The sequence below is a fragment of the Rhodoligotrophos defluvii genome (assembly GCF_005281615.1).
GTDB classification, from domain to species: Bacteria; Pseudomonadota; Alphaproteobacteria; order Rhizobiales; family Im1; genus Rhodoligotrophos; species Rhodoligotrophos defluvii.
Genome location: NZ_SZZM01000010.1, coordinates 1 through 50,020, shown reverse-complemented (window position 1 = coordinate 50,020; position 50,020 = coordinate 1). Strand labels below are relative to the sequence as shown.

At 65.2% G+C, this 50,020-nt stretch carries 45 protein-coding genes; 24 read left to right on the top strand and 21 right to left on the bottom strand.

The genetic code is table 11. From position 1 onward, the window contains the following. Positions 1–139: 139 nt before the first annotated feature. The 10 genes from rpsR to radA all read left to right on the top strand — a co-directional run bounded on the left by rpsR (position 140) and on the right by radA (position 10,772). Positions 140–382 (top strand): 30S ribosomal protein S18, encoded by a 243-nt coding sequence (rpsR, locus tag E4P09_RS25355; RefSeq protein ID WP_137392459.1) that lies wholly within the window; start codon positions 140–142, stop codon positions 380–382. Between the two features lie 81 nt (positions 383–463). Further along, positions 464–1,444, top strand: a complete 981-nt coding sequence (locus E4P09_RS25350) for a DUF2232 domain-containing protein (RefSeq protein WP_137392458.1) — start codon at positions 464–466, stop codon at positions 1,442–1,444. 38 nt (positions 1,445–1,482) lie between these two features. Continuing rightward, the gene (rplI, locus tag E4P09_RS25345) at positions 1,483–2,073 is read left to right on the top strand and encodes a 50S ribosomal protein L9 (protein WP_137392457.1); all 591 of its coding nucleotides are present in this window, start codon (positions 1,483–1,485) and stop codon (positions 2,071–2,073) included. A gap of 244 nt (positions 2,074–2,317) precedes the next feature. Next, complete coding sequence (locus E4P09_RS25340) at positions 2,318–3,574, top strand: cyclopropane fatty acid synthase (protein ID WP_137392456.1); 1,257 nt, start codon at positions 2,318–2,320, stop codon at positions 3,572–3,574. A 195-nt stretch (positions 3,575–3,769) separates the two neighbouring features. Continuing rightward, a complete protein-coding gene (locus tag E4P09_RS25335) occupies positions 3,770–5,275 on the top strand; it encodes a replicative DNA helicase (protein WP_137392455.1) in 1,506 nt (501 codons plus the stop codon). Positions 5,276–5,288: 13 nt separating this feature from the next. Then, positions 5,289–6,488: an alanine racemase gene (gene alr / locus E4P09_RS25330; protein ID WP_137392454.1), complete on the top strand. Its 1,200-nt coding sequence runs from the start codon at positions 5,289–5,291 to the stop codon at positions 6,486–6,488. Between the two features lie 169 nt (positions 6,489–6,657). Then, the gene (locus tag E4P09_RS25325; RefSeq protein ID WP_137392453.1) at positions 6,658–7,428 is read left to right on the top strand and encodes an MlaE family ABC transporter permease; all 771 of its coding nucleotides are present in this window, start codon (positions 6,658–6,660) and stop codon (positions 7,426–7,428) included. A gap of 14 nt (positions 7,429–7,442) precedes the next feature. Further along, the gene (locus tag E4P09_RS25320) at positions 7,443–8,219 is read left to right on the top strand and encodes an ABC transporter ATP-binding protein (protein ID WP_137392452.1); all 777 of its coding nucleotides are present in this window, start codon (positions 7,443–7,445) and stop codon (positions 8,217–8,219) included. Positions 8,220–8,235: 16 nt separating this feature from the next. Next, positions 8,236–9,261, top strand: a complete 1,026-nt coding sequence (locus E4P09_RS25315) for a zinc-binding alcohol dehydrogenase family protein (RefSeq protein ID WP_137392451.1) — start codon at positions 8,236–8,238, stop codon at positions 9,259–9,261. 74 nt (positions 9,262–9,335) lie between these two features. Further along, positions 9,336–10,772 carry a DNA repair protein RadA gene (gene radA, locus E4P09_RS25310; protein WP_137392450.1) on the top strand — a complete coding sequence of 479 codons (1,437 nt, stop codon included), beginning with the start codon at positions 9,336–9,338 and terminating at the stop codon, positions 10,770–10,772. A 292-nt stretch (positions 10,773–11,064) separates the two neighbouring features. Here radA and panB read toward each other — a convergent pair whose 3' ends face one another. Both panB and E4P09_RS25300 read right to left on the bottom strand, forming a co-directional pair. Next, the gene (gene panB, locus E4P09_RS25305) at positions 11,065–11,883 is read right to left on the bottom strand and encodes a 3-methyl-2-oxobutanoate hydroxymethyltransferase (protein WP_137392449.1); all 819 of its coding nucleotides are present in this window, start codon (positions 11,881–11,883) and stop codon (positions 11,065–11,067) included. Between the two features lie 14 nt (positions 11,884–11,897). Then, on the bottom strand, positions 11,898–12,467 hold the full coding sequence (locus E4P09_RS25300) for an NnrU family protein (RefSeq protein WP_137392448.1): 570 nt from the start codon (positions 12,465–12,467) through the stop codon (positions 11,898–11,900). Positions 12,468–12,553: 86 nt separating this feature from the next. Here E4P09_RS25300 and E4P09_RS25295 point away from each other — a divergent pair, with 86 nt between their 5' ends. Both E4P09_RS25295 and E4P09_RS25290 read left to right on the top strand, forming a co-directional pair. Further along, positions 12,554–13,243 (top strand): pyroglutamyl-peptidase I, encoded by a 690-nt coding sequence (locus tag E4P09_RS25295; protein ID WP_137392447.1) that lies wholly within the window; start codon positions 12,554–12,556, stop codon positions 13,241–13,243. Positions 13,244–13,348: 105 nt separating this feature from the next. Continuing rightward, positions 13,349–16,834: an indolepyruvate ferredoxin oxidoreductase family protein gene (locus tag E4P09_RS25290; RefSeq protein WP_137392446.1), complete on the top strand. Its 3,486-nt coding sequence runs from the start codon at positions 13,349–13,351 to the stop codon at positions 16,832–16,834. 10 nt (positions 16,835–16,844) lie between these two features. On the opposite strand, the gene E4P09_RS25285 is transcribed toward E4P09_RS25290, so the two are convergent. The 3 genes from E4P09_RS25285 to E4P09_RS25275 all read right to left on the bottom strand — a co-directional run bounded on the left by E4P09_RS25285 (position 16,845) and on the right by E4P09_RS25275 (position 19,866). Next, positions 16,845–17,573 (bottom strand): SDR family NAD(P)-dependent oxidoreductase, encoded by a 729-nt coding sequence (locus E4P09_RS25285; protein WP_137392445.1) that lies wholly within the window; start codon positions 17,571–17,573, stop codon positions 16,845–16,847. A gap of 50 nt (positions 17,574–17,623) precedes the next feature. Then, entirely contained in the window at positions 17,624–19,120 is a 1,497-nt protein-coding gene (purF, locus tag E4P09_RS25280) for an amidophosphoribosyltransferase (protein WP_137392466.1), read from the bottom strand. A 68-nt stretch (positions 19,121–19,188) separates the two neighbouring features. Continuing rightward, positions 19,189–19,866 carry a CvpA family protein gene (locus E4P09_RS25275; RefSeq protein WP_137392444.1) on the bottom strand — a complete coding sequence of 226 codons (678 nt, stop codon included), beginning with the start codon at positions 19,864–19,866 and terminating at the stop codon, positions 19,189–19,191. 315 nt (positions 19,867–20,181) lie between these two features. Between E4P09_RS25275 and cueR the strand changes: the two genes are divergently transcribed. The 5 genes from cueR (at position 20,182) to E4P09_RS25250 (ending at position 25,267) form a co-directional block, all read left to right on the top strand. Continuing rightward, positions 20,182–20,589, top strand: coding sequence for a Cu(I)-responsive transcriptional regulator (gene cueR / locus E4P09_RS25270; protein WP_137392443.1), 408 nt, complete (start codon positions 20,182–20,184; stop codon positions 20,587–20,589). Positions 20,590–20,781: 192 nt separating this feature from the next. Further along, positions 20,782–21,633: a tetratricopeptide repeat protein gene (locus E4P09_RS25265; protein ID WP_170984644.1), complete on the top strand. Its 852-nt coding sequence runs from the start codon at positions 20,782–20,784 to the stop codon at positions 21,631–21,633. A gap of 11 nt (positions 21,634–21,644) precedes the next feature. Beyond that, positions 21,645–23,000, top strand: a complete 1,356-nt coding sequence (locus tag E4P09_RS25260) for an outer membrane protein assembly factor BamB family protein (protein ID WP_170984643.1) — start codon at positions 21,645–21,647, stop codon at positions 22,998–23,000. Between the two features lie 88 nt (positions 23,001–23,088). Next, the gene (der, locus tag E4P09_RS25255) at positions 23,089–24,498 is read left to right on the top strand and encodes a ribosome biogenesis GTPase Der (RefSeq protein ID WP_137392440.1); all 1,410 of its coding nucleotides are present in this window, start codon (positions 23,089–23,091) and stop codon (positions 24,496–24,498) included. Positions 24,499–24,514: 16 nt separating this feature from the next. Further along, positions 24,515–25,267, top strand: coding sequence for an SDR family oxidoreductase (locus E4P09_RS25250; RefSeq protein ID WP_137392439.1), 753 nt, complete (start codon positions 24,515–24,517; stop codon positions 25,265–25,267). A 334-nt stretch (positions 25,268–25,601) separates the two neighbouring features. Here E4P09_RS25250 and E4P09_RS25245 read toward each other — a convergent pair whose 3' ends face one another. The 5 genes from E4P09_RS25245 to E4P09_RS25225 form a co-directional block, all read right to left on the bottom strand. After that, on the bottom strand, positions 25,602–26,693 hold the full coding sequence (locus tag E4P09_RS25245) for an ABC transporter ATP-binding protein (RefSeq protein WP_137392465.1): 1,092 nt from the start codon (positions 26,691–26,693) through the stop codon (positions 25,602–25,604). A 67-nt stretch (positions 26,694–26,760) separates the two neighbouring features. Then, positions 26,761–27,903, bottom strand: a complete 1,143-nt coding sequence (locus tag E4P09_RS25240; protein WP_137392438.1) for an extracellular solute-binding protein — start codon at positions 27,901–27,903, stop codon at positions 26,761–26,763. Positions 27,904–27,946: 43 nt separating this feature from the next. Beyond that, complete coding sequence (locus E4P09_RS25235) at positions 27,947–28,762, bottom strand: ABC transporter permease (protein WP_338049032.1); 816 nt, start codon at positions 28,760–28,762, stop codon at positions 27,947–27,949. Continuing rightward, positions 28,759–29,625 carry an ABC transporter permease gene (locus tag E4P09_RS25230; RefSeq protein ID WP_137392463.1) on the bottom strand — a complete coding sequence of 289 codons (867 nt, stop codon included), beginning with the start codon at positions 29,623–29,625 and terminating at the stop codon, positions 28,759–28,761. The genes E4P09_RS25235 and E4P09_RS25230 overlap by 4 nt, the downstream gene beginning before the upstream one ends. 92 nt (positions 29,626–29,717) lie before the next feature. After that, the gene (locus E4P09_RS25225; protein ID WP_137392437.1) at positions 29,718–30,248 is read right to left on the bottom strand and encodes a GNAT family N-acetyltransferase; all 531 of its coding nucleotides are present in this window, start codon (positions 30,246–30,248) and stop codon (positions 29,718–29,720) included. Between the two features lie 131 nt (positions 30,249–30,379). Between E4P09_RS25225 and E4P09_RS25220 the strand changes: the two genes are divergently transcribed. The 7 genes from E4P09_RS25220 to E4P09_RS25190 all read left to right on the top strand — a co-directional run bounded on the left by E4P09_RS25220 (position 30,380) and on the right by E4P09_RS25190 (position 37,321). Continuing rightward, positions 30,380–31,414, top strand: a complete 1,035-nt coding sequence (locus tag E4P09_RS25220) for a histone deacetylase family protein (RefSeq protein WP_137392436.1) — start codon at positions 30,380–30,382, stop codon at positions 31,412–31,414. A gap of 99 nt (positions 31,415–31,513) precedes the next feature. Continuing rightward, positions 31,514–32,143 (top strand): hypothetical protein, encoded by a 630-nt coding sequence (locus E4P09_RS25215; protein ID WP_137392435.1) that lies wholly within the window; start codon positions 31,514–31,516, stop codon positions 32,141–32,143. Between the two features lie 143 nt (positions 32,144–32,286). Continuing rightward, positions 32,287–33,570 (top strand): hypothetical protein, encoded by a 1,284-nt coding sequence (locus tag E4P09_RS25210; RefSeq protein WP_137392434.1) that lies wholly within the window; start codon positions 32,287–32,289, stop codon positions 33,568–33,570. Continuing rightward, positions 33,567–34,427 carry a COG3904 family protein gene (locus E4P09_RS25205; protein ID WP_137392433.1) on the top strand — a complete coding sequence of 287 codons (861 nt, stop codon included), beginning with the start codon at positions 33,567–33,569 and terminating at the stop codon, positions 34,425–34,427. Before E4P09_RS25210 ends, E4P09_RS25205 begins: the two co-directional genes overlap by 4 nt. A 301-nt stretch (positions 34,428–34,728) precedes the next feature. Then, positions 34,729–36,168 carry a cytochrome ubiquinol oxidase subunit I gene (locus E4P09_RS25200; RefSeq protein WP_137392462.1) on the top strand — a complete coding sequence of 480 codons (1,440 nt, stop codon included), beginning with the start codon at positions 34,729–34,731 and terminating at the stop codon, positions 36,166–36,168. Between the two features lie 12 nt (positions 36,169–36,180). After that, on the top strand, positions 36,181–37,182 hold the full coding sequence (cydB, locus tag E4P09_RS25195; RefSeq protein ID WP_137392432.1) for a cytochrome d ubiquinol oxidase subunit II: 1,002 nt from the start codon (positions 36,181–36,183) through the stop codon (positions 37,180–37,182). Next, positions 37,166–37,321 carry a DUF2474 domain-containing protein gene (locus E4P09_RS25190; RefSeq protein ID WP_239025368.1) on the top strand — a complete coding sequence of 52 codons (156 nt, stop codon included), beginning with the start codon at positions 37,166–37,168 and terminating at the stop codon, positions 37,319–37,321. Before cydB ends, E4P09_RS25190 begins: the two co-directional genes overlap by 17 nt. Positions 37,322–37,730: 409 nt before the next feature. Here E4P09_RS25190 and fabZ read toward each other — a convergent pair whose 3' ends face one another. From fabZ to E4P09_RS25135, 11 genes are all read right to left on the bottom strand, one after another. Further along, the gene (gene fabZ / locus E4P09_RS25185) at positions 37,731–38,204 is read right to left on the bottom strand and encodes a 3-hydroxyacyl-ACP dehydratase FabZ (RefSeq protein ID WP_170984642.1); all 474 of its coding nucleotides are present in this window, start codon (positions 38,202–38,204) and stop codon (positions 37,731–37,733) included. 170 nt (positions 38,205–38,374) lie between these two features. Further along, the gene (gene bamA / locus E4P09_RS25180; RefSeq protein ID WP_137392430.1) at positions 38,375–40,693 is read right to left on the bottom strand and encodes an outer membrane protein assembly factor BamA; all 2,319 of its coding nucleotides are present in this window, start codon (positions 40,691–40,693) and stop codon (positions 38,375–38,377) included. 135 nt (positions 40,694–40,828) lie between these two features. Further along, a complete protein-coding gene (rseP, locus tag E4P09_RS25175) occupies positions 40,829–41,977 on the bottom strand; it encodes an RIP metalloprotease RseP (RefSeq protein WP_137392429.1) in 1,149 nt (382 codons plus the stop codon). Positions 41,978–42,059: 82 nt separating this feature from the next. After that, positions 42,060–43,268, bottom strand: a complete 1,209-nt coding sequence (locus E4P09_RS25170) for a 1-deoxy-D-xylulose-5-phosphate reductoisomerase (RefSeq protein WP_205042310.1) — start codon at positions 43,266–43,268, stop codon at positions 42,060–42,062. Between the two features lie 60 nt (positions 43,269–43,328). Next, a complete protein-coding gene (locus E4P09_RS25165) occupies positions 43,329–44,174 on the bottom strand; it encodes a phosphatidate cytidylyltransferase (protein ID WP_137392428.1) in 846 nt (281 codons plus the stop codon). Positions 44,175–44,189: 15 nt separating this feature from the next. Next, a complete protein-coding gene (locus E4P09_RS25160; RefSeq protein WP_239025369.1) occupies positions 44,190–44,951 on the bottom strand; it encodes an isoprenyl transferase in 762 nt (253 codons plus the stop codon). Between the two features lie 57 nt (positions 44,952–45,008). After that, positions 45,009–45,557 carry a ribosome recycling factor gene (frr, locus tag E4P09_RS25155; RefSeq protein ID WP_428977742.1) on the bottom strand — a complete coding sequence of 183 codons (549 nt, stop codon included), beginning with the start codon at positions 45,555–45,557 and terminating at the stop codon, positions 45,009–45,011. Between the two features lie 40 nt (positions 45,558–45,597). Continuing rightward, positions 45,598–46,329 (bottom strand): UMP kinase, encoded by a 732-nt coding sequence (gene pyrH, locus E4P09_RS25150; RefSeq protein WP_137392425.1) that lies wholly within the window; start codon positions 46,327–46,329, stop codon positions 45,598–45,600. A gap of 69 nt (positions 46,330–46,398) precedes the next feature. Beyond that, the gene (tsf, locus tag E4P09_RS25145) at positions 46,399–47,322 is read right to left on the bottom strand and encodes a translation elongation factor Ts (RefSeq protein ID WP_137392424.1); all 924 of its coding nucleotides are present in this window, start codon (positions 47,320–47,322) and stop codon (positions 46,399–46,401) included. 66 nt (positions 47,323–47,388) lie between these two features. Then, complete coding sequence (locus E4P09_RS25140) at positions 47,389–48,414, bottom strand: 30S ribosomal protein S2 (RefSeq protein ID WP_137392423.1); 1,026 nt, start codon at positions 48,412–48,414, stop codon at positions 47,389–47,391. 188 nt (positions 48,415–48,602) lie between these two features. Further along, positions 48,603–49,766, bottom strand: coding sequence for a GGDEF domain-containing protein (locus E4P09_RS25135; RefSeq protein WP_137392422.1), 1,164 nt, complete (start codon positions 49,764–49,766; stop codon positions 48,603–48,605). Between the last annotated feature and the right edge of the window lie 254 nt (positions 49,767–50,020).

Genomic DNA, 50,020 nt, shown 5'->3' with positions numbered 1-50,020 from the left:
CGCGCGGGCCGCGGGGAGGCCGCGACGGAGCCCCGCGTGAGGGCGCTCCGCGTGACGGCGCTGCGCGCGATGGGGCGCCCCGCGCCCGTGGAGGCCGCGATGGGATGGATGGCGGCCGCAGCCGTGAGGAGGCCCTCTGATGTCCACGCAAGCACAGGCCCGCAGGCCGTTTTTCCGCCGCCGCAAGACCTGCCCGTTCTCGGGCACCAATGCGCCGATCATTGACTACAAGGACGTGCGGCTCCTGCAGCGCTTCGTCTCCGAGCGCGGCAAGATCGTGCCCAGCCGCATCACCGCGGTATCCGCCAAGCGCCAGCGCGAGCTCGCCAAGGCCATCAAGCGTGCCCGCTTCCTGGGCCTTTTGCCTTACGTCATCAAGTAGCTCCGGCGGCGAAAGCCGGAGATTGGGTTGGGGCGGTGTCGAGAAAGCCGCCTCTAACCGCATCAGCGGGACAGCCGGACCATGCAGAGCACGATCCTTGTCGGCATAGGGGCAGGCCTTGCGGCCGCCGCGCTTTATTCCACCGTCATCAGCTATTCGCTGCTGGCGATCGTGCTGCTCTATCTCGCCCCCCTCCCCCTATTCATCGCGGGGCTCGGCTGGGGTGCGGTGACTGCCGGTATCGGCGCCCTCACCGGCACGGCGACCATGGCCTTCGCCGCGGGCTTGCGGCCGGGCCTCCTGTTTCTGCTGAGCGTTGGAATTGCGCCGACGCTGATCAGCTACGTGGCCCTGCTCTCGCGCGATACCACCGAGGCGGTCGACCATGAGGGCGCGCCCGTGGCGGGCGGCCGCGACTATTATCCCGAAGGGCGGCTGGTGCTGTGGACGGCGCTGGTTGCCGGCCTCCTCATCACCGCGACCATCCTGATGCTCGGGCCCGACGCCGAGAGCTTCCGGGCCACCCTGCGCGAGGCCATCAACCGTGTCCTCGCCGCCCAGCCGGCGCCGGGCGGTCCGGCCGGCACGGAAGCGGAACGCGCCGCCTTGGTCGATCTGTTCGTACGGCTGATGCCGCCGGCATCCGGGGTGCTCTGGCTGATCGCCTCCCTCGTCAATCTCTATCTCGCCGCGCGGATCGTGGTCATGTCCGGACGAACCTTGCGGCCATGGGCGCCCTTCAGCGCCCTTGCCTTTCCGCGCAGCGCCGCCTTGGCGCCGCTTGCCGCGCTGATCGCCGCTCTCCTCCCCGGCACCATAGGCCTCATCGGCGAGGTCTTCGTTGCGCTGCTGCTGACCGCCTTTGCCATCGTCGGGCTGGCCACGATCCACAAGCGCACGCTGGGCATGGCTTCGCGCCCGCTGCTGCTCGGCGCGCTTTACGCGACCATCATCGTGTTCAACTGGCTCGTCGTACTTGCCCTCTCCGGCCTGGGCATAGCCCAGACGCTGATGCGGCCGGCTGTTGGTCCAAGCCAGGGCGGACCGCCGACTACAACCTGACCATCTTCAATATTCGGAAAAGAACAGGAGCACCGAACATGCATGTCATTCTTCTCGAACGGGTCGAAAAGCTCGGCGCCATGGGCGATGTCGTAAAGGTCCGCGACGGCTATGCGCGCAACTATCTCCTGCCGAAAGGCAAGGCGCTGCGCGCCAGCGAGGAGAACAAGAAGCGCTTCGAGGCCCAACGCGAGACGCTGGAGCAGCGCAATGCGGAGCGGAAGTCGAAGGCCGAGCAGCAGGCGGCCTCGATCGACGGCAAGACCTTCGTGGTGATTCGCCAGGCGGGCGAATCGGGCCAGCTTTATGGATCGGTCAGCACCCGCGACATCGCCGAGGTGATCACCGCCGAGACCGGCACCGAGGTGGTGCGCAACCAGGTGGTGCTCGATCACCCCATCAAGACGATCGGCATGACCCAGGTGCGCATCGCGCTGCACCCGGAAGTGCCGGTCACGGTCACCCTGAATGTCGCCCGTTCGGCGGACGAGGCGGACGCCCAGGCCCGCGGCGAAAATCTCGCGATTCCGGTGGACGAGCGGCTTGCGGCCATGGAAGCGGCCGGCTTTGACGAGATCGAGGCGGCAACCGAGGAGATGGAAGCGGCCGCCACCCCCGAGCGCGAATGAGACCATGCCCCGCGCCCGCCCTTGGGCGCGGGGATCAGCACCGGAACGAAGCTTCTCACTCCGGCAGGAAGAGGTGAAAATTTACAGATCTCCGCTATCGTCCTGGCAGGTCTGAGATTTGAGCATGTCGCCCTGGTTGCCGTTGCGAAACCGACATGATTAAATTGCTAGCGGGGTTGAACTTCGTTGCTCCGGCGGCTGGCGTGAATGTGACGGCACACAGGCGCTGGAGAAGGAGCTTCCGGTGCTGTCGGTCCTCAATCATGTGCTGGATTTCATCGTCCGTGCTGGCACGCTCGTTCTGATCGACGCCAAGGGGCGCTCTCACCGTTTCGGCGACGATACCGGAGAGCCGGTGGTGGTGCGCATCACCGACCCATCCGTATACCGTAAGCTTTCCCTGAACCCCGAGCTTCGCCTCGGCGAGGTGTACATGGATGGCACCTTCCGCATGGAGCAGGGCGACATCTATGACTTCCTCGCGCTGGTCTTCGCCAATCTGGAAAAGCGACGGTATCCGCAATGGCTGAACCTCTGGGGTCAGCTGCGCTACCGCTTGCGGCGCTTCCACCAGCACAATCCGATCGGGCGCGCCCAGCGCCACATCGCCCACCACTATGACCTGAACGGCACGCTCTACGATCTCTTCCTCGATCGCGACCGGCAATATTCCTGCGCTTATTTCGACCAGCCGACCAGCAGCCTCGAGGAGGCGCAGCTGTCGAAGAAGCGGCATCTGGCCGCCAAGCTTTACCTCAAGCCCGGCCAGCGGGTGCTCGACATCGGCTCCGGCTGGGGTGGCCTCGGCCTCTACCTCGCCGAGATCGCCGAGGTGGAGGTGACGGGCGTCACCCTGTCGGAAGAGCAGTTCAAGCTGTCGAACGAGCGTGCCGCGAGCCGCGGCCTGTCGAACCGCGTCCGCTTCCTGCTGCAGGACTATCGCAGCTTGACCGGCAGGTTCGACCGCATCGTTTCCGTCGGCATGTTTGAGCATGTCGGTGTCGGCCATTATACGGAATTCTTCGAGACCGTGCGCGAGCTGCTCACCGAGGACGGCGTGGCGGTGCTGCATTCGATCAACCGCTCCGACGGTCCCGGTGCCACCAATCCGTGGATCGCCAAATACATCTTCCCGGGCGGCGCCATACCCGCTCTGTCCGAAGTCGTTCCCGTCATCGAGCGCACCGGCCTCTACGTCACCGATATCGAGATCCTGCGGCTCCACTACGCGGAGACCCTGCGGGAGTGGCGCCGCCGCTTCCTGGCGAGCTGGGACCGCGCCAAGGCGCTCTATGACGAGCGGTTCTGCCGCATGTGGGAATTCTATCTGGCCGCCTCCGAGACGGCCTTCCGCTTTCAGGGCATGAACAATTTCCAGATCCAGTTCACCAAGAGCCAGCACAGCCTGCCCATGACTCGCGACTACATGATCGAGGAGGAACGGCGGCTGCGGCGTCGCGAGATCGATGGACGTCACTTGGTCTCCGTCCCGGCCGAGTGAAGTGCCGTGCCAAAGCGATCACCGCCTGGCGCGGCTGCGCCAATCATGTCACGCTCTCTGAAAAAGTAAGCGGCTTTGCGAATCGTCGGGCGTTGTGACCCGCGGGTCACCCGCTTCTGTGGATAGTGCGCACAGGCGGGGCGAGGTCTCAATCTGATGCTCCGCAAGCCCTCTCCCTTACGGTAACTAGGCTAAATGGAACGCGCCCAGACCTATTCGAGCATCGATCCGCATCCGGCCGGCAACGAACTGGCATACCGGTCGCTCCCTCACAACATCGAGGCTGAGCAGGCCCTGCTCGGGGCGATCCTGGTCAACAACGAGGCCTGCGAGCGGGTGGCGGATTTTCTCAAGCCCGAGCACTTCTTCGAGCCTGTCCACGCTCGCATTTACGAGGCGATTTTCCGCCTGGTGCGCGCGGGCAAGCTTGCCTCGCCCGTCACCCTCAAGACCTTTTTTGATCGCGACCAGTCCTTGGCCGAGATCGGTGGGCCGGCTTACCTCGCCAGGCTCGCGGCATCGGCCACCACGATCATCAATGCGCAGGAATACGGGCGCACCATCTATGATCTGGCCGTCAGGCGGCGCTTGATCGAGATCGGCACCGATGTGGTGAACGCATCCTATGACGCCCCTGTCGACATCGGCCCGCGAGAGCTCATCGAGGAAGCGGAACAGGGCTTGTACGAGCTGGCGGAAACGGGGCGCTACGGCAAGGGTTTCCGCGGCTTTGGCGAAGCCTTGACCGAGGCCATCGATATGGCGGCGGCAGCTTACGAGCGCGACGGTGGTCTCTCCGGCATTTCCTGCGGCCTCACCGACATCGACGCCAAGATGGGCGGCCTGCAGCGATCGGATCTCGTCGTGCTGGCTGGGCGGCCGGCCATGGGCAAGACCGCGCTCGCCACCAACATCGCCTATAACGTCGCCCGCGCCTACCGCTCGGAGCGGGTGGCGGACGGGACCGAAAGGGTGCTGGAAGGCGGCGTCGTGGCCTTCTTCTCCCTGGAAATGTCGGCCGAGCAGCTCGCCACCCGTATTCTGTCCGAGCAGGCCGAGATCCCATCCGAGCGCATCCGCCGCGGCAAGATCACCGAGGAGGAATTCCGCAGGCTGACGGCGGTCAGCCAGGAGATGCAGACCCTGCCTTTGTATATCGACGACACCGGCGGCCTCACCATCGCCCAGCTCGCGGCCCGGGCGCGCCGGCTCAAGCGGCAGCGCGGCTTGGGCCTCGTCGTTGTGGATTATCTTCAGCTGCTTGCCGGTTCCTCGCGGCGTTCGGCCGAAGGGCGGGTGCAGGAAATAACCGAGATCACGACCGGCCTTAAGGCCTTGGCCAAGGAACTGGATGTGCCGGTGCTCGCACTCTCGCAGCTCTCACGCCAAGTCGAGCAGCGGGATGACAAGCGGCCTCAGCTTGCAGATTTGCGCGAATCAGGCTCGATTGAGCAGGACGCTGACGTTGTCATGTTCGTTTATCGTGAGGAATATTATCTCCAACGCAAGGAACCGAAGCCGAATACTCCGGAACATTTCGAATGGCAGGACGCCATGAACAAGGTGACCGGTCTTGCCGAGGTCATCATTGGAAAGCAGAGGCACGGCCCCACCGGCACAATTCAGCTGTATTTCGACGCAAGCCTGACAAAATTTCAAAATCATATCGCGAATGAATATCTCCCAGAACGATTTGAGTGATCCAACTGCGCTGATGAGTGACACCGAGCACCTTCAAGAGAATCCGTCGCCGGACGCGGATGAGCCGTCCTCCGAGCTTGCCGGAGGCACGCTGATGATCGATCTGCGTGCTATCCAGGCGAATTATCGCTATCTCGCCGGCCGGGTCGGCCAGACGGAGTGCGGCGCCGCGGTGAAGGCAGATGCCTACGGGCTCGGCATGATTCCGGTGAGCCAGGCCTTGTGGGCTGCGGGCTGCCGCACCTTCTTCGTGGCTCTGCCTTGCGAAGGCGCCAAGCTGCGGCAGACCTTGCCGGAAGCGACCATTTACCTCCTCGGTGGCCTGTTGCCGGGTAGCGCCGGCTATCTCGCCCAGCATAACCTGCAGCCGATCCTTTCTTCCATCGAGGAGATCGGCGAGTGGGCGCAGTTCTGCCGCGATCAGGACAGGCGGCTGCCCGCCGGCATCCACGTGGACACCGGCATCAACCGGCTCGGCCTCACCAGTGCCCAGGTCGAGTGCCTGGCCGCGAGCCACAAGGATCTCGGCGCGTTCCGGATCACCTTGATCATCAGCCATCTCGCCTGCGCCGATACGCCGAACGCGCCCATGAACCGTGAGCAACTGGCCACGTTCGACCGGCTGCGCGCCATGCTGCCGCATGCACGCGCCAGCATTGCCAACTCCGCCGGCACCCTCAACGTGCCCGATTTCCACTATGATCTCGTCCGGCCGGGCATCGCGCTCTATGGGGGCAAGCCTTTGGCCGATCGCGCCAATCCCATGAAGCAGGTGGTTAGCCTCTATGGCACCGTGCTCAGCGTGCGTGAGGTCAAGGCGGGCGAAAGCGTGGGATACAGTGCCACCTGGCGCTCCGAGCGCAACGCGCAGATCGCCATCATCAGCGTGGGCTATGCGGACGGTTTCTTCCGCTGCCTCAGTGGTTCGAGCCGGTCCGAACGTGCCCATATCTTCATCGGCGGCCAGTTTGCCCCCGTGGTGGGCCGCGTCTCCATGGACATGATCACGGTCGACGTCACTGACGTTCCGCCCGATTTCGCCCGCAGAGGCGGTCGCGCCGAGCTGATCGGCCCTCATATCACCATCGACGATCTTGCCCGCTGGGCCGAGACCATCCCCTATGAGGTCTTGACCGCCTTGGGCCCGCGATACTGCCGGCTCTATTCGCCATACGATCAGCGCCAGGACCGCGGTTCGCGCCAGGACCTCTGATCACACCGGCTTTGCGATTAGCCTCTTCCGAGCAGGGGCTGCTCCGGGCTATAGAACTCTCCCAGTCGTGAGAGCGAGCCAGCGGTTCGTTTTCGAGAACTTCGTCCCGGCATGTTGCGCCGGCCTTTGCGGGCCGGCGGGATGTGTCCACGTCTGTGAGGCTCAGCCCTTGAACATTCTCGCCAGTGTCGGCCGGATCACGCTGCGGTTTTGCGAGGAAGTCGGCCGGCTGTCGATCTTCCTGTGGAATGCGGTCTTCCACACCGCCGTCCCGCCTTACTTCGGCCGGCAGATCCTCGAGCAGATGCTGCGGATCGGTTACAATTCCCTGTTCGTGGTGGGCCTCACCGCCTTCTTCACCGGCGCCGCTCTCGCCTTGCAGATCTATGTCGGCGGCTCGCGCTTCAATGCGGAAAGCATCGTTGCGCAGATCGTGGCCATCGGCATCACCCGCGAGCTCGGGCCGGTGCTCACCGGCCTGATCGTCGCCGGCCGGGTCAGCGCCGCGATTGCGGCCGAGCTCGGCACCATGCGCGTGACCGAGCAGATCGATGCCCTGACCACCCTTTCGACCAACCCGTTCAAATATCTGGTGGCGCCGCGCATCATCTCGGCGGTGATCACCGTGCCGATCCTGGTGGCGATCGCCGACACCATCGGCATTTTCGGCGGCTATATCGTGGGCACCCGCAGCCTCGGTTTCAACTCCACCGCCTATATCAGCAGCACCGTCGATTTTCTCGAGCCCGGCGACGTGCTGTCGGGCTTGGCCAAGGCGGCGGTGTTCGGCTTCGTCATCGCGGTGATGGGCTGCTACCAGGGCTACTACAGCCGCGGCGGCGCGCAAGGCGTGGGTCGCGCCACCACCAATGCCGTGGTCTCGGCCTCGATCCTCATCCTGGCCGTGAACTACATCATGACCTCGCTCATCTTCTCGTAAGGTTGAATGACACCATGGCAGCAAGCCCCCATATCGAGCTGAAGGGCGTCCGCAAGAGTTTCGGGCCGAAGACGGTGCTGGACGGCGTCGACCTCGCCGTCGACCGCGGCAAGTCTCTGGTGGTGATCGGCGGCTCGGGATCGGGCAAGTCGGTCAGCCTGAAATGCATTCTCGGGCTCATCCGCCCCGATGCCGGCTCGATCAAGGTCGACGGTGTCGAAACGGTGGGAATGCGTGGGCAGGCCCGCGACGAGATGCTGCGCAAGTTCGGCATGCTCTTCCAGGGTGCCGCCTTGTTCGACAGCCTGACCGTCTGGGAGAATGTGGCCTTCGGCCTGATCCAGGGCAAGCAGATGCCGCGGGAAGAGGCGCGGGAGATCGCCCATGAGAAGCTCGGCCAGGTCGGCCTCGGCCGCGAGGTGGGCGAGCTCTCGCCGGCAGAGCTGTCCGGCGGCATGCAGAAGCGCGTAGGCCTTGCCCGGGCGATTGCCGCCGATCCCGATGTCATTTTCTTCGACGAGCCGACCACCGGCCTTGATCCGATCATGGCCGACGTGATCAATGACCTGATCCGCGACTGCGTGGGCCGCCTCGGGGCTACCGCCATCTCCATTACCCATGACATGGCCTCGGCCCGCAAGATCGCCGACCGCATCGCCATGATCTACAAGGGCAAGATCATCTGGCAGGGTGATGCCGCCGAGATTGACCACAGCGGCAACCCATATGTCGAGCAGTTCATCCACGGGCGCGCGGAAGGCCCCATAAAGATGGACGTGCTCAAGCCCTGATCGAGGGAGGATACAAATGCGCGCCATCGGCATGTTCCGTTCCAAGCCGCTGACCGATCCCGATGCCTTGCAGGATGTGGAGCTGCCCGCACCCGAGCTGCGCCCTCGGGACCTGCTGGTGCGGGTGAAGGCAGTCTCGGTCAATCCGGTCGACACCAAGGTCCGTGGGCTGCGCGTGAAGGAAGAGCTCACCACGCCGCGCGTTCTCGGCTTCGACGGCGCCGGCATCGTCGAGACGGTCGGCCCCGAATGCACCATGTTCAAGCCGGGCGATGCCGTGTACTTCGCCGGCGACGTTACGCGCAATGGCAGCAATGCGGAGCTCGTGGCTATCGACGAGCGCATCGTCGCCCGCAAGCCGGCGAGCCTCGACTTTCCCGAGGCCGCCGCCCTCCCCTTGACCACCCTCACCGCGTGGGAGGCCATTCACGAGCGCATCGGCTTCTCGCGTGATCCCGGCGCGAATGCCCACCGCAGCCTGCTGATCATCAATGGCGCCGGCGGCGTGGGCTCCATCGCCATCCAGCTTGCCAAGCTGGCCGGCCTGACGGTGATCGCCACTGCATCCCGGCCCGAATCGGCAGAATGGTGCCGGTCGCTGGGCGCCGATCACGTCATCGACCATCGCGACCTGGCGCCCGCCCTGAAGCAAGCCGGCTTCCCCACGGTGGACGCCATTTTCTGCTGCGCCTCGACCGACAGCTATTTCAAACCCGCCGCCGAGCTGATCGCGCCCCAGGGCACGGTCTGCTTCATCGTCGCCAATGCCGAGCCGGCCGACGCGGCGATCTATCAGCCCAAGAGCGTGCGCATCGCCTGGGAATACATGTTCACCCGTCCGCAATTCACGACGCCCGACATTCTCGTTCAGCACGAGATCCTGAGCGAGACGGCGCGGCTGGTGGACGAAGGCCTGGTGCGCACCACCCTCACGCGCACCCTGGAGCCGATCAATGCCGCAACCCTCCTGCAGGCCCACCAGCTGGTGGAAAGCGGCAAGATGGTAGGCAAGGTGGTGGTCGCCGGCGAATTCCGTTCATAACCGGATGTTCTCCTTTTACCCCAGGGGAGATTGGGGTATCTAGAGCGTGATCCCGAAGAATGGGAGGAGCACGCTTGGCCAAAGCCTCGTCGATCTACGTCTGCCAATCCTGCGGTGCGACCGCCTCGCGCTGGGCGGGCCGCTGCGACAATTGCGGCGCCTGGAACAGCCTGGTCGAGGAAGCGGCGGCAGCACCATTGCCGGGTGGCGTCCGGCCGCGGGCCGGCAAAGGCCGGCGCGTCGAGCTTGTCGGGCTCAAGGGTGCCTCGCCCGTGCCGGCCCGGCTGCGCTCGGGCATTCAGGAGCTGGACAGGGTGGCCGGCGGCGGTCTTGTTCCAGGCTCCGCGGTGCTGATCGGCGGCGACCCCGGCATCGGCAAATCCACCCTCATTCTCCAGGCACTGGCGCTGCTCGCCCGCCGCGGCGAGAAGGTGGTCTACGTCTCCGGCGAGGAGGCGGTGGACCAGGTGCGTCTGCGCGCCGAGCGGCTCGGGTTGAGCGATGCCGCCGTGCTGCTCGCGGCGGAAACCAATCTCGACGACGTGCTCACCACCCTGGGCGATGCGCCGTCGCCGTCGGTGATCGCGGTCGATTCGGTGCAGACCATCTGGTCTCCGCAGATCGATGCTGCACCGGGCACCGTGTCCCAGCTTCGCGCCGGCACCGAGGCGCTGGTCCGCTTCGCCAAGAGCCGGGGCACCACCGTGCTGCTGGTCGGCCATGTCACCAAGGAGGGCCAGATCGCCGGCCCCAAGCTCATCGAGCACATGGTCGACGCGGTGTTCTATTTTGAGGGCGATCGCGGACATCACTTCCGCATTCTGCGTGCCGTGAAGAACCGCTTCGGCCCCACCGACGAGATCGGCGTGTTCGAGATGTCCGACGGCGGCTTGGCCGAGGTTGAGAACCCGTCCGGCCTGTTCCTGGGCGACCGCAGCGCGGCCACCCCGGGCGCCGCCGTCTTCGCCGGCATGGAAGGAACCCGCCCCCTGCTGGTCGAGGTGCAGACCCTGGTCTCCCCTTCGACGTTGGGAACGCCCAGGCGGGCGGTGGTGGGCTGGGACGGCAGCCGGCTTGCCATGATCCTCGCCGTGCTCGATACCCACTGTGGCGTCGGCCTCGGCGGCTATGATGTCTATCTCAACGTGGCCGGCGGCCTGCGCATACGCGAGCCGGCGGCCGATCTGGCCGTGGCGGCGGCGCTGGTATCCTCGCTGCTCGGGGCCGCCCTTCCCGCCGACAGTGTCCTCTTCGGCGAGGTCGCCCTCTCCGGGGCCCTTCGTCCGGTCGCCCAGGGCGAGGCGCGGCTCAAGGAGGCCGCCAAGCTTGGCTTCAAGACGGCCGTGGTGCCGGAAGCCGCCAAGTCCGAGTGGAAGCGCAATCCGCCACTTGCCCTGCACGCCCCGCCGGACCTGAGGAGCCTTGTCCGCTGGGTTCAGTCCTTCGGCCCTGCCACTGGCCGTCCGCGGGAAGCCGGGCCCGCCCCTGCCCGGTCCATCGCCGGAGCATGACCGGCTCTGCCCGTCACTTTGCCTTTGCCGCGGTCGGTGAGTTGGCGATCTTCTTGTCCTCGCCCGCGATGCCGCTAGAGCATTTTCGAGCGAAGTGGGCACCGGTTCGCGTGAAGAAAATGCGACCACACAAGAACTTAGAGTGCTTCCGCGATTCGGAGAAAAGCGGAAGCACTCTAGAGCATTTTCGAGCGAAGTGGGCACCGGTTCGCGTGAAGAAAATGCGACCAGACAATAGCTTAGAGCGGTTTCGCGATTCCATGAAAAGCGAATACGCTCTAGGCATGCGCGCTCAGTCCTTCACCTCATAGGTGTGTTCGGGGCCCGGAAAGCTGCGATTGCTCACCGCTTCGGCATATTCGCTGATGGCGGCCTCGATGGCATCGCCGACCCGGCCGAACTTCTTGACGAATTTCGGCACGCGCGGGGTCAAGCCCAGCATGTCCTCCATCACCAGCACCTGGCCGTCGCACTGGGCCGAGGCGCCGATGCCGATGGTCGGGATGGGAATGGCCTTGGTGATCTGCGCCGCCAGCGGCTCGGCCATGGCTTCGAGCACGATGCCGAAGGCGCCCGCATCGGCGACCTGGCGCGCATCCTCCTCGATGGCGGCCCACGCATCGCGGGTGCGCCCTTGCGTCTTGAAGCCGCCGAGCACGTTGATCGACTGGGGCGTCAGGCCGATATGGGCCATCACCGGGATGCCGCGCTCGGTGAGGAAGCGGATCGTCTCCGCCATGCGGCGTCCGCCCTCGAGCTTGACCGCGCCGCAGCCCGTTTCCTTCATGACCCGTGCGGCGTTGCGGAAGGCTACGCTCGGGCTTTCCTCGTATGACCCGAAGGGCATGTCCACGATTACCAGCGCGCGCTTGGAGCCGCGCACCACGGCGCGGCCATGCATGATCATGAGTTCCAGGGGCACGGGCAGCGTGGTCTCATAGCCATGCATGACCATGCCGAGTGAGTCGCCCACCAGCAGGAAATCCACGTATGGGTCGGCCAAGGCGGCCGTGTGGGCGTGGTAGCAGGTAAGGGACACGATCGGGGCGCCGCCTTTGCGGGCGAGGATGTCGGGCGCGGTGAGACGCTTCACGGGACGGTGGACGGACATCGGCCAAAGCCTCCTCACATGTTTATCACCGGCACCCCGAACAGATAGGGATGCAGGAACAGCATCGCCGCGTACATAATGATCCCGGCCAGGGGTGCAATGATGTCGTGCCTTGGCTTGGGAACAAAGTCCGGCCGGGTGCCTCGCGCGGTCTCGACGGCGATGTCCAGCAAGGCATAAACGAGGAAGGCGCCGAATACAATCACACCCGGCTTGTCGCCGTTGGAGATGAGGTGGCCGACCGACCAGAAGATGATGGCCAGCGCCATGGGGTGGCGCAGCCACAGCCTCAGCCGGCCCTTGTGCAGGTAGATGCCGAGGCAGATGAACCCCAGAAGCACCAGCGCCATGGTGGCGTGGCGTGCCCAGGCCGGCGGGTAGTAAAGCATGTCGGCTTCATCGAGCGTACCGCGGGTCGAGGCGAAGCCCCATATGATCAGGATGAGGCCCACCGCGGCGATCAGCGCGAAGCCCCCCTTGTAGGGGCCTTCGCCCAGGCGCGCCCGGAGCGCGGCTTTGGCCGGGGTGAAAGGCACGAGATGCACGCCGAAGAACAGGACGAGGCCGAGGATCAGAAGAGACATGGGATGACGCTTTCGGTTGCGGATGCGCGAGCAAAGGGCGAGTCTTGTGCGGACCGAATTATTAGAGGAGTTCTCGACTGATCACCATGGGGCAAGAGGCGCCGAAACGCGGCGACGGGCCGCCGCGGATTCTGGTCACCGGGTTTCCGCCGTTTCCAACCGCGCCGGTCAACCCGACGGAGCATCTGGTGGAGATGCTTAAGACGCGCCATGCAGGGCTTGAGGCGGACATCCACGCCGCGGTCATTCCTTGCGCCTATGGCGAGGCGCCGGACGTGCTTGCACGGCTTGGCCGGGATATTCAGCCGGATATCGTGCTGTGCTTCGGCTTGAGCCGCAAGGCAACCGCATTCACCCTGGAGCGGATCGCTCGCAACCGCTGCGGCGAGGCGCTTGCTGACACGGCAGGCCAGGTCTTTGCCGAGGGAACCATACGCGCCGGTGCCGCGGAGATTCTACCGAGCGGCCTGCCTCTGGATGCTATTCGCGCGGCTCTCGAGGCTGAAGGCATTCCGGCAAAATTCTCTGACGACGCCGGAAGCTATCTCTGCAACTTCGTGTTCTACTTGATCATTGGCGGATATATTCCCTCCCTAGCCCCTGCCATGGCCGGCTTCATCCACGTTCCGGCATTCGAGACGCCGTTGGCTGATACGGCGCTGCTGTTTTCCAAGGAAATTCTGTGGCGCGGCGCATGTTGTTGCCTGCGGACCGTCACAGATTGTTGGCGAAATCAAGCGCATCTTGTGACAAGCACGGAGAAGGTCCACATTTAATCCTGGATACACCAATGTCGTGAGCGTTGCATTGACTGCCTATTTATGTCAATCTTGCTTACCTAATCGGCAGAACATGAGCGATCTAGCGCCTAGGGAGTCCCAATGAATCTCAAGACTGTATCGCTGGATGATCGCTACGACCTTTCGAAGGATCGGGTCTATCTCTCCGGCGTCCAGGCGCTGGTCCGGCTGACGCTGATGCAGCACGCGCTCGATGCCCGGGCCGGTCACAATACGGCAGGCTATGTCACCGGCTATCGCGGCTCGCCCCTGGGCGGGGTCGACCAGGAATTTGGCCGCCGCGCCGCCTTGCTCAAGGCAAGCTCGGTCATCTTTCAGCCCGGCCTGAACGAGGACCTGGCGGCGACCGCCATCTGGGGCACGCAGCAGGCGGAGATGCGCGGCGAAGGTGCCTATGACGGCGTGTTCGGCCTGTGGTACGGCAAGGGTCCCGGCGTTGACCGCTGTGGCGACGTGTTCCGCCACGGCAATTCCGCCGGCACGTCCAAGCTCGGCGGCGTGCTCGTGCTGATGGGCGACGATCACACGGCCGAGTCGTCGACAGTGGCCCATCAGAGCGAGTTTGCGCTGGTGGATGCGATGATGCCGGTGCTCAATCCGGCTGGCGTTCAGGAGATCTTGGATTACGGGCTCTACGGCATCGCCATGTCGCGCTTTTCCGGCCTGTGGGTCGGGCTCAAGCTCGTGAAGGACAATGTGGAATCGACGGCGGTGGCGGAAGCCGGCCTCGACCGGATCAAGATCGTTGTTCCCGATGATTTCGAGATGCCGCCGGGCGGGCTCAACATTCGTCCGCGCGACGAGCGGCTGGATCAGGAAAAGCGTATTCACATCTACAAGCAGGCGGCGGCGGTCGCCTTCGCCCGCGCCAACGGGCTGGACAAGGTCGTGTTCGCCGGTGGACGGGCGCCGAAGATCGGCATCGTCAGCACCGGCAAGAGCTATATGGACGTGCGCCAGGCCCTGGACGAGCTCGGCATCGACGAGGTCAAGGCCGCCGATCTCGGCCTGCGCCTGCTCAAGGTCGGCATGGTCTGGCCGCTCGACCCGAAGATCGTGAAGAGCTTTGCGGAGGGGCTCGACCTCATCATGGTGGTCGAGGAGAAGCGTTCGTTGCTCGAAGCGCAGATCCGCGACGAACTCTACAACGCGCCCAGGCGGCCGCTGGTGATCGGCAAGACCGACGAGCAGGGCGCGACCCTCTTCCCGGCCTACGGCGCGCTCGACCCCAACCATATCGCGCTGGAGATCGGCAAGCGGCTGGCCCTGCACGGGGCGGTGCTCGACAAGCAGATCACCGCGCGCATGGATGCCCTGGCCGCAGCCCTGCAGAATGTGCGCAACGCGCCCGACCTCATCGCCCGCATTCCCTATTTCTGCGCGGGGTGCCCGCACAATTCCTCGACCATCCTGCCGGACGGCGCCCGCGGCTACGCCGGCATCGGCTGCCATTGGATGGTGCAGCAGATCCCCGAGCGGCTGACCGAGGGCAACACCCATATGGGTGGCGAAGGCGCCAACTGGATCGGCGAGGCGCCGTTCTCGAAGCGCCAGCACGTGTTCCAGAACCTGGGCGACGGCACCTACAACCACTCGGGCTATCTGGCGATCCGCGCGGCCGTGGCGGCCAAGGTGAACATCACCTACAAGATCCTCTACAATGATGCGGTGGCCATGACCGGCGGCCAGCATCACGAGGGCGACCTCACCGTCGGCATGATCGCCAATCAGGTGGCGGCCGAGGGCGTGAAGCGGGTGGTGATCGTCAGCGATCAGCCCGAGAAATATCCCTCGGATGCCGGTTTCCCGCCGGGCACCACCGTCCATCATCGCTCCGAGCTGAACACGCTGCAGAAGGAGCTGATGGAGACGCCGGGGGTGACGGTGCTGATCTATGATCAGACCTGCGCGGCGGAGAAGCGGCGCCGTCGCAAGCGCGGCACCTTCCCGGATCCGCAGAAGCGGGTGTTCATCAACGAGCTGGTCTGCGAAGGCTGCGGCGACTGCGGGGTGAAGTCGAACTGCGTGGCGGTGGTGCCGGTCGAGACGGAGTTCGGCCGCAAGCGGCAGATCGACCAGTCGTCCTGCAACAAGGACTATTCCTGCGTGAACGGCTTCTGCCCGAGCTTCGTGACGGTGGAAGGCGGCCAGCTCACGCGCGGCAAGCCGCGGCGTGCCGGCGACGGCGCGCTGTTCGAGGCGCTGCCGGATCCGGTTCAGCCCTCGCTCGACCGGCCATGGAGCATTCTGATCACCGGCATCGGCGGCACCGGGGTGGTCACCATCGGCCAGATCCTCGGCATGGCGGCCTATCTGGAGGACAAGGGCGCCGGCATCATCGACATGGCTGGCCTTGCCCAGAAGAACGGCGCGGTCGTCACGCACATGAAGATCGCGCGTACACCGGCCGATATCGCCACCATCCGCCTGTCGGCCGGCGGCGCCGATCTGCTGCTCGGCTGCGATCTCATCACCTCGGCCTCGGAGAAGAACCTGGCCACCCTGGCCAAGGGCCGCTCCTACGCAGTGGTGAACAATCACGAGACCATGCCGGCCCAGTTCACCCGCAACCCGGACCTGCGGCTGCCATCGGACGATCTGGCCATGGGCATCGCCGCGCGGACGGGGCGCGACCGCAGCTTCTTTGTCGACGCGACGGGCATTGCGACTGAGCTTCTGGGCGATTCGATTGCCTCCAACATGTTTACCCTCGGCTTTGCCTATCAGAAGGGCCTGATCCCCCTGAGTGCTGAGGCGATCGAGAAAGCGATCGAGCTGAATGGCGCGGCGGTGAAGATGAACACCCAGGCCTTCCTGTGGGGCCGGCGTGCCGCCCACAATCTGGCAGCGGTCGAGAAGATCGTGGCGCATGAGGACGAAATGGCGCCGCCGCCGGCCCATGACCTCGACGAGATGATCGCCCGGCGAGTGGCTTTCCTCACGGACTACCAGGATGCCCCCTATGCCCAGCGCTATCAGGCGCTGGTTGACCGGGTGCGGGCGGCGGAAGCGAAGGTGATGCCGGGGTCGGATGCGCTGTCGAAGGCGGTTGCCCGCTACTATTTCAAGCTGATGGCCTATAAGGACGAGTACGAGGTCGCCCGGCTGTATACGGACGGCGCGTTCGAGCACGAGCTGAAGCGGCGATTCGAGGGCGACTTCACGGTGAAGTTCCATCTGGCGCCGCCGCTGCTGGCCAAGCGCGACCCCCAGACGGGTCACCTGCGCAAGCAGGAGTTCGGACCGTGGATGATGCGGGCATTCCGGATGCTGGCCAAGCTCAGGCGTCTGCGCGGCACGCCGCTCGACATTTTCGGCTATACGGCGGAACGGAAGACTGAGCGGGCACTGATCGGCGAATATGAGGCGCGGATCGACGAGCTGCTGGCCGGCCTCAAGCCCGAGCTCTACGGGCTTGCGGTGGAGATCGCCTCGATCCCCGAGCAGATCCGCGGGTTTGGTCACGTGAAGGAGCGGCATCTGGAGAAGGCGAAGGCCGACGAGCAGGCACTGCTCGCGCAGTTCCGCTCCGGCCGGCCCGCCCCGGTCCGCGAGGCGGCGGAATAGGCACCCTGCCTTACCGCCGCACCAGACGGCCTTCCCTGATGTCCCAGATCGCGCCGTTGTCCGTCAGCGCCGGCGCGACCAGCGGCGGGATCTGCGCGGCAATGTCGGCCGGGGCAGGCAGGCTGGCCGGGTCCTCCCCTGGCATGGCCTTCGCTCGCATGGCCGTGCGGGTCGCCCCGGGGTTGAGCAGGTTGACCCGCACCGGCGTGATCGCCACTTCCTTGGCATAGGTCAGCACCAGGGTCTCGAGCGCCGCCTTGGTGGTGGAGTAGAGGCCCCAATAGGCGCGCGCATTGCGAGCCGCCCCCGAGGTGATGAATAGGGCGCGCCCCGCATCCGACTGGCGCAAGAGCACGTCGAGGGAGCGGATCAAGCGCCAGTTCGCGGTCACGTTCACCGCAAAGGCTTCGTCCCATTCCTTGGGCTTGATATGGCCGACCGGGGTCAGGCGGCCGAGCACGCCCGCATTGCCGATGAGAATGTCGAGCTTGCCCCAGCGCTCGTAGATGGAGACACCGAGCCGGTCGAGCGCATCGAAATCCCTGAGGTCCACCGGCACCAGGGTGGCCGCGCCGCCGAGCGCCTTGATCTCGTCGTCGAGTTCCTCGAGGCCGCCCACGGTGCGGGCGAGCGCGATGATGTGCGCGCCCTCGGCGGCCAGCGCCTTGGCCGTGGCATAGCCGATGCCGCGGGACGCGCCGGTCACCAGCGCGATGCGGTCCTTGAGCAGATTGGTCATGGTGCCGGTGTTATTCGGCTCCTACCCCACGGTCAAGCACCGGCTGGTGGTCACCCGACTTCGGCCAGGAGCGAGAGCTGCCGCGCGCGGCCGCCGCCGCCCTTGTCGGTCAGCGCCGTGGGATAGTCGCCGGTGAAGCAATGGTCGGTGAATTGCGGCCGGATGGGGTCGCGGCCTTCCTCGCCCAGCGCCCGGTAGATGCCATCCACGGACAGGAAGGCGAGGCTGTCCACGCCAATGAACTCGCGCATCTCCTCCAGGGTGTGGTTGGCAGCCAGCAGCGCCTGCTCCTCCGGCGTGTCGATGCCATAGAAATCCGGATGCTTGATGGGCGGGCTGGCGATGCGCATGTGCACCTCCCGCGCCCCGGCCTCATACATCATCTGCGCGATCTTGAGGGAGGTGGTGCCGCGCACGATCGAGTCGTCCACCAGGATGATGCGCTTGCCCCGGATCACCGCGCGATTGGCATTGTGCTTGAGCTTGACGCCGAGGGAGCGGATCTGCTGCGTCGGCTCGATGAAGGTGCGGCCCACATAGTGGTTGCGGATGATGCCCAGCTCGAAGGGAATGCCCGACTGCTCCGCATAGCCGAGGGCTGCCGGCACCCCGGAATCCGGCACGGGAATGACCACGTCCGCATCGACCGGCGCCTCCTTGGCCAGCTCCATGCCGGAGGCCTTGCGCACCTGGTAGACGGAGCGGCCGCCGACCACGCTGTCGGGCCGGGAGAAATAGATATATTCGAAGATGCAGGGGCGCGGCTGCAGGCGTGGGAACGGATGCAGGCTCTCCACACCGTCCTCGCTGATCACCACCACCTCGCCGTTCTCGATCTCGCGGATGAACCGGGCGCCGATAATGTCGAAGGCGCAGGTCTCGGAGGCGAGGATCGGTGCGCCGTTGAGCTCGCCCAGCACCAGCGGGCGGATGCCGAACGGGTCGCGCGCCCCGATCAGCTTCTTGTTGGTCAGCGCCACCAGCGAATAGGCGCCCTCGATCGCCCGCAGGGCCTCGATGAAGCGCTCGATCAGCCGCGGCTTGCGGGATTGGGCCACCAGGTGCAGGATGACCTCGGTGTCGGAGGTGGACTGGCAGATCGCCCCGTTGCGGATCAGCTCCTCGCGCAGAGTGAGGGCATTGGTGAGGTTGCCATTGTGGCAGACCGCCAGCCCGCCGGCCGCCAGATCGGCAAAGAGCGGCTGCACGTTGCGCAGCGCCGTCTCCCCGGTGGTGGCGTAGCGGACGTGCCCCACGGCGCGGTTGCCCTGCAGCCGCTCGATGACTTTGGAGGAGGAGAAGTGGTCGCCCACCAGCCCCATGCGGCGCTCGGAATGGAAATGCTCGCCATCGAAGGTGACGATGCCCGCCGCCTCCTGGCCGCGATGCTGCAGCGCATGCAGCCCCAGGGCGGTCAGCGCCGCCGCATCGGGGTGGCCGAACACGCCGAACACGCCACATTCCTCGCGCAGCGTGTCGCCATCCAGGTCGAAGTCGCCTGAAACGAAGCTGCCGCTGGCCCGGCCACGCTCTGCTCCCATCGTCATATCACCGTCACGCTCGAACGCTTTGATCGCCACCATGTCGGTCTCCTGTCCGGGACCTCCCAGACTGGTTAATTGCCGGTGCTTTGCGGGTTATTGTTATCCAGCAACTGCTCGATACCCTGTCGCGATGGGTTATCGTAGCCCTCTTCCTCCTCAGGATCGACGCCCGGTGCTGGTTCAGTCGATTCGTCCGGTTCCGCGGGAGCCGTGGAGGGGGCACCATCGGGGTTGGCGTTTATATAGGTCTTGCCCAACAGGGTTTCAGCCACATCCGGCGGCAGAAATGAAATCACGAATGTGCTGGTGTCCTCGATGAGGGGAAGGCTGGCCGCATTGCGCACCCATTCGGGCCGGCGCTCGACCGGCACCAGCCAGATAAAGAAGATATAGGCAACCACCACCAGCAGCAGGCCGCGGGCCAGGCCGAACACGAAGCCCAGGGTTCGGTCGAGCGCGCCGACCCCCGAATCGAGGATCCAGTCGGAGATCTTGCTGGTCAGCACGGAGATGATGATCAGCACCAGGAAAAAAACGCCGGCGACCAGGGTGATGTCGGCGACGTAGTCTGGCTGGATATAGCTGCGCGCGAATTCGCGAAAGCCGGTATAGGCCACATAGGCCGCCAGCGCGGCGCCGGCCCAGGCGAGAATCGACAGGATCTCGCGGGTGAAGCCGCGCATCAGAGCCAGCAGGCCCGAGACCAGCATGATGCCGATCAGGATGACGTCCAAAAGCGAGAACGACATTTAGCCCAGGCTCCACAGCAGCTTGTCGAATCACGCTTCGGAAAGGCGCCCGCGGCGGCGCCCGTCCGATGTGTTCGCATCATCATCATCCTGATCCGGTAACCATCGAGTGAGACGGCGCGGCCGCCGCCTTCAGCCACCCTCCAGGCCGCGCGGACTATATGATGCTTTTGCCCTTCTGTCACATGCAAGGAACGCGAGGCTGACGTCACGTCGTCGCAACCACTGTGCGGCGCCCTGTATTCACCCCGCTCGATCCTGTACGGCACGTATAATCGTAACCATATTGAGCCGAATGACCGAGGACAGGTGAAAATGAACATATCCCAAGCCGCCCGCGCGAGCGGGCTGCCCGCCAAGACCTTGCGCTATTACGAGGACATCGGCCTCGTCCGGCCGCGGCGCCGCGACAATGGCTACCGCGTCTACGGACCGCAGGAGGTCGCACGCCTCCGCTTCCTGCAGCGCGCCCGCGCGTTGGGCTTCTCGATCGACGACTGCCGCATGCTGGCCTCCCTGCAGGAGGACCATGGCCGGCGCAGCGCGGAGGTGCGGGCCATCGCCGAGCACCACGTGGAGGAGATCGACCGTCGGATCGAGCATTTGCGGGAGATGCGCCGCGAGCTGAACGAGCTCATCGCCGCCTGTCCGGGAAATGAGCAGCAGGACTGTGCAATTCTCGACAGGCTGGCGGGCGCGGAGCAGCTGCAGTCCGCCCTCTGAGATCATGGTCAGCCGGAGGAAGCACTTTTTGCCCGCGCGGCCGGACAAATCCGCCGCCTTTCGAAAGGGAGGGGGTCGCATTGCCTTCATTCGGCCACCCATGTAGTTTACGCGCCTCGCGGGCTGTGAGAACGGTACCGACGAATCGGTTCAATTTGCTTTTGTGCCGACAGCCGTGAAAGGGGTTGCCCGTTGAGTGAAGAGTCGCTGTATCGCGAAGTCGAAGAAGAAGTCCGCAAAGAACAGTTCAAGCGGCTCTGGAACCGGTTCGGCGCCTACGTCATCGGACTGTGCCTGCTCGTCATCGTCGGGGTCGGCGGCTATAAGCTGTGGCAATATTTCGAGCACCAGCAGGCGCTGAATGCCGGGCAGCAATATGTCGAGGCCATGGAGCTGGCCGACCAGGGCAAGGTGGACGAGGCGCAGGCTGCCTTCGCCAAGCTCGCCGAAAGCTCGAAAACCGGACCTCGCACCCTCGCCATTCTGCAGGAAGCGGCGATCAAGCTCGCGCGCAACGACGTTGCGGGAGCCGTTTCAGCCTATGACTCCATTGCCGCCGATAACGACGCCTCGCCGGTCCTGCGCGACCTTGCCCGCATCCGCGCCGCATATCTCTTGGTCGATACCGCACCCCCGGCTGAGCTCGAGCAGCGAGTGGGAGCCCTGAATGCGGAAGGCAATCCCTGGCGCAATGCCGCGCGTGAGATCATCGCGCTCGCGGCCTATCGCACCGGTGATCTGGAGCGGGCGAACGAACTGCTCGCCGATATCATGGGCGACCCGAGGGCATCCATGAGCTCTCGGCAGCGGGCGCAGATCGTATCTGCTCTGGTCAGTGGCGCGCTGGCCGCCAAGAACGCGCCTGCCGCTCGGCAACAGCCTGCGGCCGGCAGCGCTGCGCCTGCGGCATCGCGGGAGCAGGCACCCTCGACCGAAGCGCCAGCCCAGTCTGAGGCCTCCACGGCGCCGACGGCAGGCCAGGGAGAGACGACTACCAGCCCGGCCCCCGCCCCGGCCGAGAGTTCGAGTTCCAGTTCAGAATGACGGAAGCAGGTATGCACGGATCCATCGAACGAAGCCGTCCCGGAACTGGCAAGCCGGGGCTGCGCCGCTTCTTGTTGACGGGAGCGATCCTGCCGCTGCTCGCGCTATCGGCGTGCTCGTCCGTCAAGGGCATGTTCGGCGCCGGCAATGACGACACGGTGCTTCCCGGCAAGCGCGAGGCCGTCGTGCCGAACACGGGTGCCCTCGCACCTGATCCGACGGCTGCATCGACCCCGATCGTCATTCCCGCCGCCCAGACCAATGCCAATTGGGCCCAGCCTGGCGGGGTCCCGACCAACGCCTATCAGAACCTGTCTCTCGGCGCCAATCTCTCGACCGTCTGGTCGGCCTCCATCGGCGAGGGCTCCGACCGCGACGGCCAGCTGAGCGCCCCGCCCATCGTGGTCGGCGGCCGCGTTTACACGCTCGATATCCGGGCGACCCTCTCCGCGTTCGATGCATCTTCCGGCGCGCGCGCCTGGTCTACCTCGCTGGTGCCGCAAGGCCGCAGCAGCCAGGGCGCGTTCGGCGGCGGCATCGCGTCCGATGGACGGCGCCTGTTCGTCACCACCGGGCTTGGCGAAGTCCTGGCGGTTGATGCATCCAATGGCGCCATCATCTGGCGCAAGAGCGTGACGGTGCCCGTGCGCGCGGCCCCCACCGTGGTCAACGGGCGCGTCTTTATCGTCAACGTGAACAACCAGGTCTTCGCCTTCTCGACCGAAAACGGTGCCGAGCTTTGGCGGTTCGAGGGGGCCGGCGAGCAGGCGGCCGTCATCTCCAACACGAGCCCCGCGGTCGCCAGCGACACCGTGGTTGCCCCCTACACGTCGGGCGAACTCATCGCCTTCCGCGAGAGCGATGGCATTCCGAAATGGGGCGATGCGCTCACCACCCTTGCCGGCCTCAGCTCCACCGCGACCCTCAACAATATCGGCGGCCGCCCGGTGATCGAAGGCAACCAGGTCATCGCCATCTCCCATGCTGGGCGCCTCGGCGCGTTTTCGCTCAGCGATGGGGTGCGGCAATGGACCCAGGACATTTCCGGCACGCAGACCCCGTGGATCGCCGGCGATACGGTCTTCGTGATCTCCAACCGCAACATCCTCGTGGCCTTGTCACGCAAGAACGGCGCGGTGAGATGGTCCTCGGTGTTGCCGAGCGGACAGAGGTGGGCGGGCCCGGTCATGGGTGGCGGCCGCCTGATTGCGGTCTCGTCCACCGGCACCGTGGCCACCATCAATCCGCAGGACGGCCAGATCATCAATCAGATGAACCTGGAGCGGCCGTTTTTCATTCCCCCCATCATCGCCAACAACACCCTGTATCTGTTGGCGAATGACGGCACGCTCATCGCCCTGCGGTGAGCTGCCCTGCCGGGCCGCAGCGCTTTCTTAAGGGCGGTGCGGAAGACTGGCGGACAGGCTTCCAGGCGTTTGGAGCAACGGCGCTGCGATGACATTTACCGTTGCCATTATCGGTCGGCCCAATGTCGGCAAGTCCACCCTGTTCAACAGGCTGGTCGGCAAGCGGCTCGCGCTGGTCGACGATCAGCCCGGGGTGACGCGCGACCGGCGCGCCGGCGACGCCAAGCTGGGCGACTTGCAGTTCACCGTTATCGACACGGCCGGGCTCGAGGAAGCCGCTGAGGACAGCCTTCTGGGCCGCATGCGCCAGCAGACCGAGGCGGCCATAGCGGAGGCCGATCTCTGCCTGTTCATGATCGACGCCCGGGCCGGCGTCACCCCTCATGACCAGCACTTCGCCGATCTGCTGCGGCGCGCGGGCAAGCCGGTCATTCTGATCGCCAACAAAGCGGAAGGCGCAGCCGGCGATATCGGTCTCTATGACGCCTACGCGCTCGGCCTGGGCGAGCCCATCGCCTTCTCGGCCGAGCATGGCCTCGGCACCTCGGACCTCTATGACGCCATTACCGCCGTGGCCGAGGAGATCGCGGCGCGGCGCAACCAGGCGGCGCCTGATGAAGCCGGCATGGCCGAGGAGGCCGTTTCCGACGAGGAGGCCGAGCGCGGACCCCTGCGGCTTGCCGTCACCGGGCGCCCCAATGCCGGCAAGTCAACGCTGATCAACCGCATTCTGGGGGAGGAGCGGCTGCTCACCGGCCCCGAGGCGGGCATCACCCGCGATGCGATCGCCGTGGACTGGCAATGGCGCGGCAAGCCGATCAGGTTCTACGACACGGCGGGGCTGAGGCGCCGGTCGCGCGTCGAAGGCAAGATCGAGAAGCTGTCCGTGGCCGATGCCCTGCGCGCCATCCAATTCGCCGAGGTGGTGGTGGTCATGGTCGACGCGGCCCTGGCGGAAGCCCAGCGCGCCGACCTCAACCAGATCTTCGAAAAGCAGGATCTGCACATTATCGACCTCGTCGCGCGCGAGGGCCGTGCCATGGTCGTGGCCGCCAACAAGTGGGACCTGGTGACCGACGGCAAGGCCACGCTGGCCGCTATGGAACAGGCGATCGAGCGGCTGCTGCCGCAAGTCAGGGGCATATCGCTGGTGCCGGTTTCCGGCCGCACCGGTCAAGGCGTCGATGCGCTGATCGAGGCAGCGTTCAGGGCCTACGAGACCTGGCAGCAGCGCATCTCCACCGCCAGGCTCAACCGCTGGCTCGCCGAGATGGTCGAGCGCCACCCGCCCCCGGCCCCGGGCGGCCGCCGCATCAAGCTGCGCTACATGACCCAGATCAAGGCGCGGCCGCCGACCTTCATCGTCTTTTGCTCTACGCCCGAGCATCTGCCGGACTCTTACACCCGCTATCTCGTCAATGGTCTGCGCGAAAGCTTCGGGCTGTGGGGCACGCCCATTCGCCTGCATTACCGCAAGGGCGAGAACCCCTATGTGTGAATAGCGGCGGGGCGCCATGGCGAAGGTTCTCGAAGGAAAACTGGCCCTGGTCACCGGCTCGCGCGGCGGTCTCGGTTTCGCCATGGCCCAGGCGCTGGCCGAGGCCGGCGCCCATGTGCTGGTGCATGGCCGGCACGCCGATGCGCTGGCGCGATCGGTCGCGGAGATCCGCGCGGCGGGCGGGTCGGTCTCGCCCCTTCCATTCGATCTCACGGACCCCAGCGCCATCGACGGCGCCTTGGAAACGGCGCGCTCAGCCTTCGGGCCGCTCCACATCCTGGTCAACAACGCGGGTATGCGCGATCGCCGGCCGGTCGAGAGCTTCGACCTCGCCACCGTGCGTCAGCTGCTCGAAATCGACCTCGTCGCGCCCCTCCACCTCTCGCGCCAGGCGGCCGCGACCATGCCGAGCGGCGGCCGGATCATCAATGTCACCTCGATCGCCGGCCAGATCGCCCGGGCGGGCGATGCCGCCTATACTGCCGCCAAGGCCGGGCTGGAAGGATTGACCCGCGCGCTCGCGGCGGAATTCGGCCCGCGCGGCATCACCGTCAACGCGGTTGCCCCTGGCTTCTTCGCCACCGAAGCCAATGCCGAGATGGTGGCGGACCCGGCCATTGCCCAATGGCTGAGCCGGCGCACCGCGCTCGGCCGCTGGGGTCGGCCCGAGGAGATCGCCGGCGCGGTGGTATTTCTCGCGTCCCCCGCTGCCAGCTATGTCACCGGTCATGTGCTGGCGGTCGACGGCGGCTACCTCGCGCATTTCTAGAGCATTTTCGAGCGAAGTGGATACCGGTTCGCGTGAAGAAAATGCGACCAGGTAAGAACTTAGAGCATTCAGCGATTCGGAGAAACGCGGAAATGCTCTAGAACCCGGTGATGAGGTAAATACCTGAAAAACAAGCGCGTCATGCCCGACGGCGCCTAGGCGCTGAGCCGGCATCCAGGGCCACACGGCACAAGCTTTCCCCTGGGACCCTGGATCACCCGGTCAAGCCGGGTGATGACGGTGGTTTACAACTCAGCCTCCAAACCGTCATGCCGGCCGCGCCTAGGCGCTGAGCCGGCATCCAGGGCCACACGGGATACGCAGGCGACGCCCGCTAAGCACCAAAGCGCCGGCCGTGCTCGTCCAGCAGCACGCAGTCCTGCGGTGCGATGGAGAAGGTGACCGGCTCGCCCTCCCGGAACACCTTGTCCTCGATGGCATTGTTGGCCTGGATCGTGATGCCGTTCACGTCGATGAAATAGGAGGCCGCACCGCCGAGATAGGAGGTGTTGAGGATCTTGCCGGCGATGCGGTTCTCGCCCAGCCCGTCGCCCTCCCCCACCTTCACCCGCTGCGCCCGCACCACCACCGTGACCGGCAGACCAGGGGCCACCCCTGGTGGCGCCTGCACCGTCAGCTGCGGCCCGCCGTCGAGCTCAACCTGCGCAACCGAGCCATTGACCCCGTTGATCCGCCCGCCCAGCAGGTTCGACTGGCCAAGGAAGCTTGCCACGAAGCGCGACGCCGGCCGGCGGTAGACCTCTTCCGGCGGCCCTTCCTGTTCGACCACCCCGTGGTTCATCACCACGATGCGGTCGGACATCGCCAGCGCCTCCTCCTGGTCGTGGGTCACGAAGATGGTGGTGATGCCCACTTCCCGCTGGATGAGCTTGAGCTCGGTGCGCATCTCCTCGCGCAGATTCGCATCCAGCGCCGACAACGGCTCGTCCAGGAGCAGCACGTCCGGCTCGATGACGATGGCGCGCGCCAGCGCGATCCGCTGCTGCTGGCCGCCCGACATCTCCGACGGCAGCTTCTTTTCCACCCCGGGCAGCCGAACCATCTCCAGGGCACGCTTCACCTTGCGGGCGATTTCCTGCTTCTCCACCCCACGGTATTTGAGGCCGAAGGCAATGTTGTCGAACACCGTCTTGTGCGGGAACAGCGCGTAGTTCTGAAACACCAGCCCGATATTGCGCTTGTGGATCGGCACGTCGTTGATGCGCCGGCCCGCCACCACGATCTCCCCGGAGGTCGGGTCGACCAGCCCGGCGATCGACCTGAGGATGGTAGTCTTGCCGCAGCCCGAAGGGCCGAGCAGGGTGACGAACGAGCCTTTCTCGATCGTCAGACTGACGTTCTTGATCGCCACGAACGAGCCATAGGCGAGCGTGACGTTGTTCAGCTGAACGGCAATCTGCGCCATGCCGGCAGGATCCTCCACTTGCATTCCTTAGAATGGCCCCCACCAGACCGGCGGGGGCCCTTCCTGATCAGGCACCGCGGGCGATGCGGTCCCACTGCTTGGTCCAGGCATCCGTGTGCTGGGCCCAGTATTGCGCGTCCGCAAAGGTAAGATGCTCCATCTTGCCCGTCGGGTCGAAGGCCGGCAGCTTCTTCACCTTCTCGCTCATCTCGACCTTGGTCGGGTCGAGCGAAGGCGGATAGTTCTGCCCTTCCGCCACCGCTATCGCAGTGCCCGGCTCGAGCATGAAGTTGATGAGCTCCTCGCACTCGGCCATGGGCGAGCCTTTGAGCACCAGCATGTCCTCCATCCAGGCATAGGAGCCGGGCGGGTCGAGATAGCCGATGGGCGCGCCCTGCTGCTGAAGCGCCGCCACGCGGCCGGACCAGGCGTCCGTCACCACGATCTCCTCCTTGCTCAAGAGATCCATGAGCTCGGCGCCGGAGCCCCAATATTTCTTCACCAGGTCGCGCTGCTCCCTGATCTTCTCCCAGACCGCATCGATGTCTTTGATGTCGTTCGGGTTCTGGCCGGTGCCGAGCGCCCCGTACCAGACCCGCGTCGTCATGCTGGCATAGCCGCCGATCTTGTTCTTGAAGCGCGGGTCGGTCAGCAGCGCCACGCCCTTCTCCTTCGCCTCCTCCGGAGGGATCACCTTGGTGTTGTACGCAATGCCGGTGGTGCCATAGTCGTAAGGCACCGCCGACAGCTTCGGCGTGATGGCCCGGAACGGCTTGATCATCGCCTCCATGACATTCGTCATGTTAGGGATATTGGCCTCGTTGATCTCCGAATTATAGCCGCCCTGCACGTAGCGGATGTAGTACTCGACCCCGGAGGAATGGATGATCTGATATTCCCCGGGCGCGGCGGCCTTCACCTTGGTGATGATCTCGTCCTCGTCGCCGAACGTGCCCTGCACCACCTTGATGCCGGTCTTCGCCGTATAGGGCTGGAAGGCATATTTATCGATCGCCTCCTGCACCACGCCGCCCCAGCCGTCGAACCGCACTTCCTTCACCGCCGCCAGCGCCGGGCCCATCCAGCGCATCGAAACGCCGGAAGCCACCGCGGCCGCGGCCGTCAGGCTCAGGAAGGTGCGCCGGTCGATATTGCCGCTCCTGTAGCGATCTTGCAGCCGTTCCAGCCGCTTCGTGGTCGAGATTTTCATGACAGTCTCCCTCGCTTCCATTTTTGCGATCATTCTTGCGATTTCATTTGGCACCGCGGGCAAGCATGCGGGCAAGCGCTCCGCCCAGAAGAGGCACGCCGACGGTGATCACGATCATCAGCGTGCCAAGCGCGTTGATTTCCGGACTGATCGAGATCTTCAGCATCGACAGGATCTGGGTCGGCATCGTCTCGACGCCGCTCGGACGCCAGAACATGCTGGCGGTGATGTTATCGAAGGATATGGTGAAGACCAGCAGCATGCTCGCCACGATGGCCGGCATCAGCAGCGGCAGGGTCACCTCGCGGAACGTGTGGAAGCGGTTGGCGCCCAGCGACAGGGCGGCTTCCTCATAGACCCGCTTGATCCCGATCAGCCGGGCCTGCACCACCAGAACCACGTAAGGCAAGGCCAGCATGATGTGGCCGGCGACCATCAGCCCCAGTGTGCGCGGCTCCTGGGCCCAGCGGATCAGCAGCAGCAATCCGACGCCCAGCACCGTCTCCGGCACCAGCGCCGGCGCGATCACCATCGTGTTCACGAGCTGCTTGCCGGGAAATTCATAGCGCACCAGCGCCATGGCCGCCATGATGCCGAGCGTGGTGCAGATGACCGATGTGACCAGCGCCACCCACAGCGAGGTTCTGAAGGCGCGCAGCACCGCCTCGTTGCCCATCAGCTTCTCATACCAGCGCAGGCTGAAGCCGGTCATGGGAAAGCCGCCGAACATCGAATCGTTGAACGAAAGAATGACCACCGCCAGGATCGGCGCGAACATGAAGATATAGACCAGAATGGTCAGAACCTTCACCGCCTGCCAGCCCCAGCCGCTGGTCACATCGCTTGCGGACGGGCTCACCGGCTCAACCCTTTGAACATGCGCGACAGGCCCATGTAGCGGCTATAGACCGCCGCCACCGCGCCCAGCAGCACCAGCAGCACCATCGAGAGCGTCGCCCCCATCGGCCAGTTCAGCTGGCCCATGATCGTGTCATAGATCAGGTTGCCGAACAGCGCGTCCCGGCCGGAGCCCAGGATCTCCGGCGTGACATAGCTGCCCGCCGCCAGCACGAAGCACAGGAGCAGGCCCGCCATCAGGCCGGGCAGCGACAAAGGCAATGTCACCTCCCGGAACGCCTGCCAATTGGTGCAGCCCAGGGTGCGGGCCGCGGAAATCAGGTTCCGGTCGATGCCCTCGAGGCTCACATAGACGTTCAGGATCATGTAGGGCAGAAGGAAGTGGATCATGCCCATGATCACCGCGCCTTCCGTATAGAGCATGCGGAGTGGCTCGCTGATGATGCCGAGCTTGAGCAGCACCACGTTGATCACCCCCTGCTCACCCAGGATGTTGATCCATGAGAAGGTGCGGATGGTGAAGCTGATCCAGAACGGCACGATGAGCAGAAGCAGCAGCAGCCACTTGTGCTTGAAATGCGTCATGGCGATGAAATAAGCGGGCGGATAGCCCATCACCGCGCACAGCACGGCCGTTATCCCCGCCACTCTCACCGTCTTCCAGAGGAAATAGTGGTAATAGCTGTCGGTGAAGAACTCGTGCCAGTTCGCGGTGGTCAGCACCTCCCGCTCGACCCCGCCCGTCACGAATTCATAAAACGAAAACAGCAGCATGATGCAGATGGGCAGGACCATCAGCACCAGCAGCGCGAGCAAGGTCGGCGCGAGCAGCAGCCAGGGCCGGCGCGCCTCGGCCGCAGTCATCGGCGCGGCAGAAGGTGCACGCGCCCGAATGGTCCCCCATCGTTCAGCGATCGTCATGAGCCACGCGCGGCGTTCCCCCTTTTTTCCTGACGCTAGAGCACAGGCTTTGGGCTGTCCAGACCAGGAGCGTCATCTCTTGGTCTAAGGCCGTCCTCGGCCAGCCGATCGAGCGCCCCACCCTCCAGCCGGTAAATCACGAAGTCCTGCACCCACATGCCGCCGAGCCGCTCATAGAACCCGCGCGCCTCCGCTGCCCGGAGCACGTGCCAGTCGACCCGTGGATAGCCTTGTGCCTTGGCCAGACCCGCCACATGGGCCAGCAGCAGCCGGCCGATGCCGTGGCCGCGCAGCTCCTCCCGCACGAAGAAATCGTCGATGAACAGGAACGGCTTGCCCTCCCATGACGAGAAGCAGCGGTAGAACATCAGCGAGCCCACGGCCTCGCCGTCTTTCTCCGCCAGCAGCACGCGGAACGCAGGATCATCTCCGAAGCCATGGCGCCGGATGTCCTCAGCCGAGGTCTTGCACAGATGCGCCTTGCCGTCGAACCGGGCATGCGCCTGGATCATGCTGGCAACAGTCGCCGCATCGCTTTCCTCTGCCATTCTCACTGTGACGGCCATCACCTTCTCCCTCGCATTGACTGACCAGATCGGCAATCTCTGCTATGTGCTCAAAACGCCCGCTTAACGGAGAGACGTGGCCGCCTCGAAAACCCGCCACGACGCTCGCGACCTCAGGGGAAAAACCGCAGATGAAGGTTGTGTTCGACGACGCCCAGAAGCTCCACGATCCCAAGTTCTTCCTGTCGAGCGGAGCGGGCAAGCCCAATCCCGAGCAGCCCCGCCGCGCCGACATCCTGCTGGAGGCCGCCCTGCGCGCAGGGCTCGAACGGGTGGTGCCGGATGATTATGGCCTCACGCCGGTGGCCGCGGTCCACACGCCTGAATATCTGCAGTTCCTGAAGGGTATCTATGAGCGGTGGATGCGTATCGGGGAGGCCTCCGAGGAGGTAATCCCCAACATCCACCCCGACCGGCGCGACGGCGCCTACCCCGCCTCCGCCGTAGGCCAGGTCGGCTACCACGTGGCCGACACCGCAGCGCCGATTGGCCGGGAAACCTGGACCTCCGCGCTGCGCAGCGCCCATTCGGCCGTTCATGCGGCGGAGCTCGTTCTGAACGGCGAAGGCTCCGCCTATGCCCTGTGCCGGCCGCCCGGTCACCACGCCTTTCGCGATCTCGCCGGCGGCTTCTGCTTCCTCAACAACGCGGCCATCGCCACCCAGCATTTGCGCCGACGCTACGAGCGGGTGGCGATCATCGACGTGGACCTGCATCACGGCAATGGCACCCAGGGCATCTTCTACGACCGGGCCGACGTGCTCACCGTCTCGATCCACGCCCATCCCGAGCGCTTCTACCCATTCTTCTGGGGTTATGCCGACGAGCGCGGCAAAGGCCCCGGCCTCGGCTATAATCTGAACCTCCCTTTGCCGCGCAAGACCGGCGACGAGGGTTTCCTGAGAGCGCTCGACTGCGGCCTCGACCGGGTGGCGGCCTTCGCGCCGGACGCCGTGGTCATCGCGCTCGGGCTGGACCCCTCCGAGGCCGATCCGCTGGCGGGGCTGGCGGTCACCACGCGGGGCTTCGCTGAGATAGCGGCAAGACTGGCATCCCTCGCCCTCCCCACGGTGATCATTCAGGAAGGCGGCTATATTTGCCCGCCGCTGGGCGACAATCTCCAATCCTTCTTGCAGCGTTTCAGATTTGTTCACCGTGTATCGTAAAGGCACAGGCCGATGCGCTATTCTGCCGCTGATTGCCGTTGCCCTGCCTTTGAAAAAGCCATAGCGTTCGCCTCACTCCTATACAGATGGAGAGGGACGATGAAGGTTCTGCTTGCCGGCCTGGCAATGGCAACCATGGCCGTGTTCACCACAGGGGCCTACGCGCAAACCAGCTCCGGCACCTCGACGCCGCCAGCTGCCCAGAGCACCACACCAAGCCCGGACGATCAGAAGTCGAACATGGTCGAGATGCCGGCAGCCAATTGGCTGTTCGTGCAGACCGCCGACAGCTTCACCTCGGACGGCAAGACGCTCACCTTGAAGGGCATCAACCCGCAGACGCTGATGTTCAGCGACCGGCCCGAACGGATGACGGGCGATGCCTCGACCGCGAAATTCGTGGAGTTCTGGAACAAGGGCAAGGACAGTTTCGAGAAGGACCCGCCGAATGCCTCGATCTCCACTGGGGTTGATGGCAAGACGGACATCGTGATCGTTGAGCTGCTCAATCCGCGGCTCGAAGGGGATACGCTCACCTACGACATCAAGCCGCTGAGCGGCGAGCTGCCGCAGTCCGGCCAGCAGGCCACCATATTCATCGACTGGTGGTATGGTCCCGGCTGGCGTCACCGCTGGGGCTGGGGTTGGGGCCCTGGCCCGTGGGCCGGTGGCGGCTGCTGGCGCGGGCCTTATGGCGGCCTGCACTGCCGGCCCTGGTGGGCCTATTGATGCCCGGGCGGGCACACCTCTTCACGAATTCCTGAAGTATCGAGGCGGGCTCCGGCCCGCCTTTTTCGTTAACGAACCGTCGCCACAATACCGTCTCATAGATTAAGACAATTATCGGAAATTCTTCGGCGGAACATTCCTGAATGACTTCGGCACTCCGGAACGGCGTCACCGCGATCGATCTCACCATGCGAATCACGCTGGCCGTCCTCGCCTTGGCGTCCGGCGTCTACACCTATCTCGGCGTCCGCGATCTGCTCGACGGCTCGGCCGTGCTCACCTTTTTTGCAGCCGTCATCTACTCGGCCGCCGTTTCGGTTGCGATCTATGCCTTCTGGTCGTTTCTCATGCGCTTCCTGCCGCATGTAAGGGACGTGACCAGCCGCTTGTGGCTCGCCGCCGCCATGGCGCTCGGCTCGCTGATGATCGTGGCCATGTCATCCTGGCTGAACGCGGCGGCCCTGGCGGGTTCCGCCGCCATCGAGCAGCATCTTGCCATGACCCTGCAGGCCTACACGCGCGATCTCGACGCCGCTCATAACCGGGCGCTGGGCGCCCAGAGCCTGCTGCCCGACATTCAGCTCGCCTCCACCCGCTTTGCGCGCCTGGCCGACGCCGAGCGCAACGGCGCCCTCACCGGCACCGGCGGTTCCGGCACCGTGGTGCAGCTGCTCACCCAGATGTCGGGCCAGCTCGATGAGCTTGGCCGCCAAGTCGCCGATAGCGCCGATCGCGCCCATCAGCTCTATGCGGAAGGCAGCAGGCAGATCGCGCGCATGCGCGAGTTCGTCTCCCGGCAAGGCGACATCAAGGCCCGCAGCGACGCCTTCGGGGCCGAAGCGCTGAAGTTGATCGGCACGATCGCCTCCATGGAACAGACCTCCATGGCGCCCGCCGTGAAACGGGCCGCCGACGACCTGGCCGCCGGCTTCATTCCACCGGCCCCGGACGGCCGCACGGCGGATCTCGCCGGCCGCCAGAGCCAGGTGGTCGACAATGTGGAGAAGGCGGTCGCCGCCCAGGCAAATGCCCTCTCCAAGGCGGCCGAGGCCATCATCGGCAATGGTCCGGTCGAGCCATCCCGGTTCCAGCCCCTGTCCACCGCGGAAGCGGTGCTGCGTTATGCCGGCGATTTTCTGCCCAGCTGGGCCGGCGCCATTTCGATCGATCTGCTTCCCGCCGTGCTCGTGCTCATCCTCTGCATCGTTCACGCGGCAATCCGGCGCGAGGCCGAACCAACCACCGCCGAGTCCATGACCGCCGCCGATCTCATTGCGGCCATGCGCCTGCTGCGCGAGGTAGATGGCGAGCGGCTGGCGAATGCGGGGAGCGTGCATCGAGAGGCGGAGGAGCGACAGCTGCTGGGCGGCCCCGCCGAATCGACCGTCACGCCTCTCACCACTGCTCGCGGCGTGAAGAAGGAATGAGCAGCGCCGATCCATCATCGCGGCGATCGACCCTTTGGCGTCGCGCGCCCGGGGAAGCGCGTGACGAAACCATACTGCGCAGCGTCTTCTTCACGCTGGTCGCGCTGGCCACGGGCGTGCTTGGGTACGATCTCGCCGAACGCATGAAGTCGCAGCCGCCGCCGGCTGTCCAGACGCTCTCGCCCGCCGCATACCCCGATGTGCAGCCCTTCCTGCCCTCGATCCGGCCGGAGATCGTGCAGCCGGGCGACCGCCGCACGCCGGCCGCCGAGCTCCAGAAGCCAATGACCATCGAATTGGTTGCCGACGGCCGGCTCGAGGCCATCGGCACCATCACGCCGGGCACGGCCGAACGGTTCCAGGCCGAGATCGAGAAGCGTGGCGACTACGTAAAGGCCGTGGTTCTGAACTCCCCCGGCGGATCGGTGGAGGATGCTTTGGCCATGGCCGAGCTGATCCGCGCACGCAAGCTTGCGACGCTCGTCGAGGCAAAGGGGCTGTGTGCCTCGTCCTGCCCGCTGGTGCTCGCCGGCGGGGTCGAGCGGATAGTGGAGAGCGGCGCGTCCGTCGGCGTGCATCAGGTCTACGCCATTGCGCCGGCAAGCGCGTCTCCGTTCGCCTTGCCGGCCGAAGGCGGTTTCGCGCGCGCACAGCAGGTCTCGGCCCGCTGCCAGCGCCATCTAGTCGACATGGGTGTGGACCCACAGGTCTGGATCCATGCCATGGAGACGCCGCCGCAGCAGATCTTCTACTTCACGCCGGAAGAGCTCATCCGCCTCAACTTGGCCACCGGCTCCACCATGGCACCTGCCCAAGCCACGGCGGCACCGGCCAAGCAGCCACCGCGGAACTTGTAAGCCGCCCGGATCAGATCGCCCATCGCCCGATCGCCTCGCCCCGGATATTTCGTCGCTGCGACCGCGAGATCACGCGTGCCCTTTCTGCGATGCGCATTAGACTACGAATCGCAATCAGGCGATTCACCGGATCAGAGCGGGACGGTGGCCACACAATGCGAACAGAACGGGGTGCGCCCGGCCAACCCCCGCGACGAGGTTCGCGGCGGGCCGAGCCGGCCCATGCCTTCATCGACGGCTCGTCTCGCGCGCCTTCCGATCACCATCGTCATTGCCGGCTCGCGAGTTTATGGAGGAGATGATGTTTGAGCATTTCGATGCGCTCACGCTCGCCCGAATGCAGTTCGCCTTCACCGTCTCCTTTCATTTCATCTTCCCATCATTCTCCATAGGGCTGGCCAGCTATTTGGCAGTGCTGGAAGGCTTGTGGCTGAAGACCGGACGCGAGACCTACCTCAACCTGTACAAGTACTGGGTCAAGATCTTCGCCCTGGCCTTCGGCATGGGCGTGGTGTCGGGCATCGTCATGTCCTACCAGTTCGGCACCAACTGGTCGGTGTTTTCCGACAAGGTCGGCCCGGTCATCGGGCCGCTCATGGCCTACGAGGTGATGACGGCCTTCTTCCTGGAAGCGGGCTTCCTCGGCGTCATGCTGTTCGGCATGAACCGGGTCGGCCCGAAGCTCCACTTCCTGGCCACTTTGGCGGTGGCGTTTGGCACCCTGCTTTCCGCCTTCTGGATTCTCTCGGCCAACAGCTGGATGCACACGCCCAGCGGTCATGCGGCCAATGATGTCGGCCAGTTCGTGCCCGCGGATTGGTGGCAGGTCATCTTCAACCCGTCCTTCCCGTACCGTCTCGTGCACACGGTGCTCGCCGCCTATCTCACCACCGCCCTGGTGGTCGGGGCCGTGGCGGCCTGGCATCTTCTGCGTGATGCCCGGAACGAGGGCGCCCGCATCATGTTCTCGATGGCCACGGGCCTCATCACGGTCGCGGCCCCTCTGCAGATCCTGGCCGGCGATCAGCACGGGCTGAACACGCTCGAATACCAGCCGGTCAAGATCATGGCCATCGAAGGTCATTTCAAAAGCTACCAGGACGGGGCTCCGCTGATTTTGTTCGGCCTACCGGATATGGAGACCGGCGAAGTACGATACGAAGTCAGCATTCCCAAGGCCTCCTCGCTGATCCTCAAGCATGAGCTTGACGCCCCGCTGGCCGGGCTCGACACGGTGCCGCGCTCGGAATGGCCGCCCGTCCCCATCGTGTTCTGGAGCTTTCGCATCATGGTCGGGCTCGGCGTCCTGATGCTCGGCTTGGCGGTGTTCAGCGTGATCGCCCGTTTCCGCCACAGGCTTTATGATTGGCGGCTGTTGCACCGCTACGCCCTGCTCATGGGCCCCGCCGGCTTCGTTGCGGTCATTGCCGGGTGGGTTACGACCGAGGTCGGCCGGCAGCCGTATACCGTCTATAACCTGCTGCGCACCGCCGACTCCGTGTCTCCCCTGGATGCTCCGGCTGTGGGCACCTCGCTCCTGACCTTCATCGTGGTCTATTTCATCGTGTTCGGCGTGGGAACCGCCTACATCCTGAAGCTCATGAGCCATGCGCCCTATCCGGGCGAACCGAGCCCCGATACGGAGCTGCGCGGGCCCGTGCGCGCCGCCGGCATCACACCCGCGCCCTCCGTCGATCCGCAGCGCACCCTGGGGGAAGCCGGCGCCACAACCCGCCACTGAAGGAGGTTCGAAATGGAAATCGATCTACCGACGGTCTGGGCGTGCATTCTGGCCTTCGCCGTGTTCGCCTACGTGGTGATGGACGGATTCGACCTCGGCATCGGCATTCTGTTTCCCTTCTTTGCGCCCGGAGAAGAGCGCGACAGCGCCATGAATTCCGTGGCCCCCGTATGGGACGGCAACGAGACCTGGCTCGTGCTGGGCGGCGGCGGCCTCATGGCGGCATTCCCCCTGGCCTATGCCATCATCCTGCCGGCGCTCTATGCGCCGATCATCGCCATGCTGCTCGCCCTGGTGTTTCGTGGCGTCGCCTTCGAGTTCCGCTGGCGCGATCCCAGGCATCGCCCCTATTGGGACGTGGGCTTCACGGTGGGGTCGGTGGTCGCCGCCCTGGCCCAGGGCATCACGCTCGGCGCCCTTCTCCAGGGCATAACCGTCGCCAACCGCAGCTATGCCGGAGGCTGGTGGGACTGGCTCACGCCCTTCAGCCTGCTGGTCGGAGTGAGCGTGGTCATCGGCTACGCGCTCCTTGGCTCGACCTGGCTCATCATGAAGACCGAGGGCGCCACGCAGGACCATTGCTTCCGCCTTGCCAAGATCCTCGGCATCGGCACCTTGATCTGCATGGCTCTGGTCAGCTTGGCCACCCCCTTCCTCAGCGGCGACTATTACGAGCGGTGGTTCTCCTGGCCGCAGGTGCTGTTCACCGCGCAGGTTCCCCTGCTGGTCACCATAGCCGCCGTGGGCTTTTTCCTCAGCTTGAAGTTCCGCCGCGACATCTGGCCGTTCCTGATCGCCATAGCCTTCTTTGGGCTCGGACAGATCGGGCTGGGCATCAGCATCTTCCCGCACGTGGTGCCGAATGTGGTCACGATCTGGGATGCTGCCGCGCCCGACGAGAGCCTCATCTTCATGCTCGTCGGCGCGGGCATCCTGATCCCGATCATCCTTGCCTATACGGCCCACGCCTATTGGGTTTTCCGCGGCAAGACCGGCCATGAAGGATACCATTGACATGCGATGGCGGCGGCTGCCTCGTCCCGAGCAGCTTTCGCCCACATTGCGCCGCTGGTTGTGGTTCGCGGCCCTATGGCTGGGCGGTGTCGCCACGACGGCCCTGGTAGGGCTCGCCATCAAGCTCTGGCTGAGCTGAGGTCTCGAGTTGAGGGTGTTGGGCGGCTTTGGGAGTTCGTGCCGTGTGGCCCTAGATGCCCGGCTCGGCGCCTCAGCGCGGCCGGCATGACGATGAGCTCCATACGCCCCCTCTCGTCATTGCCGCGCTTGACGCGGCAATCCAGGGGCCGCAAGGGAGTTCGTGCCGTGTGGCCCTGGATGCCGGCTCGGCGCCTCGGCGCGGCCGGCATGACGGGGCGGGGGAGGAACACCGGCTCCTCTCGTCACTGCCGCGCTTGACGCGGCAATCCAGGGGTCAAGCGGAACGCCTATGCCGCGTGGCCCTGGATGCCCCGGTCAAGCCGGGGCAAGACGGTCTCGCTCAACCGCCCTGCCTTCGTCATCACCGGCCTAGAGCCTAGCTGTGGTGCAAATTGGCCGCGATTGATCTAAAGCTTGGCTTCGGTCAGCATGGCGCTGATCTCCGCTTCCGCCGCAAGCCGCCCGTCGACCCGGGCCTCTCCCCTGTACTTCCACACATTGGCGCGCTTGCGCAGCAGCTGCACGTGGATCTTCACCGTGTCACCCGGCACCACGGGCCTGCGAAATCGCGCCTTGTCGATGGTCATGAAATAGACGAGCTTTCCCTGCCCCTCCTCGCCGCGGCTGGCCACCACCAGCCCGCCTGCGGTCTGTGCCATGGCTTCGATCAGCAGGACCCCGGGCATCACCGGCGCGCCCGGGAAGTGGCCGGCGAAATACGGCTCGTTGATGGTCACGTTCTTGATGCCGATCCCCGACAGATCCCCGTCCATGTCGACGATACGGTCGATCATCAGGAATGGGTATCGGTGAGGCAGCAACTGCAGCACGCGGTTGATATCGGCCGCGTCCAGTCCCGGCTTAGAGACGTCGGTCACCATGCTGGTCCAGCAACCCCATCAGACTTGTCTACAGGCCAGGCGAACGCCAAGCCGCCAGTATCCTCGCGCAAAGGAAAGGCCGGCATATTTTGCCGGCCTGTTTAGAGGAATGAACAGAAAAGACCAACGGCTTTCCAGTCTGCCCATGGGCGGAGCCGGTCGTCCGGCGCTTAGAACTGCGTGCCGACGCTGAAGCGGAACCACTCGGTCTTGTCATACTTCTCCTTCAGCAGGGCTTCCGCGAAGTCGAAGCGCAGCGGACCGAACGGCGACTGCCAGATCACGCTGGCACCCGCGGACGCCCGGAACTCGGCTTTGTCGCCCACCAAGCACTTCGTGTAGTCGTTCGAGCACTTGAAGTTGTCGGGTGCGTTGAACAGCGTGCCGAAGTCGGTGAACACCGCGCCCCGAATTCCGAACTCCTCGGGCAGACCGAGCGGGAACGTCACTTCCAGCGTGCCGATGCCGTAGGTATAGCCGCCCAGCGCATCGTCCCGCGAGGTCGAGATGTCGCGCGGGCCGATACCGGCGCGCTCGAAGCCGCGGAACGAGTTGCCGCCCTTGAAGAAGCGGTCGATCGGCTGGATCTCCTTGCCGAGCGGCTCCATATGGCCGGCCGTGCCGCGCGCCATGAACACGACGCCGTCCCAGATGGGATAGAAGTAATAGCCGGCGAGTTCCGCCCTCGCCCACTGGGCATCGCCGCCGAGGCCCGCCACGTCGGTCGACAGCTGGAACCGGTAGCCCGAGGTCGGGTTCAGCGGGTTGTCCAGCATGTCATAGACGTAGGTGGCCCCGACCAGCGAGATATTCGTGGTGCCCTTGGATTGCAGAATGGCTTGCGAGGCGTTTTCCGGAACGTTCCAGATGCGCCGGTTGGTGAAGTTGTACCGCGTCGTTATGCGGCCGTTTTCCGATAGCGGGAAGCCGAAGCGGAACCCGCCACCCAGCTGGCGCACGTCGAAGGACGACTCGTCCTGCTGATCCGTGCGCGTCGCATAGGCGTCGATGCCCGCCGACAGGTTGCGCCCGAGGAAATACGGCTCGGTGAAGCTGAAGTCGACCTCCTGGCGCTTGAAGCTCAGCGATGTCGCCAGTCGGACGAACTGCCCCTTGCCCAGCAGGTTGCGCTCGGTGACGCTCACCGATCCGACCACCGCCTCCGAGGTCGAGTAACCGGCCGCGAAGTTGAGGGTACCGGTCGACTTCTCCTCAACCTGCACGATCAGCACCACGCGGTCGGGCGCGCTGCCCGGCTGCTCGATGATGTCGACCTTGCTGAAGAAATCCAGCGCGGTGATGCGGCGCCGGGCCCGGTCCACCAGCACCCGGTTATAGGCATCGCCCTCGACCAGCCGGATCTCCCGCCGGATGACGTTGTCCTGGGTGCGCGTGTTGCCGACGATGTCGATGCGCTCGATATAGACCCGCGGCCCTTCCTCGAGCGTATAGGTCAGCCCTATGGTCCGCGTCTGCTCGTCGCGTTCGATGCGCGGCCGCACCTTCGCGAAGGCATAGCCGGAGGTGCCGGCCTCGACCGTCAGGCGTTCGACCGTGGAGTCGACCAGCTCCGCGCTATAGACGTCGCCGCTGCGCGTCCGGACCCGCTCCATCAGCTCCTCGGGGCTGAGATTGGTGCTGCCGGGGTCGACGGCGACCGGGCCGAAGTTGTACTGCGGTCCTTCATAGACCGTGAAGGTGATGTAGAAATTCTCCCCGTCCGGCGCGAGCTCGGCCGTGGCCGACAGCACCTGGAAATCCGCATAGCCGTGGTTCAGGTAGAACCGCCGGAGCAGCTCCCGGTCATAGGCCAGCCGATCCGGATCGTAGTTGTCGGACGTGGACAGGAACTTCCACCAGCGCGATTCCTCGGTGGTGATCACATCGCGCAGCTGGCCCGAATCGAACGCCTCGTTGCCGATGAAGGTAATGCGCTGGATGCGGGTTGTGGCGCCCTCGGTGATCTCGAACACCAGGTTGACCCGGTTCTGCGGCAGACGGATCACCTTCGGCTCGATCCGGGCCGCAAACAGGCCGGACCGCCTGTAGAGAGCCTGCAGCCTCTGCACGTCGCTCTGCACCCGGGCGCGGGTAAAGACCATGCGCGGCTTGAGCTCGACCTCCTTGCCGAGATTCTCGTCGGTGATCTCGCTGTTGCCCTCGAAGCTGATCTGGTTGATCAGCGGGTTCTCCTCCACATGCACCACGAGCACGTTGCCGCGGCGGAAGATCTGGACGTCCGAGAACAGGCCTGTCTGGAACAGAGCCTTCAGCGATTGGTCGATGCGCTCGGCATCGAACGGGTCGCCCGGTCCGATTTGCATGTAGGCGGTGACGGTCTCGGGGTCGATACGCTGATTCCCCTCGACAGCGATACGCGACACTGTCTGCGCGTGCGCCTCGCCGGCCGTGAAACCGATCCCCGCGATCGGTCCCAAAGCGGTCAAGAGCAGAGCCAGACAGGCGGCAATTACAAACCGATAGCGCATAAGGTACCAATCATCAGTTGTTATCCCCGCCGCCCCAGGCCGAAACGCGTGTAACGAGTTGTTTTACGTGGTTTCGGCTCAGCTGAAAACCGCATGATCGTCAGCAGGGCGATTTCCCGCTCCATAGTGTCAAAATCAAAACAGTTCGAAGTGGATAAGGTCGTTCCACGTCGCGAACAGCATCAGCATCAAGACCAGGACCATTCCCACTCTGAAGCCCAGATCCTGTGCTCTCGGACTGAGCGGCCTCCCTCTCACAGCCTCAATGGCGTAGTATAAAAGGTGGCCGCCATCAAGTATCGGAATCGGAAACAGGTTGATCAAACCGATGCTTACCGAGAGCACCGCAGCCAGGTTGATAAGCGGGAGAAGGCCGATTCCCGCGATTTCCCCGGACATCTGCGCGATCCGCAGCGGCCCGCCGAGCTGATCCGCAGACTGAGTGCCAACGATCACTTGACCCACATAGCTCAGGGTGCTGGTGATCACGAACCAGGTCTGCTCGGCCCCTTTCCACAAGGCCATCACGGGGCCGTAGCGCTCGACGCGTGCCCCCTCGCCCGCCCCGCCCGTGATCCCCAGAATGCCGATGGTGTGCTTGCCCCCGAACCGGTCCTCGATCTCCCGGGCCGCCGGGGTTACCTGCAGGGTGATGAGGCGGCCGTCGCGCAGGATGCCGAGGGTGAGCGGCTGGCCGGCGCTCCCGGAAACGATGCGCTGCAGATCGGCGAAGGTCTCGATCGCGTGGCCATCCACCGTCTTGATCTCGTCGCCCGGTTGCATTCCCGCCGCAGCCGCCGGCGTATCCGGCTGCACCGTGTCGGCGATCGGCGGGGCCACATGGCGCCCGACGATCATGAAAGTGGCCGCGAAGATGAGGATGGCGACGATGAAATTGGCGATCGGCCCCGCAGCCACCACCGCCGCGCGCTGTGCAAGCGGCTTGTTGTGGAACAGCTGGCTGGCTTCGGCAGGATCATGGGCGGCGGCCTCCAGCACCGCTTCGTCCGGCGTGCTGGCCACCGACTTGTCGCCGCGGAAGCTCACATAGCCGCCGAGTGGCAGCCAGCCGATTCGCCACTCGGTGCCGTGCCGATCGACCCAGGACGCGATTGCCCGGCCGAAGCCGACCGCGAAGCTGTCCACCTTCACCCCGCAGGCCCGCGCCGTGAGGAAATGCCCCAGCTCGTGGAAGAACACGACGATTGTGAGCACGAACAGGAACGGCACGAGGTAGGACAGGAACGTCCACAACCCCGAACCGATCATCTCCGCGAGTACCATTTCACGTCCACCTATCAGCCGCTACCGGCCTAATTCCTTGCCGGCTAGCCATTTAGCCGGCTCGCTTCATCTTGGACCTGAGCTACCGCCCGAACCTTGCCGCCAGCTCCTGCGCCACGCGGCGGCCATAGGCGTCCGCCGACCAGACGTCATCCAGCGAGTTGAGCCCGGCGAGCATGCCATCCTGCTCGGCCCGGTCGATGGTCGCCTGGACAAGCCGTGTGATACCCGGAAAGGACAGGCGTTTCGACAAGAATTCCGCGACCGCGATTTCGTTGGCCGCGTTCAGCACCGCCGTCGCGCTGCCACCCCGCGCCAAGGCATCGAGGCTCACCCTGATTGCCGGGAACCGCTGCTCGTCGACCTCCTCGAAGGTGAGCTGGCCGATCTTCTCGAGCCGCAGCTGCTGCACGGGCGCGCTGATCCGCTGCGGCCAGGCGAGCGCATAGGCGATGGGCGTGCGCATGTCCGGCATGCCCAGCTGCGCCAGCGTCGAACCGTCGTTATACTCGACCAGGCTGTGCACGATCGATTGCGGATGGACCAGCACGTCCAGCTGGTCGATCGCCACGTCGAACAGATGGAAGGCCTCGATCAGCTCCAGCCCCTTGTTCATCAGGCTGGCCGAGTCGATCGTGATCTTGCGGCCCATGCTCCAGTTCGGGTGCTTGAGCGCCTGCTCCGGTGTCGCAGCCTCGAGCTCCGCCGGGCTGAAGGTGCGGAACGGCCCGCCCGAAGCGGTGAGGATAATGCGCGAGACCTGGTCCGCATGGTCGCGGTTGAGCACCTGGAACACCGCGCTGTGCTCGGAATCGACCGGCAGGATGCGGGCGCCCGAGCGGAGTGCGGCCTGCGTGAACAGGCTGCCGCCGGAGACCAGGCATTCCTTGTTGGCAAGCCCGATCGTGGTGCCTTGCTGCACCGCCGCGATGGTCGGCGCCAGGCCGGCCGCCCCGACGATCGACGCCATGATCATGTCTACCGGCCGCTGCGCCGCCTCGACCACCGCCTCCGGCCCCGCCGCCACCGCGATGCCGGATCCGGCCAGCGCTTCCTTCAGCGCGCGATAATTGGTGGGATCGGCGCTGACCACCAGTCGCGCGCGCATAGCCTTCGCCTGCTCCGCCAGCCGCGCCACATTCGAATTGCCCACCAGCGCATCGACCTCGAAGCGGTCGGGCGCACGGCTCACGATATCCAGCGTCGAGCACCCGATCGAGCCGGTCGAGCCAAGAATGGTGATGCGCTTGGCGCAATCAGCCCGGTCAATGCGTTCGGCGATGGCGGTCACGGCTCACAACTCTCCCACTGTCCAATCTGCATGGAGAAGGTTTTTGTAAGGTTACTGTTGTCACCATAGCAGCAAAGCTTTGGCAATATTGTTTGGCCCTTCCCGCAAAAACCCGATCGCCAAAGCCGCTGTTGCAACCGCCATCAGACCATCGACCCGATCGAGTATTCCCCCGTGCCCCGGAATGACTTGCCCTGAATCCTTGACACCAGCATGGCGCTTGAGCTGTGACTCGAAAAGGTCGCCGAGCTGCGCCACGACCGCCAAGCTGCCGCCCAATATGGTCAATGATATGGCCGCCGGCAAATCCATCAGCATGCCGGCAATGGCACCGGCCGCGCCGCCCCCGGCGACGGCGCCGAAAAAACCGGACCATGTCTTGCCCGGCGAGATGCGCGGCGCAAGCTTCGGGCCGCCCAGCAGCCGGCCCACCCCATAGGCGACCGTATCCGCGCTCCACACCACGACCATGAGCCAGAGCAGGGCGCGCAGTCCAAGCTCGGCATCCGCCCGCAGCAGGGCGAGGCTCAGCACCGGCACCGCCACATAGATCACCCCGATGGTCGCCGCCCGGTCATGGTCGGGCTTTTGCCAGAAGAGATGGGCCAGCGAGACGGCCCACAGCGCCAAAATGGCGGCAAGGCCGATGAGCGGCCGCCCGGCGAGGGCCAGCCATGGTGCGGCTGCCGCCGCCAGGCAATGCAGCGCATAAGGCAGGGGCGAGGGCGCGCGATAGGCAAGGCGCACCCACTCCACGCCCATGAGAACGCCGATCACCGAGAGCAGGAGAGCAAACCACGCCCCGCCCAGCCAGGCCAGAGCCAGCACGATCGGCACGAGCACCACGGCCGAGGCGGTTCTGACGGCAAGATCGCCCCATTTGCCAGAGCTCCAGGCCGCGGCCATAGCGCGTGTCTTGAGCTAGGATGCCGAGGCGGCAAGGCCACCGAAGCGCCGATCCCGCTGCATGAACTGCCGCAGTGCGGCGGCGAAGATGTCCTGGTCGAAATCGGGCCAGGCCTCGTCGACGAACACGAATTCGGAGTACGCGCTCTGCCACAGCAGGAAGTTCGACAGGCGCTGCTCGCCGCTGGTCCTGATCACCAGATCGGGGTCAGGCAGCCCGGCCGTGTCCAGGTGCCGCTCGAGCGTTACCCCGTTCACCTCCCCGGCCGAAAGCGCCCCCGATTCCACCTTGCGCGCGATCGCCTGAACGGCGCGGGTCAGCTCGTCCCGCGCGCCGTAGTTGAAGGCGACCACAAGGGTCAGCGCTTCGTTGTTGCGGGTCAGCTCCTCCGAGCGCTCGATCAGCGACACGATATCCGGGGCAAGCGTTTGCCTGTCGCCGATGATCTTGATCCGCACGCCCCGGGCATGCAGCTCCGCCACGTCGCGATTGGCGAAGCGGCGCAGCAGATCGAGCAGATAGCCCACCTCCTCCTTGGGTCGGCTCCAGTTCTCCGAGCTGAAACTGTAGAGCGTCAGATACTGGATGCCGAAGTCCAGCGCCGCGCTCACCGCCCGGCGCACCGCCTGCACCCCTTGGCTGTGGCCGGCGGAGCGCGGCAGGGAACGCCGCTTGGCCCATCGGCCGTTACCATCCATGATGATGGCGACGTGGCGAGGAAGACTGCCCGGCACATCCAGGGCGGGTTCCGCGTCTCCTTCGCTCAACCGGCTCATTCGTAGAGACATTTGACTCCACCCGCGGCTGAAAGCACCGGCCCGCCCAGGAACAACTCAGATCTGCAGGATCTCCGCCTGCTTCTGCGCCATCGCCTCGTCGATGCTCTTGATGGTCTGGTCTGTCAGCTTCTGCACGTCGTCGGCCCAGGCGCGGTGCTCATCCTGACTGATCTCGCCGTCTTTTTCGAGCCGCTTCAGCTGCTCCATACCGTCGCGGCGCACGTTACGCACAGCAACCTTCGCCTGTTCCGCATAATTATGGGCGACCTTAACCAGCTCTTTTCGGCGTTCTTGCGACAGTTCGGGCACGGGAACACGCAAGGTCTGCCCCTCGGCGATCGGATTGAGCCCCAGGCTCGAGTTGCGGATGGCCTTGTCCACGGCCGAGACGAGACCTCTGTCCCAGACCTGCACGGTGAGCATCCGCGGCTCGGGCACCGAGACGGTGGCCACCTGGTTGAGCGGCATGGTCGCGCCATAGGCGTCGACCGTTATGGGCTCCAGCAGGTGAACGGATGCGCGGCCGGTGCGCAGGCCACTGAACTCCTCCTTGAGCTTGGCGAGTGCGCCTTGCATCCGGCGCCTCAGCTCCTTCATGTCCATTTTGTCGGGATCTGTCATGTGTTCTTCGTCCAACTGCGGATCATTCAGCCTTGCCGGCATCGATGACCGTGAACCGGCCCTCGCCGCGGATCACGGCCGCCAGATTTCCCGGCTCGCGGATCGAGAACACGATTACAGAAATATTGTTGTCGCGCGCAAGTGCAATGGCGGAAGGATCCATCACCCGCAGCTGCTGCGCAAGCACCTCTTGATAACTCACCCGGTCGAAACGCTCGGCATCCGCATGGCGCTTGGGATCCTGCGAATAGACCCCGTCGACGCTGGTGCCCTTCAATATGGCTTGGCAGCCCATCTCCGCCGCCCGCAGCGTCGCGGCCGTGTCGGTGGTGAAATAGGGATTGCCCGTGCCCGCTGCGAAGATCACCACCCGCCCTTTCTCAAGGTGCCGCAGGGCACGCGGGCGGATGTAAGGCTCGCACACGGTCGGCATGGAGATCGCCGAGAGCACGCGCGACTGCAGCCCCGCATGGACCAGCGCATTGTTGAGGGCGAGCGAGTTCATGACGGTCGCCAGCATGCCGATATGGTCGGCGGTGGTGCGGTCCATGCCTTGCGCAGCGCCGGCCAGGCCCCGGAAGATATTGCCGCCCCCGACCACGATGCAGAGCTCGATCCCATACTGCGCCACATCGCGAATCTCATCCGCGACGCGGCGCACCATCGCCATGTCGATGCCGTAGGATTCGCGGCCCATCAACGCTTCGCCGGAGAGTTTCAGCAGCACACGGCTGAAGCGCGGAAGGCCTGCCATTGTCCTAGAACCTCGTGTCGACACAGCGCGAGGGATCTGAGACGCCTCACGATCCCAAGCGCCCGCGTATCACGAGCCAGCCGCGGCCGCAACCTCGCTCGCGAAATCGCTTTCCTCGCGCTCGATGCCTTCGCCGATGGCGAAGCGCGCGAAAGCAGCCACCGTGATCGGCGCGCCGACGTCCTTTTCCATCTCTTTGATGGCCTTGCCGACCGTGTTCTCGCCGTCGATCACGTAGATCTGGTGCAGCAGCACGACCTCTTCGTAGTACTTCCGAAGCCGGCCCTCCACCATCTTGGCGATGATGTCCTCGGGCTTGCCGGAATCGCGCGCCTGCGCCGCCAGAACCTCGCGCTCACGGTCGACGAGGCTTGCATCCACCTCTTCCGGCCGCACGGCGATGGGGCTTGCCGCGGCGATGTGCATGGCGAGCTGCTTGCCATGGGCGGCCAGCTTCTCCTTGTCGCCCTTGGATTCGAGCCCCACCAGCACGCCGATCTTGCCGAGGCCGGGCACCACTTGGCCGTGGACATAGCTCGCGACCACACCCTCGCTCACTTCGATATAGCCGGTGCGGCGCACGTTCATGTTCTCGCCGATGGTGGCCACCGCATCGGTCACGAAATCAGCCACCGTCTTGCCGTTGGGCATCGTGGCGGCTCTCAGCGCATCCACGTCGCCCTGCGCGTCGATCCCCAGTTTGGCGATCTCGCTGACCATCGACTGGAACGCCTCGTTGCGGGCCACGAAGTCGGTCTCGGAATTCACCTCCACCACCGCGCCCTTGCGGTCGGCGGTCGCCACGCCCACGAGGCCCTCGGCCGCAACGCGCGATGATTTCTTGGCCGCCTTGGCGAGACCCTTCTTCCGCAGCCAGTCGACCGCAGCCTCCATGTCCCCGCCGGTCTCTGCGAGCGCGCTCTTGCAGTCCATCATCCCGGCGCCGGTGCTGTCGCGCAGCGCCTTCACCATGCTCGCAGTGATCTCAGCCATAGCGGAATCCTATCTCTTGCAGCGCTGAGGCAGGCCAACTCCCGCCCCAGCATGACGGTTCGTGTATCAGGCATCCAGGCCGGCAAGGCCCTTGGCCTGGGCAGCCCAGTCGTCGCGCTCGACGCGCCCCTTGAACTGCAGGGCATCGTCCAGGGCCCTGATCTGGTCGGTGTTCATTTCGGCGATCTGCCAGAAATGATAGATGCCGAGTTCGTTCAGCTTCTTCTCGACCGTGGGCCCGAGTCCGGTGATCTTCTTCAGATCGTCGGGCGCACCGCGAGGCTCGCTCAGGCGCGGGAAGCCCAGGTCGGCATCCTCCGCCGTATCGGCTTCGGCCTTGTCCTCGAGCGCGGGCTCGCTCAGCGGGTTCTCGAGCTCGCCGATATCGACCCCGGCGGCGCCCTGCCCGACCGAGATACCCTCCAGCGCCGCACGCGCGATCAGGTCGCAATACAAGCTGATCGCCCGGCCCGCATCGTCATTTCCCGGGATCGGATACGTGATCCCCTGCGGGTCGCAATTGGTATCGACGATCGCCACCACGGGGATGTTGAGCTTGCGCGCCTCCTGGATCGCGATCGCCTCCTTGTTGGTGTCGATCACGAACATCAGGTCGGGAATGCCGCCCATGTCCTTGATGCCCCCCAGGGCCCGCTCCAGCTTGTCCCGCTCGCGGGTCAGGTTGAGCGTTTCCTTCTTGGTCAGGCCAAGATGCTCCTGGGCGAGCATGTCCTCGAGCTGGCGCAGCCGGCGGATGGAATGCGAAATCGTCTTCCAGTTGGTCAGCGTGCCGCCGAGCCAGCGGTGATTGACATAATATTGCGCGCAGCGGCGGGCGCTCTCGGCCACGATGTCCGAAGCCTGCCGCTTGGTGGCCACGAACAGCACGCGGCCGCCGGCGGCCACCACGTCGCGCACCGCCACGAGCGCCTGGTGCAGCAACGGCACGGTCTGCGCCAGGTCGATAATGTGGATGCCGTTGCGGTCGCCATAGATATAGGTGCCCATCTTGGGGTTCCAGCGATGGGTCTGGTGACCGAAGTGAACGCCCGCTTCCAACAGCTGACGCATCGAGAAATCCGGCAATGCCATGCCAGTCTTGCTCCTTTTCCGGTTGAACCTCCGCGGATGGTGTGGCCGGATCCCGTCCGGCACCGGAAGGACAGCCAATACGCCTGGCCGCCCGACACCCGCGTGCGAGTTGACGGTGGCCATATACGCGGTCGACCCGCGATTTGCAAGCGGCCAGCCACGGCGTGCCGCGGAATATGCGTGCGCGTTCAACCGGCGCCGGACGCGGCGCTGAGGCGGACCCGGTTCCGTCCGTCCGCCTTCGCCTCGTAGAGGGCGCGGTCGGCCAATGTGAGCAATCCGGTGAGATCGATATCGTTCCCCTGCTGCGAGGCTACCCCTGCGCTCACGGTGATGCTCAAGCGAGTCCCGCGATAGATGAAGGCTTGGCTGGCAATTCCGCTGCGCACCCGCTCGGCGATCTCCATGGCCGCCTCGGGGTCGGTGTCCGGGAGCAGGGCGGCGAACTCCTCTCCGCCCAGGCGGCATAGCAGGGTTTCTGGCGGCAGGAGCGCGCCCAGGCTGCGGGCGAAGTCGGACAGTACGCCGTCGCCCACATCATGGCCATAACGGTCGTTGAGCAGCTTGAAACCGTCTATGTCGAAGAGCACCACCGAAACGATCCCGCCATTCCGTGCCAGCCGGCGCAGCACGGGTGTCGCCGCCTCGGCCAGTCCGCGCCGGTTGAGGCTTCGGGTGAGCGGATCCTGCATGGCGATCAGCTTGAGGCGGCGCGCCGTCTTTTCCCGGATCAGCGCCACCGCAAACAGGCCGACGGCCACGAGAAACAGCAGCGCCTCGGCGAGGCTTACGGCGAACCACAGCCCGGTGCGGCCGATGCTGTCCGGCATCGGCGTCACCAGCGCCACGCCGCCGCGGACCAGGTAGAACGCGGCATTGAACACCAGAAGCGCCGCGAGGGGCCGGCTCGACGGCAGGCGTTCTTCGCCTCCGCGCCAGAACTCCCGCGCGATCGCCACGCACACGGCGCTCGCGGCGATCGAGAGCCAGACCGTGCGTTCCCAGGGCTGATCGTCCGGTCCCATGGCGATCAGCCCCGCCACCCACGGCGCGATCGGCCCGGCGACCTGCCAGAACGCCACCCGGCGTCCATAGAGCGAGCGTAGGCCGGCCCAGCCCAGCCCGCCGCCGATCAACAGCAGCACGTTGGCAATGTCGACCGAAAGCACATCGGTGATGCGATCCCGCCACAGCAGCAAGGACAGCCCGGCAATCGCGGCCAGGCAGCCGGCGCTCCACCATCCATAGGAGCGGGCAGAGGGCTCGTCGTGCCAGGAGACCACCAGTACCATTGCGATCACGGCGCAGACGGCGATGAGCAGAATGAGAATGGTCTGAATATCGAGGTTCATGGCGGCCGCTACCGGTCAATACGCGCCGTCGTCGCGAGGCGGCGCACCCACCAGCCGCACCCGGCACGGCCGCGGCGAAGGGCGCATCGGGACGCGGCTGGACGGCCCGTCACGGAAAGGACCCCCCGCAAAGCGCGGCAGGTTCCCGGGCAAGATTCGCAGCCCAAGCCTTGGGCAAGCGTCGCCCGGGCCGCCGCTCGGCCGGGCTCCGGCGGCACCGGCCGGTCCCCGGCAGGCGCGGATGCCGCGAGGCG

Bases quoted from the DNA above. Each gene is read 5' to 3' on its own strand.
- alr (WP_137392454.1), top strand. From the start codon at position 5,289: ATGAGTGACACCGAGCACCTTCAAGAGAATCCGTCGCCGGACGCGGAT.
- rpsR (WP_137392459.1), top strand. From the start codon at position 140: ATGTCCACGCAAGCACAGGCCCGCAGGCCGTTTTTCCGCCGCCGCAAG.
- fabZ (WP_170984642.1), bottom strand. From the start codon at position 38,204: ATGGTGACCGACGTCTCTAAGCCGGGACTGGACGCGGCCGATATCAAC.
- E4P09_RS25245 (WP_137392465.1), bottom strand. From the start codon at position 26,693: ATGGCGCAGATTGCCGTTCAGCTGAACAACGTCACGCTCGCCTATGGC.
- tsf (WP_137392424.1), bottom strand. From the start codon at position 47,322: ATGGCTGAGATCACTGCGAGCATGGTGAAGGCGCTGCGCGACAGCACC.
- E4P09_RS25140 (WP_137392423.1), bottom strand. From the start codon at position 48,414: ATGGCATTGCCGGATTTCTCGATGCGTCAGCTGTTGGAAGCGGGCGTT.
- E4P09_RS25285 (WP_137392445.1), bottom strand. From the start codon at position 17,573: ATGACCAATCTGCTCAAGGACCGCATCGCGCTGGTGACCGGCGCGTCC.
- rplI (WP_137392457.1), top strand. From the start codon at position 1,483: ATGCATGTCATTCTTCTCGAACGGGTCGAAAAGCTCGGCGCCATGGGC.
- E4P09_RS25215 (WP_137392435.1), top strand. From the start codon at position 31,514: ATGAAGGTTCTGCTTGCCGGCCTGGCAATGGCAACCATGGCCGTGTTC.
- E4P09_RS25225 (WP_137392437.1), bottom strand. From the start codon at position 30,248: ATGGCCGTCACAGTGAGAATGGCAGAGGAAAGCGATGCGGCGACTGTT.
- E4P09_RS25315 (WP_137392451.1), top strand. From the start codon at position 8,236: ATGCGCGCCATCGGCATGTTCCGTTCCAAGCCGCTGACCGATCCCGAT.
- cueR (WP_137392443.1), top strand. From the start codon at position 20,182: ATGAACATATCCCAAGCCGCCCGCGCGAGCGGGCTGCCCGCCAAGACC.
- pyrH (WP_137392425.1), bottom strand. From the start codon at position 46,329: ATGGCAGGCCTTCCGCGCTTCAGCCGTGTGCTGCTGAAACTCTCCGGC.
- E4P09_RS25320 (WP_137392452.1), top strand. From the start codon at position 7,443: ATGGCAGCAAGCCCCCATATCGAGCTGAAGGGCGTCCGCAAGAGTTTC.
- E4P09_RS25165 (WP_137392428.1), bottom strand. From the start codon at position 44,174: ATGGCCGCGGCCTGGAGCTCTGGCAAATGGGGCGATCTTGCCGTCAGA.
- E4P09_RS25200 (WP_137392462.1), top strand. From the start codon at position 34,729: ATGTTTGAGCATTTCGATGCGCTCACGCTCGCCCGAATGCAGTTCGCC.
- rseP (WP_137392429.1), bottom strand. From the start codon at position 41,977: ATGGTACTCGCGGAGATGATCGGTTCGGGGTTGTGGACGTTCCTGTCC.
- panB (WP_137392449.1), bottom strand. From the start codon at position 11,883: ATGTCCGTCCACCGTCCCGTGAAGCGTCTCACCGCGCCCGACATCCTC.
- bamA (WP_137392430.1), bottom strand. From the start codon at position 40,693: ATGCGCTATCGGTTTGTAATTGCCGCCTGTCTGGCTCTGCTCTTGACC.
- E4P09_RS25160 (WP_239025369.1), bottom strand. From the start codon at position 44,951: ATGAGCCGGTTGAGCGAAGGAGACGCGGAACCCGCCCTGGATGTGCCG.
- E4P09_RS25295 (WP_137392447.1), top strand. From the start codon at position 12,554: ATGGGGCAAGAGGCGCCGAAACGCGGCGACGGGCCGCCGCGGATTCTG.
- E4P09_RS25205 (WP_137392433.1), top strand. From the start codon at position 33,567: ATGAGCAGCGCCGATCCATCATCGCGGCGATCGACCCTTTGGCGTCGC.
- E4P09_RS25230 (WP_137392463.1), bottom strand. From the start codon at position 29,625: ATGACTGCGGCCGAGGCGCGCCGGCCCTGGCTGCTGCTCGCGCCGACC.
- E4P09_RS25240 (WP_137392438.1), bottom strand. From the start codon at position 27,903: ATGAAAATCTCGACCACGAAGCGGCTGGAACGGCTGCAAGATCGCTAC.
- E4P09_RS25260 (WP_170984643.1), top strand. From the start codon at position 21,645: ATGCACGGATCCATCGAACGAAGCCGTCCCGGAACTGGCAAGCCGGGG.
- cydB (WP_137392432.1), top strand. From the start codon at position 36,181: ATGGAAATCGATCTACCGACGGTCTGGGCGTGCATTCTGGCCTTCGCC.
- E4P09_RS25210 (WP_137392434.1), top strand. From the start codon at position 32,287: ATGACTTCGGCACTCCGGAACGGCGTCACCGCGATCGATCTCACCATG.
- E4P09_RS25290 (WP_137392446.1), top strand. From the start codon at position 13,349: ATGAATCTCAAGACTGTATCGCTGGATGATCGCTACGACCTTTCGAAG.
- E4P09_RS25275 (WP_137392444.1), bottom strand. From the start codon at position 19,866: ATGTCGTTCTCGCTTTTGGACGTCATCCTGATCGGCATCATGCTGGTC.
- E4P09_RS25300 (WP_137392448.1), bottom strand. From the start codon at position 12,467: ATGTCTCTTCTGATCCTCGGCCTCGTCCTGTTCTTCGGCGTGCATCTC.
- der (WP_137392440.1), top strand. From the start codon at position 23,089: ATGACATTTACCGTTGCCATTATCGGTCGGCCCAATGTCGGCAAGTCC.
- E4P09_RS25220 (WP_137392436.1), top strand. From the start codon at position 30,380: ATGAAGGTTGTGTTCGACGACGCCCAGAAGCTCCACGATCCCAAGTTC.
- frr (WP_428977742.1), bottom strand. From the start codon at position 45,557: ATGGACATGAAGGAGCTGAGGCGCCGGATGCAAGGCGCACTCGCCAAG.
- E4P09_RS25135 (WP_137392422.1), bottom strand. From the start codon at position 49,766: ATGAACCTCGATATTCAGACCATTCTCATTCTGCTCATCGCCGTCTGC.
- purF (WP_137392466.1), bottom strand. From the start codon at position 19,120: ATGACGATGGGAGCAGAGCGTGGCCGGGCCAGCGGCAGCTTCGTTTCA.
- E4P09_RS25350 (WP_137392458.1), top strand. From the start codon at position 464: ATGCAGAGCACGATCCTTGTCGGCATAGGGGCAGGCCTTGCGGCCGCC.
- E4P09_RS25250 (WP_137392439.1), top strand. From the start codon at position 24,515: ATGGCGAAGGTTCTCGAAGGAAAACTGGCCCTGGTCACCGGCTCGCGC.
- E4P09_RS25335 (WP_137392455.1), top strand. From the start codon at position 3,770: ATGGAACGCGCCCAGACCTATTCGAGCATCGATCCGCATCCGGCCGGC.
- E4P09_RS25190 (WP_239025368.1), top strand. From the start codon at position 37,166: ATGAAGGATACCATTGACATGCGATGGCGGCGGCTGCCTCGTCCCGAG.